The following is a 57,671-nucleotide window of genomic DNA, read 5'->3' on the forward strand; positions in this document are numbered from 1 at the left end:
GGATGATTTCCCCGAGCCGGATACGCCGGTGAACACCACCAGCGCATCACGCGGGATATCGACGTCGACGTTCTTGAGGTTGTGTTCACGGGCACCGCGCACTCTGACCATGCCGGAAGGAGAATCGGGAGTGCGCTTGGAAGTCATGGGGTGCCTTGATCAGAAAGTTCGAAGGATTGACGCATTGCCGGGAATTCACGCGATCCCATTGTAGGAGCCGGCTTGCTGGCGATAGCCATTTCACGGACGCCATCGCCAGCAAGCCGGCTCCTACAATAGTTGTGTGTTCAGCCATTGAGAACTGTGCGGATCATCCGGGTCAGTGCTTCGGGGCTATAGGGTTTGCTCAGTAAAAAGGTATCGGGGCTGAGTTGGTGATTGCGCGAAATAATGTCACGGGTGTGGCCGGACGTGAACAGTACCGCCACCGGTGGCGTCTGCACTTTGGCCCAGGCCGCCAGATCCGAACTCTTGATCAGCCCGGGCATGACCACATCGGTGAAAATCAGCTCCACTTCCACCCCGTCCAGCAGCATCTGCATGGCGGCATCGCCGTTGGCGGCGGTCAGGACCTGATAGCCCTCCTCGCTCAACAATTCCACCGCCGAAGCGCGCACCGCGTCATTGTCCTCCACCACCAGAATGGTTTCGTGACCGCCGCGTTGCGGCGTGTCATGGGGCGCTGTTTCACCGAGCGGGGGGCGCAGGCTCCGTGGAAAATACAGCTGCACCCGAGTGCCCTGCCCTTCGACGCTGGACATCTCGATGTGCCCGTCACTCTGTTTGACGAAACCGAACACCATGCTCAGCCCCAACCCCGTGCCCTGGCCGTCGGCCTTGGTGGTGAAAAACGGTTCGAACGCTTGCGCGAGCACTTGCGGCGACATGCCGACGCCCGTATCGGCCACGGCGACACGAACATAATCACCCGCCGAAATCCCCTTGCCTGCGCAGAACCGGCGATCGAGTACGACATTCTCGGCGCTCAGTTCAATGGTCCCTTCACCCTGCATGGCGTCACGGGCATTGATCGCCAGATTGAGAATCGCGTTTTCCAGTTGATTGCGATCGACGTTGATGTACCAGGACGCTTGAGGCAACCGCACATCAATCTGGATGGTTTCGCCCAACGCCCGTTGCAACAATTCGCCCAGGCCTTCGAAGATCTGCCGTGGGTCGCACACCGCTGGCGACAACGGCTGACGGCGGGCGAATGCGAGCAATTGCGAGGACAGTTTCGCGCCCCGCTCCACCGCCGCAATCGATGCGCTGACCCGGCGCTGCACGTTGGCATTGTCCGGCTCATGTCGCGCCAGCAAGTGCAGGTTGCCGGCGATCACCTGCAGCAGGTTATTGAAGTCATGAGCCACGCCCCCCGTGAGCCCGCCGATGGCTTCGAGTTTCTGTGACTGGCGCAGTTGTTCTTCCGCCGCCAGCCGCGCTTCGACTTCGTCGGCGACGCGCTGCTCCAGATTCCGGGTGAACTTGAGCAGGGATTCTTCGGCGGTCTTGCGTTCGTGGATGTCGATCAACACCCCGGGAAAGCGGAACGGTTCGCCTTGCTCATCGAACTCGCAGCAACCGCTGGCCTGCACCCACAGGTAACTGCCGTCGGGGCGCAGCACACGATATTCGGCGTTGAAGGGTTCGCCAGTGGTGACGGATTGATTGACCTGCTCGTTGACCCAACTGCGGTCGTCGGGGTGAATCCGCGCTTCAGCGAAGTCCGTCGGCAAGTCGCCGAGGTTATACCCGGCCGGATAGGAAAAGGTCCGGGCAAAGCGTTCATCGCCCGAAAGCAGATTGCCCTTGATGTCCCAGACAAATGAGCCGAGCAAGGCCCCGGCATTCAACGCCAGGCGCACCCGTTCATTGTCGGCGCGGTAGGCATCTTCGGCTTCCTGGCGACGGCGCTCGGAAATCACATGGTCAGTGGTGTCGACCACCATCGCCATGACCCCGGCCGGCTGCCCCTGGTCATTGGCCACCGGGCTGTAATAAAGGTCCAGCCATACGTCTTCGGGCACGCCGTCCCTCAACAGCACCAGCTCTTTGTTGCGATAGGACAAGGTGCCGCCGGCCAGGCAGGTATCGACCACATGCCGGTTGAACTCGGCGACTTCCGGCCAGCCCAGTTCCACCGGAGCGCCCAACAGATAAGGATGTCGGCCACCGGCGAACGACGAGTACGCGTCGTTATAGATCATGTAACCGGGGTGGCCCCACAACATCACCATCGGCAGTGGCGAGGCGAGCAACAGCTGCACCGCGCTGCACAGGCTGGCGGGCCAGGTGTCGATGCTCCCCAGCTCGGTCTGGCTCCAGTCGAACGCACGGATGCGCCCGGCCATTTCGCCGTTCCATCCGGCACACCCGTGGCTATCGTCTAGAAACTGCATTGGCTGGCTCTATATCCGGTAACTGCACCCGTTTGTTTCGAGCATCGCGGATGCCAATGGTTTCATGGAAGGTTAGCTGATTCTTGCGGCAATCCGTGGCGCCACAAATCCCTGTGGGAGCGGGCTTGCTCGCGAAGGCGGCGTGTCAGGCAACATCAATGTCTACTTTGCCGACGCCTTCGCGAGCAAGCTCGTTCCCACAGGAACCAGGTCAGGTTTGAGCTTTGTGGTTAAACCTCGATCAGGTGCTTGAGCGGGTGATACCCCGTTTTCAAGGTGGCAGCGACATCGAGGATCGCCTTCTCGATACCGTTCAAATGCATGCAGGTCAGTTCAATCGCGGCGCTCTGGTTGCCGGCCTCGATGTACTCGATCAGGCGCAGGTGCTCATCGTCGCGGCAGGCTTCGTGGCTGTCGTCATCCAGCGCAGCAGCGTACAGCGAGGCGCGGGAAATCAGTTTGCGGAACCAGTCCAGCAACACGGGGTTGTTCAGGCTTTGCGCGAGTTTGATGTGGAACTCGCCGAGCAGATGAATCAACCGTTCATGGTCACCGCTGCGGTGTGCTTCATCCTCCAGCAACAGGTGATCGCGCAAGTCCTGGGTCACCGCGGTATCACGCCGGCGACAGAGTTCGCTGACGATGCCGATCTCGATCAAGCGCCGCGTTTCAAACAGCGAACGGATCTCTTCATCGCTGGGCAGCGATACCGACGCCCCCTTGTTGGGCTCGGTCGTCACCAATCCATCCGCCTCCAATTGCTTGAGCGCAGCACGAACCGACGTGCGGCTGACATTGAAAAGCTCCGCCAGCGACGCCTCGCCGAGCTTCATGCCGGGACGCAACGAACGTTTGCTGATCGCCTCGTAAACCCCTTGGTAGACGCGGTCGACCGTGGTCTCGAGTTTCTTCTCGGTCATTTGAACACTCCTTTAGCGCTAAACAACCGGCCCCAGGCGATGAGCAGCCTTTGAAAAAGGGGGTTGCACAAGCAGATTAATCCGGTTATTTGTAGATTGCATCCAGATATTGCATACAATAATTAGATGAATGCATCATTATGGGTCATCCAGTCGCAATCGAAGTGCGTAACGTCTCCAAGCGGTATTCCGACGATCCGGGGCTGGCTCCAGCCCTCGACAACGTTTCAGTCGACATTGCCGACAATGAATTCTTCACCCTGCTCGGCCCGTCCGGCTGCGGCAAAACCACCCTGCTGCGCACCATCGCCGGCTTCGAACACGTCAGCGATGGCGAGATCCGTCTGGCGGGCGAACCGGTCAATGATTTGCCGCCGTTCAAGCGCCGGGTCAACACCGTCTTCCAGAGTTACGCGCTGTTTCCGCACATGAGTGTCGCGCAGAATATCGCCTTCGGCCTCGAGATGCAGGGCCTTGATCACAAGGTTATTCCTCGGCGCGTCGATGAGATGCTGGCGCTGGTGCAGATGCAACACCTGGCCAAACGCAAACCCGCCGAATTGTCCGGTGGCCAGCAACAACGCGTGGCCCTGGCCCGGGCGTTGGCGCCGAAACCGAAAGTGCTGTTGCTGGACGAACCGCTGTCGGCGCTGGACCTCAAGCTGCGCAAAGAGATGCAGGTCGAACTCAAGCGCGTGCAGAAGGAAGCCGGGATCACCTTCATTTTCGTCACCCACGATCAGGAAGAAGCCCTGACGCTGTCCGATCGCATCGCGGTGATGTCCGCCGGCAAGATCCTCCAGATCGGCACGCCGAACGATATCTACGAACGGCCGCAGCATCAGTTCGTCGCCCAGTTCATCGGCGACATCAATTTCCTGCCCGGCCACCTCAAACGCGGTCAGCAGAACGAAAAACTCTTCGTGCCCAACGGCATGCCGGTGGAAATCCCCTGCCCGGCCCAGGGCTTCGACGGCAGCAATGTGCAACTGGCGTTCCGCCCGGAGCGTTCACAACTGGTCGAACCGGAGCAACCGCATCACCTGCGCGGCATCATTGAAGCGGTGTTGTACGTCGGCACCGCAACCCTCTACCAATGCCGCTTGAACAACGACATCAAGGTCATGCTGCGGGAAAACAACGAAGGCCTGAACCGCGGTCGCGCAGTCGGTGATCGCGTCGCGGTCAACCTGCCGCCCCACGCCTGCCTGTTGATGGAGGCCTGAGATGAGCGTCAGCAGCACTTCTCCCGCTCTCAACCGCGCGCTGTTGCTCAGCCCGGTGGTTCTGACTTTGCTGGCGCTGATCGCCATTCCGCTGGGCATCATGGGCTACATCAGCCTGTTGCCACGCAACGTGTATGGCGGTGTCGACTGGCAGGCCAACTGGCAGTTGCAAAGCTACGTGCAGCTGTTTTTCCAGGAAGGTTTCGACGGCGAACTGGAACTGAACTGGGTCTATGCCCAGGCGCTGTTGCGCTCGGTGTTCCAGGCCGGTGGCACGACGTTGCTGTGCTTCCTGTTCGGTTTTCCGGTGGCGCTGTGGATGTCGAGCCTGACCCCGCGCCGGCGCAACCTCATGGTCCTGCTGATCACCATTCCGTTCTGGACCAACCTGCTGATCCGCAACTACGCGTGGCTGATCATCCTGCGCGAGCATGGCTGGGTTGCCCAGAGCCTCAACGCGCTGTTCCCGCAGGCGGGCGGCATCACTCTGCTTTACAACGACTTCGCCGTCAGCGTCGGTCTGGTCTACAGCTTCCTGCCATTCATGATTCTGCCGATCTACTCGACCCTGGAAAAACTCGACTGGCGCCTGGTGGAGGCCGCCTACGACCTGGGCGCCAATCGCTGGCACGCACTGAAGCGAATCATCCTGCCGCTGTCGATGCCGGGGGTGATTGCCGGCGCGTTGCTGGTGTTTGTGCCGAGCCTCGGCGCCTTCATCACCCCGGCGATTCTCGGCGGCGGCAAGACGCTGATGATCGGCAACCTGATCCAGCAACAGTTCGGCACCGCGCGCAACTGGCCGCTGGGCAGTTCGCTGTCGTTCCTGTTGCTGGGGATTCTGCTGCTGTCCCTGGTGCTTTACGCGCTCTATAGCCGCAGCGCCGCCAAAACGCTTCGTCGGGGAGCCACCGTATGATCGCCCTGCACCTGAAAAAACTGCCGCTGACCCGCGAAGTCAGCCTGCTGATCCTGGCCTATCTGTACGTGCCGATCTTTGTGCTGATCGCCTACAGCTTCAACGCCAATCGCTCGGCGACGGTGTGGACCGAGTTTTCGTTCGCCTGGTACGGGCGGATTCTGGCCAACCCGTCGATCCAGACAGCGGCGCTGAACTCGATCATCGTCGCCAGCATCGCCACGGTTTGCGCCACGGCCATTGCACTGCTCGCGGCGCTGGCGACTTACCGGCCGTTCTACGGGCAGAAGATGGTCGAAGGCGGGATCAACCTGCCGCTGATCCTGCCGGAGATCGTCACTGCCGTGGCCACGTTGCTGCTGTTCATGGCGCTGGGGATCAAGCTCGGTTTGCTGACGGTGATCGTCGCACACATCGGCTTCTGCATTCCGTTCGCTTACCTGCCGATCCGCGCGCGTTTGAACGACCTGGACAAAAGCCTGCTGGAAGCGGCGAACGATTTGTACGCCAACCCGTGGCAGGTATTCCGCCGGGTGACGTTGCCGTTGTTGTGGCCGGCGGTGTTGTCCGGCTCGGTGCTGGCATTCGTGGTCAGCCTCGACGATTTCATCATGACGTTTTTTGTGGCCGGCCCCGGTTCGACGACGTTGCCGGTGTACATCTTTTCGGCGATCAAGGCCGGCGTGACGCCGGAGATCAACGCGATCTCGACCCTGATGCTGGTGATTTCCATCGTGCTGGTGGTGCTGGCCTTCTGGCTGGGACAGCGCGGCAAACAACAATAATCCTGGAGCGTTCTTTTATGAATCTGAAAAGCATGCGGTATGGCGTCGCCGGTCTGGCCCTCAGTTGCTTCACTGTTTTTGCCGCGCAGGCGGCCGAGCCCAAGGAACTGTTCTTCTACAACTGGACCGATTACTACCCGGTGGACCTGCTGGCCAAGTTCGAAAAAGAGACCGGCATCAAGGTCACCATGGACGGCTACGACAGCAACGAAACCCTGCTGGCCAAGTTGCAGGCCGGCGGCGCGGCGTATGACGTGATCGTGCCGTCGCAGTCAATCATGCGCACCCTGATCAATCAGGACCTGCTGCTGGAAATCGACGCGTCGACCCTGCCCAACTTCCAGTACGTCAAACCGGCATTCCGCGACCCGAGTTTCGACCCTGGCCGTAAGTTCTCGGCGCCATACCTGTGGGGCACCACCGGGTTTTCCTATGACAGTGCACGTGTGCCGGGCGGCAAACTCGACGACTCGTGGAAAGAGTTCTTCGAACCGCGCAAGGAACTGCAAGGCCAACTCGCCGCCCTCGATACCTCCAGCAGCGTGATCAATGCCGCCAGCCATTATCTGAACGTCGACGAGTGCAGCGAAAACCCGCAGGACGCCAAGCGCATTCTGGAACTGCTGCAAAAGCAGAAACCGTTCCTGAAGATGTACAGCTCGGACAACACCGTCGACCGCATGGCCTCCGGCGAAGTGATCATGATGCAGAACTGGAACGGCTCCACCGCCCGCGCCACATTGCAGAAGAGCACGATCAAATACGTGTATCCGAAAGAAGGCCTGGCGATGTTTCAGGACAACTTCGCCGTGCCCAAAAGCGCCCCGCACCCCGGCAACGCGAAGATCTTCATCGACTGGATGATGAAACCGGAAAACGCCGCCGCCGTGTCCAACGCCATCGCCTACGCCAACGGCATCCAAAGCGACAAGTTGATCGACGCCAAATGGCGGGTCATGGATGCGATCAACATGCCCGACGAGTTCGCCTCGCGCCTGCGCCCCGAGAAAGAGTGCAGCAACAAGGCGCGGGCGCTGCAGGACCGGATCTGGTCGAAGCTCAAGGGCTGATTGGCTGGCTTGAGACCGAGGCGCGGCCATCGCCAGCAAGCCGGCTCCTACAGGGAAATGCATTTCAAATGTAGGAGCCGGCTTGCTGGCGATGAGGCCCTTCCACACAACACAGAATTCGAGGTATGCAATGACCCAACCCCGCTGGCTGCGCAACGTGCGCCCCTACGGCTCCACCGCCGAAGACCTGCTGATCGAAAACGGTCTGTTCAAGCAACGTCGCCCGGCATCGTTCGCGGCCCTGACCACCACCGACATCGACGGCCAGAACCAGCTCCTCACCCCGGCCCTGGTCGAAAGCCACGTCCACCTCGACAAAACCCTCTGGGGCCAACCCTGGCGCCCGAACAGCGCCGGACCGACGCTCAAGGATTACATCGCCAACGAGCGCCGCGTGCTGCGTGACGTGAAAAGCCCTATCGCCGAACGCGCCGGCGCCCTGCTGGAAAACTGCATTGCACGCGGCTCCCTGACCATGCGTTGCCACGTCGACATCGACCCGGATTTCGGCCTGCGCCATGTCGAAGCCATGCAACAGCTGCGCGAACGCTACCGCGACCTGATCGACCTGCAACTGGTGGTGTTCCCGCAAACCGGCCTGATCAGCCGCCCTGGCACCGCCGCACTGATGCACGAAGCCATGGCCCTGGGCGTGGAAAATGTTGGCGGTCTCGACCCGTGCGGCATTGACAACGACCCCGTCGCCCAGCTCGATTTCGTGTTCAAACTGGCCAGCGAATTCGACCGTGGTGTCGACATTCACCTGCACGACAAAGGTGAACTGGGCCTGTGGCAAATCGCGCTGATCGCCGACTACACCGAGCATTACGGGCGTCATGGTCGGGTAATGATCAGCCATGCGTATTGCCTCGGAATGCTGCCGTGGAGCCAGGTCAAACCGGTGGCCGAACGGCTGGCGGCGCTGGGAATTTCGCTGATGAGTTCGGCACCCGCCGACTGCGCGGTACCACCGTTCCTTGCATTGCGCGAGGCCGGGGTGAATGTGTGCCTGGGTTCCGACGGCATTCGTGACGCCTGGTCGCCCATGGGCAACGGCGACATGCTGGAACGGGCGATGCTGCTGGCGCTGCGTTTCGACTTGAACAAGGACGAGGAGCTCGCGGCGGCGTTTGCAGCGGCGACCGTGAATGGCGCGCTGGCGTTGGGCTGTGAAGATTTTGGCGTGGAGGTCGGTCAACCGGCGGACTTCCTGTTGATGCCGGTACAGACGCTGGGTGAAGCCGTGGTGTCGCGGCCCGTGCGCCAGGTTTATCGGCGCGGCGAGTTGATAGCCGCGGGTGGCCGACTGCTGGACAGCCGCTTGTGAAATGCATCGGCCTGAAAAGCAGCTGCGTGGTCGGTTTCGACGGCACGCAACATGTGCTGTGGCGCGACGGCGAAGTGGTGTTCGAAGGCTCGCGCATCGTGTTTGTCGGCAGGGATTATGCCGGCCCGGTGGATCAGTGGATCGATTACGGCAACGCGCTGATCGGTCCCGGTTTCATTGATCTGGATGCACTCGGCGACCTCGACTCCACGGTGCTGACCCTGGACAACGGCGATGAACGCGACATGGGCCGGATGTGGTCCGAAGACTATCTGGCCGGCGGTCCACGGGAGAGTTACACCGCGGATGAAGAAGTCTTCAAGTACCGCTACGCCTTCACGCAGCTGATCCGCAATGGCATCACCACCGCCATGCCGATCACCTCGATGTATTACCGCGAGTGGGCCGAGACCTACGACGAATTTGCTGCGGTGGCCAGTGTGGCAGCCGAGCTGGGACTGCGGACTTACCTTGGCCCCTGCTACATGAGTGGCATGAGTTACTGGCGCGCCGATGCAAGCCTGGGGCATCACTGGGATGAAGCCCGGGGCATGGCCGGGCTCGACGCGGCTGCGCGGTTTTTCGAGGACTTCGACGGTGCACATGACGGTCTGATTCGTGGCGCGCTGCTGCCGGATCGCATTCAGACCTGCACCCCGGCGCTGCTGCAACGCACCGCCGCGCTGAGCCGTGAGCTGAACGCACCGATGCGTTTGCATTGCTGTCAGGGCCTTGGCGAAGTGGCGATGGTCGAGCAATTACGCGGTGTTTCGCCGCTGGCGTGGCTGGAGCAATGGGGTCTGCTGACACCACGCAGCCTGCTGCCCCACGGCATTTACACCCACGGTGATGAAGACCTGCAACGGGTGGTGAATGGCGGCGCGAGCCTGGTGCATTGCCCGGTGGTGTTTGCCCGGGACGGCGAGGCGCTGAACTCGTTCGGGCGCTATCGGGCCAAGGGCATCAACTTTGCGCTGGGCACTGACACCTGGCCGGCGGACTTGCTGGACAACATGCGTCAGGGGTTGAACATCGCTCGCTTGATGGAGGGCGGTAGTTCGTTGACCAGCACGCTGGACATGTACAACGCTGCCACCCTCGGCGGCGCCAAGGCGCTGGGGCGTGATGACCTCGGCCGACTGGCGCCGGGGTGCAAGGCCGACATCACGGTGTTCAGCCTTCGCGGCCTGCATTTGGGGCCGCTGTTCGATCCATTGAAAAACCTCGTGCTGGCCGGGCGCGGTGACGACTGCATCGCCAGCTACATCGATGGCCGCTGCGTGATGCAGGACGGCCAGGTTCAAGGCGTCGACTACCCCGCCCTGCAACGCCAGGCCCAACGACAATTCGAAACACTGATGCGCAGCCACAGCGATCGGGCCTTTGGCCAACCGGACTGGAAAACCCTGTTCAAACCGGCCATCCCGTTCGCCGACGACTACAGCGCGCACGCGCCACTGAGCGCAATGAATCCCCTACTCTAGAGATTTCTGCCCATGCAAAGCTTCGACTTCAGCACCCTGAGTGCGCGGGACAAATACAAGATTCTGATCGGCAGCGTGGTGCCTCGCCCCATCGCGTTGGTTACCACGATTGATGGCGAAGGACGGATCAACGCCGCGCCGTTCAGCTTCTTCAATGCGCTGTCGGCCGACCCGCCGATCCTCGCACTGGGCGTTGAGAACTACGGCGACCAAAGCCCCAAGGACACCACCCGCAATATCCAGCTCAATCAGGAATTCACCGTCAACATCGTCAGCGATGCGTTGGTGGAAGCGATGAACGTCTGCGCCGTGCCCTTCGCTCCCGGCTTCGACGAACTGACCGCCGCCGGCCTCACGGCCATTCCCGGCACCACGGTGAAATGCCCGCGCATCGGCGAGGCGCCCGTGGCGCTGGAGTGCCGACGGATGATGGCGCTGTCCATCGGGCAGTCGCGGGAGATCATCTTCGGCGAAGTGCTGATGGCCCATGTGCGGGATGAACTGATCGACCCGAAAACCCTGTACATCGATCAGCTGGGGCTCGATGCGATTGGGCGGATGGGTGGACATGGGTATGCGCGTACCCGGGATTATTTCGATTTGCCGACCCGGTCGTTGCAGGCGTGGACGGACGCACCGGGCGGTGGCGAGCGGTTTTGGCCAGAGGCTAAATAATCAGAAAGTCACCACAACCTGTAGTAGCCGGCTTGCTGGCGATGGCGTCATCACGGCCACCACCGCTTCGCCAGCAAGCCGGCTCCTACAGGTTCAGTGTTGTGCAGAAAATTAACGGCATGATCCTTCAATGGAAATCCCGGCTGCGCACGTTGATGCCGTCAAGTAGCGGGCTCAAGTCGCTCAAACGCCCGGCAATCAAATGCCGCACCTCGCCTTCCTGCTCCCAGCGCCCATCGACCTTGAGCAACTGCGATCCCACCAACACCTGTCGTTGCCGGTCAGCCAGGTCGCGCCAGACCACCACGTTGACGTTGCCGAACTCGTCCTCAAGAGTGACGAAGGTCACGCCGCTGGCGGTGCCCGGACGCTGTCGACCGGTCACCAGCCCGGCGACGCTGACCGGTCGGCCATGCTCGACCTCCAGCAGCTCCTTCGAACTGCGGCAGCGTCGGGCTTTCAATTCGCCGCGCAACAGGGCCAGCGGATGCGGACCGAGGGTAGTGCCGAGGCTGTTGTAATCGGCCAGCAGGTCTTCGCCGACCGTGGGTTTTGGCAACGCCACCGCGTCCTCTTCCTGGCTCGGCAAACCGGCGAACAAACCCAATTGTTTCTGCACCCCCGCCACTTCCCAGCGCGCCCGATGCCGGTCACCGGCCAGCCCTCGCAATGCGCCGGCGTCGGCCAGTTGCTCCTGCGCACGGGCATCGAGCCGCGCCCGTTCGCCAAGGTCGGCGATGTCGATAAATGCTCCCTTCGACCTCGCGATTTCGATACGCCGCGCATCGTCTTCGCGAAAACCCTTGATCATCCGCAGCCCCATGCGAATCGCCGGCTGCGCGCCGATAATCGGTTCAAGGCTGCAATCCCAGTCGCTGGCGCGCACGTCCACCGGGCGAATCTGCAAATGATGCCGACGAGCGTCCTGCAGAATCTGGTCCGGGCTATAGAAACCCATGGGCCAGCTGTTGATCAGCGCACAGGCGAAGGCCGCCGGCTCGTGGCATTTCAACCAGCAACTGGCATAGGTCAGCAAGGCAAAACTGGCGGCGTGGGACTCGGGGAATCCGTAGCTGCCAAAACCTTTGATTTGCTCGAAAATCTGCGCGGCGAACTCCGGCGTATAACCGTTTTTCTTCATTCCGGCGGCCAGGCGTTCCTTGTGTGGCTCGAGGCCTCCGTGGCGTTTCCAGGCGGCCATGGAACGGCGCAACTGATCGGCTTCGCCGGGGCTATAGTCGGCGGCGACGATGGCGATTTGCATGACCTGCTCCTGAAACAACGGCACGCCGAGCGTACGTTTGAGTACGGCTTCCAGTTCCGGTGACGGGTAAGTCTCAGGCTCCTGTTTGTTTCGCCGTCGCAGGTACGGGTGCACCATGCCACCCTGGATTGGCCCCGGCCGAACGATCGCCACCTCGATCACCAGGTCATAAAAATTCCGGGGTTTAAGCCTCGGCAGCATCGACATCTGTGCCCGGGATTCGATCTGGAACACGCCGATGGTGTCGGCACGGCCAATCATGTCGTAGGTTTGCGAGTCTTCGGGGGGCACCGTCGCCAGGCTCAAGTCCAGGTCGCGATGACGGCGCAGCAGATCGAAACAACGGCGAATCGCGCTGAGCATGCCCAACGCAAGAATATCGACCTTGAGCAAACCGACCGCATCGAGATCGTCCTTGTCCCACTGAATGATGGTGCGTTCGGCCATCGCCGCGTTTTCCACCGGCACGAGGCTGTCCAGCGGCTGCTCGGAAATGACGAAACCGCCCGGGTGCTGGGACAGGTGCCGGGGGAAACCGATCAGTTGCCCGGTCAGGCTCAGCACCCGGCGCAACACCGGGCTGTCGGGATCAAAGCCCCCTTCACGCAGGCGTTCCACGGGCGGCGTTTCATCACTCCAGTGACCGCAGCAGTCGGCCAGGGCATTGATCTGATCCGGTGGCAAACCCAGCGCCTTGGCCACATCGCGCACCGCACCCGCCGAGTGATACGTGCTGACCACGGCGGTCAGCGCCGCGCGGGTCCGGCCATAACGCTGGAACACATACTGCAAGACTTCCTCACGGCGTTCGTGCTCGAAGTCCACATCAATATCCGGCGGCTCGTTGCGCTCCTTTGAAAGAAAGCGCTCGAACAACAGCGTGGTGCGATCCGGATCGATTTCCGTGATCCCCAACGCGAAACACACTGCCGAGTTGGCGGCTGAACCGCGTCCCTGACAAAGAATGTGCTGGTCACGGGCAAACCGGACAATGTCGTGAACCGTCAGGAAGTAACTCTCGTAACCCAGTTCGGCAATCAGCTCCAGTTCCTTGTCGATCTGCTTGAGTACCTTGGTTTGCGGGCCTTTTGGCCAACGCCATGCGATCCCCTCGTCGGTCAAATGACGCAGCCAGGACGTGGCCGTCTGCCCCTGCGGCACCAGCTCGCGGGGATACTGATAACGCAACTGGCCAAGATCAAAGGTGCAACGCCGGGCAATGGTCAGCGTTTCATCGAGCAACGCTTGCGGGTAGATCGATTGCAAGGCATCGAGGCTGCGCAGATGCCGCTCGCCATTGGGGTGCAGGCGCAATCCGGCCTCGGCCACCGACAGGTGATGACGGATCGCGGTCATGGTGTCCTGCAAGGCGCGTCGGCCACGGGTGTGCATGTGCACATCGCCGCTGGCCACTGCCGGGATTCGCAATTCCCGCGCCAGCGTCAGCAATGCGCTCAATCGCCCGCTGTCGTCCTGGCCGCGATGCAGCTGGACCGCCAGCCACAGGCGCTCGGCGAACGTCTGTTTCAGCCAGTGGCCGCTCTGAAAATCATCGACCGCATCCGGCACCCACAACACCAACAGCCCCGGCAACGGCTCGCTGAAATCCTCCCGCAACACCTGATACTGGCCTTTGTGCGTGCGCCGCCGTGCCCGGGTAATCAGCCGACACAGGTTTTGATAGCCCTCAAGGTTCGCCACCAGCAGCACCAGTTTCGGGCCGTTCTCGATGCGCACTTCACTGCCGATGATCAGCGGCAGCTCTACGGATCTGGCCGCTTGCCAGGCGCGGACGATGCCCGCAAGGGTGCATTCATCGGTGATCGCCAGCGCCTGATAGCCCTGTTTTTTCGCCCGCTGAAAGAGTTCAAGGGCGCTGGAAGCACCGCGCTGGAAACTGAAGTTCGACAGGCAGTGCAACTCGGCGTAGTCGATGCTCATGCGAACCAGCCCTGCAACCACAGCGGGCCGTCCTCACCGACTGCACGATAGGCCCAGCCCTGCTGGCCGGAACGGGTTTCGACCAGGTAGTAATCGCGGCGCACGTCGTCGCCGTCCCACCAACCGGACTCGATACGCTCCGGGCCCATGAGGATGCGCGTCGAACCTTCATGGACCGCCTGCGGTTCGGTCAGCAACCAGCCCGGACGCTGCACGCCCGGCATGTCTGCGCAACGCTGGCTGTCGGCACTGGCCTGCCACGCGCACTCCGGCCGGTGATCGGCCTGGAACCGCAAGCCATGCACCGCGTCATCCCCGAGCCGCGCGCGCAAGCGTTCGCGCAGTTGCTCCCAGGGCAAGGACTGCTGCGGGCGATCGTCGAACAATTCCTGATACTGGGGAACGAAGGCCGGCAAGTCTTCGGCGCGCAGGCGAAAACCGCGCACCGGCGCCTCGACCTGGACCTGTTCCAGGCGCCCTCGGGCCAGTTCGAAGAGCATTGCCGGATCGCGCTCGGCGCTGAGCAGGCCGACCTTGATCACGCTGTCCGGCAACCCGGCGTGCTCCAGGTGCAGGTCGAAACGCTGCACGCCGCTGTCGCGACCGCACAGGAACGCCGACAGATCGCCCGTCAACCGGCGTAACGGAAACAGCAGCGCCTGATGGGACTGCACGTCGAAATTGAGTTCGATGCGCACATCGAACCGGTCCGGCGGCAGGTAGAACGCCAAGGCCAGTCGCCGCGTGCCAAACAGAGCATCGAGGTGCTTGAGCACCTGAGACTCGAAGCGCCGGGCCAGACTCTGCCGCGGCAACGCCTGCACCTGGCTCAAGGTACGCAGCCCCATGCGCGACAACGCCGTGGCGACGCTGGCCTCCAGCCCGACCCGGTCGACGGGCAATTGCCCCAGATGATGCTGCAAGGCCTGATCGTCGGGCACCACCAGGCCGTCATAGGCATTGGCCAGAATCCGCGCCGCCACCGGATTCGGTGCCGCCACGATCCGATGCCGAAACCCCAGCTCGCCGAGTTCGGCGCGCAATCGCGCTTCAAGTTGCGGCCAGTCCCCGAACAGCCCCAGGCTGGACTCGATTTCAAATACCACCGCCCGCGGGTAATGCACGCTGACCTGGGAACTGAAACGGTAGGCCCACGCGGCGAGAAACTGCTGCCAGTGTTCGATCTCGGCAGCGTCGTATTCCGCCGTGAAAAAGCCTTTGCTCAATGCCTGGGCGGCGGTCATCGACTGACCGGGCCGCAAGCCCAGCGCCCGTGCCGAAGCGTTGACCGCCTGCAACACCCGACGCTGCGCCGGACCGGTCAGCAGCGCCAGTGGCTCATCGGGGTCGGCGCGCTGACGCAGTACCGCGTCCAGCGCCAATTGCGGGAAAAGAATGCACACCCAGCGCATGGCAACCTCAATGCCCCACGGGGAAGGCAATCGGCGCCGAACGGGCCAGCCCGCCCCGGCACTTGAGCACGCGTAATTGCGCAGGCCTGGCATCGATGGCGATGCGCAGGGCTGCGGGCGAAGGATTGATGGCTTCATTGATCGAGCGATAGGCGAACGCCAGGGTCGAGCCGGTTTCCGCCGCCACCTGCAAGCGCCGCAACGCCCGGTCATCAGCCTTGTGCGGCCAGCACAGCACCGCGCCGCAACTGCCCGAACGCAGGCATTGTTCCGCCGCCCACAGCGCATCGCGCTCGCTGGCCTGGATGATCGACAACTGGCGCAGATCGACCCCGGCGTTTTGCCAGGCTTGCGGGTACGGCACGTATGGCGGCGCCACCAGCACAATGCGTTCGCCCGCTGCCGACAGCCGCGCCAGCGCCGGCCACACCAGTTGCAACTCGCCAACGCCCTGCCCGGCCAGGAGAATTTCGGTCAACGCCGCTTCCGGCCAGCCACCGGTGGGCAACGCTGCATCCAGCGCGGCATGCCCGGTGGGTTGTGGGCTGACAGTCGGGGGCGCAGGCCGGCCTTTCCAGACCTGGCCGCCATTGAACAGCGTGTCCAGCGCAACGACGGCGCCCATCACCCTTGCCTCACCAGACCGCAGAACACCCCTTCGATGGCGAGGTCCTGATCGGGTTGAACGATGATCGGTTTGTAGGCCGGGTTACGGGGCAACAGGCGAACGGACTCGCCGACCCGCTCGAAACGCTTGATGGTCACTTCACCGTCGAGCCGCGCCACGACGATCTGACCGTTAAAGGCCTCGGGATTACGGTGCACGCCCACCAAGTCGCCGTCGAGAATGCCGTCCTCGATCATCGAGTCGCCCGTGACCCGCAGCATGTAGTCCGGCACTCGCGAAAAAATCGAAGGATCAAGCAGCAACCGACTGTGCACCTCGGCATCGGCACCGATCGGCGCACCCGCCGCCACCCGGCCGAGAACCGGGATGTCCAGCAACTCGGGCCGCGCCGGTTGGCCGAGCAAGCGAATGCCCCGGGCCTGATGCGGATTGACCTCGATGAAACCGGCTTCGGTCAGCGCCAGCACATGCTTGCGCGCCACGCTGCGGGAGGCGAAACCAAAGGCCTCGCTGATTTCAGCGAGGCTCGGGGACTGGCCGTGCTCCGCGATTCGATCACGGATAAAGGTCAGGATGGCGGTACGGCGGGGAGTAAGATTCGTCATGGAGTACATTTGTACTCTTTCGGCTTTTTCCTGACAAGTACTTGTCTGTAGGAGCTGACGAGTTCTACAGGGGAGCCAAGCCACGTGAGGCCAGGAAGTCTGCGATGTAATCGATAAATGCCAGCACTTTCGCGGTCGCCCGCCGATGGCTCGGGTACACCGCCAGAATGTGCGCGCCAAAGCTGTCCGGATCGATGTCGTAGTCAGCCATTACCCGCACCAGCCGCCCGTCGGCAATGTACGGCGCGGCACTCCACAACGGCGTGTGCAGCAAGCCGCGCCCGGCCAGCGCGTTGGCCAGCAGCAGGTCGTAATTGTCGCTGCGCAAACGCGGCGCCGGCGGTTGTGGCAGGCTCAGACGCTGCCCGTCACGCTCGGCCCACCAGAATTCGCGGCTGAGCAACGGATGGCGATACAGCAGCCATTCGTGGTCATCGAGGGTTTGCGGCGTGACCGGCAATGCCTTGCGCGCCAGATACGCCGGGCTGGCGCACAACGCCAGGCGATTGCTGCCAACGACGCGGGCGATCAATCCCGGCAAATCGTCATGGCCTTCGCGCAACGCGAGGTCATAGCCGCTTTCCAGCAGGTTGACGAACTCATCGCACAGGTCCACTTGCAGATTGATCTGCGGGTATTGCTCCAGAAAACCGCCGCAGACCTGATCCAGAAAAGCCTGCCCATAGGCCAGCGGCGCGGTGATTTTCAGATTGCCACGCAAGCCATGCTGCAACTGCTCGATTTCCTCGCCGGCCTCGTCCAGTCGCTGCAATACCTGGCGCGCGGTTTCCAGATAGAGCCGCCCGGATTCCGTCAGCAAAATTCGGCGCGTACTGCGCTCGAACAGCCGGGCACCCAACTCGGCTTCCAGGTGATTGACCGCCTTGGTCAGGGCCGACGGTGTCTTGCCCAACTGCTCGGCGGCGCGACTGAAACTGCCCAGTTGCGCCGTGACCACGAACATTTTCAGTGCACCCAACTTGTCCATGCTTTTTCCATTCAGGCAAAAACGTTTTTCGTGAGCGAGGCGTTCTGCTGCGCCTAGTCAGCCACTAATCTGGCCATCAGACGCAATAACAAGGAAACATTCAATGAAAAGATTCATCCCGAATCTGTTGATGGCCGCCGTGAGTTTTGCCTCGATGGAAGCCATGGCAGCGGCCGACCTGGTGCTGCTCAATGGCAAGATTTTCACCGCCGACCGTGCCAACCCGAGGGTGCAGGCGCTGGCGGTGCAGGACGGCAAAGTGTTGCAGGCCGGCAGCGATGCGCTGATCAAAAACCTGATCACAGCTGAAACCAAAGTGGTCGACCTTGGCGGCAAGGCGTTGATGCCTGGCCTGATCGACAGCCATTCCCACGCGATTTTCGGCGGTCTGGAAATGGTCTCGGCCAACATGCAAGACGAGGTGGTTGACCTCGATGAGCTGGAAAAACGCCTGCGCGGCTGGCGGGATGACGGCAAAGCGAAACATGGCGATGTGTTGAGCGTGGCTGGCATGAGTTCGGCTTATTGGGCGCAGGCCGAAGCCTTTGGCAAAACATTCAACACGGGCGAATGGGCCAAGGTGCCCGTGGTGTTCACCGGCAGCGACCACCACACCGCGTGGGCCAATAACGCGATGCTCGAACGCGCCGGCATTGATGCCGCGCTGCTGAAAAATCTGCCGGACGCCGAGAAAGACACCATCGGCAAACTCGCCGATGGCCGTCCCAATGGTTTCGTGGTGGATGCCGGCTGGGACCGCGTCGCCTCGAAAATGCCGGTGCCGAGCGCCGCTGACATGCTCAAAGCCGCGCAATCGGCCGTGCGCTACAACAACAGCCTCGGCATTACCGCGTGGATGGACCCAGCCGCCAACGCCGCGCCCGGCGAACCGGTGTTCGCGCTCAACCCCACGGAAAAAACCGTCGGCGTGCTGCCCGTTTATAAAGCGCTGTCCGAAACCGGTGGTATGAGCGCCCACGTCGCCGCGCTGTTGGTGGCCAATCCGAAAAGCGTACCCGCCGATCTCGACACGCTGGACAAGGTCCGTCAGCAATTCCAGGGCATCCCCAACCTGTCCTTGCCCGGCGTCAAGATCTTCGCCGATGGCGTGATCGAATACCCGGCGCAAAGCGCGGCGATGATCGATCCGTACAGCAACTCGCACAAACAGGGTGAGTTGCTGATCGATCCGAAACATTTCGGTGAACTGGTCAGCGCCATCGATCAGCGTGGCTGGCGGGTGCACATCCACGCCATCGGCGACCGCGCGGTGCGTGAGGCGTTGAACGGCATCGCCCAGGCGCGCAAGGATCGCCAGAGCGGCGTGACGCATTCGATCACGCATCTGCAGATGGTTAATCCGAAAGAATTTGCGCGGTTCAAACCGCTCAATGTCATCGCTTCGATGCAATTGCTGTGGGCCACCGCCGACGACTACACGCTGGACATGATCAAGCCGTATGTCAGCGCCCTCGCCTTCCGCTATCAATACCCGGCGCACTCGCTGCTCAAACAGGGCGCGAACATCGCCGGCGCCAGTGACTGGCCGGTGTCGTCGCCAAACCCGTGGAACGCCATGGCCCAGGCCATCACTCGCGACGGCCCGTTGGGCGTGCTCAACGCGTCTGAACGTCTCGACCGCGAAACCATGTTCTACGCCTACACCCTGAACGCCGCGCGCACTATCGGCCTGGAGAAGCAGATCGGGTCGCTGAGCCCCGGCAAGCAAGCCGATTTCATCGTGCTGGACCGCGACGTGTTCAGCGTCGACAACAAAGCCCTGCACGACACCCAAGTGCTGCAAACCTGGTTCGCCGGCCGCGAAGTCTACGCCCCCGCCCTCTAAGAACAATCACCTGAGCCCCCTGCCCGCCCCCGCGCTCGTCGCCGGGGTTCGGCGCAGCCTTGCGCCAAAAAAACTGCCCCTGACAACCACAATAAATAACGGGACGCTACCCATGAAAGCTTTCACCCTGTTCGCCCTCGGTTCCTTGAGCGTGCTGCCCTTGAGCAGTCAGGCGATGCCCTTGAATGACGACTTCGCCCTGCTGGCCGATGTGACCCTGGCCAGCGATTACCGCACCCGCGGCATTTCCCAAACCCAGAATGATCCTGCCTTGCAGGCCAGCGTCACCCTGGCTCACAGCAGCGGCCTTTATGTGGGTGCCTGGAGCTCCAACGTCGATTTCGGCGGCGGACTGAAAACCCGGCAGGAAGTCGACTACTACGCTGGCTGGCTCTGGCAAACGACCGATGCGGTCAGCCTGGACCTCGGCTACCTGAAATATACCTACCCGAAAGAAAGCCAGTTCAATCAGGGTGAGACCTACGCCATCCTCAGCGTCTACGGAGTGAAGCTCGCGGCTTATTACTCCGACGATGCGCCGGGCATCGATAGCAAGCAGAGCTCGCTGTACAGCTATGTTGGTTACGAAACGGAGTTGCCTTTCGACACAGGCCTGAAACTGCGATACGGCAACATGGATTTCAAGGACCCGTACCTGTACTCGACGTCGGGCGATGCGCAAGACTCGTACCGCGAATGGGAAGTCAAACTGACCCACGAACTGGCCGGTGTGCTGCTGGGCTTGAGTTACATCGACACCGACCTGTCGAAAAGCCAGTGCGCCAGCAATTGGGGGTTTGATGATGTGTGCAGTGCCACTGTGGTGGCGAGTGTCAGCAAATCCTTCTGACCCACACAGATTTCCCCTGCAGGAGCGAGGCTTGCCCGCGAAAGCGTCAGTGCAGTCCCCTTCGCCAGCAAGCCGGCTCCTACAGGGGAAGGCGGTGTGGCTGTTGCGGGTTACCAGGTCAGCACCGCCTCCACTGCACAGGTGTCGGTGTCGTGGCCATTGATTTCGAACGGGTTGTACTCGTCCACCGTGCTGCTTGGTAGCGGGCAGGTGGTTCGATGGGGTGAGATCTGGCAGACACCGCATTCTGTGTAGGAGCCGGCTTGCTGGCGATGGCGATTGTCAGCCACCCTCATTGTTGCCTGACCCACCGCTATCGCCAGCCGTGCTCCTACAGATCAGCCGACGCGCAGTGCGCGCAAATCCAGATGACCGTCCTTCAAGGGCGGGCACCAGTAGTAGCCACCGGTGATCGGTCGACTGATGCGGTACAAACCGTCGGTGATGCCGTCTTCCAGACCGCTCATGCGGCGCAGTTGCGCTTCAAAGGCATCGAGGGAAAAACCGAACGCGAGGAACATCAGGCCGGCACGATCCCCTTCGATCCAAGGCATCGAACGACGGACCACGAACGCTTCCGGGGCAAAGCTTTCCTGGGCGGTGCGTTTGACGTGGGCGGAGATCGGCGCGTCATCGAGTTCTTCGTTGTCGCTCAGGCGACGGCCCATGATGTTGTCCTTTTCATCGGACGGCATGGCGTGGAAGCCTTTCAGGTCATGCTGCCACTGCTGGATCGCAGCGAAGCTGCCACCCACAAGACCCTCAGCGCCCTCACCCACCAGCGCAGCGGCTACGGCGGCTTCGTCGTGCGGGTTTTCAGTGCCGTCTTCGTAACCGGTCAGGTCGTGGCCGGTCAGGTGGCGGAAGGTTTCGTTCATCTGCACCAGGCGCAGGGCCGGTGCCAGCGCAGCTTCTATGGCGTTGCTGCGATTGAGCAACTCACCACGGTCGACGCCATGCAACCAGCACCACAGCGCGTGCTGGGTCGATGGGTTGTCGACACCGACACCAGTCAGCGCCGGAAATGGTCGCAGGCCTTCGATCTGACCATTGAGCGCCTGGACCAGGGATTCACCGAAACCGACCACTGCCGATTTACCGTCCACCAGCTGTGCCAACTTGTCGAGCGCGGCCGGCAGTGCATCGACGGATTCCAGCGCGAAGAACATATGACGGGCTTGAGGCGGTACTGGGGTGGCGAGAATGCCCGGCTGGTAGTAACTCATATGAACTCCTTAAGAAAGAGCACGAAGTTTACCCGCAGCGTTGGCCGTTGTGTGCTCTCAGGTCAAAAGATCGCGGGATCGTGAAATCCGCACTTAAAAAGTCGGACCAATAAGGCGTATAACCTTTGAAGTGAATTCTGAACTGCAAGCCGCCAGCGCTTGGCTTACATCACATGGAGTAGCGACATGACCACAGCACATATCCTTGGCAACCTGTTTCCAGACTCCAGCGACATCCCGGAAAAGTACCGACTCGACGGTCAGACCGAGCAGCGTGAATACCTGGTCGACGGCGAGCTGAAAACCTGGTCAGGCCCGCTCGCCCAGGTTCGCAGCCCGGTGTACCTGACCGGTGAAAACGGCGACGAACAGGTCATCCTCGGCAGCACGCCGCTGCTCGATGCCGACACCGCGCTGACCGCCCTCGACGCCGCCGTTCGCGCCTATGACCGGGGCCAGGGCTTGTGGCCTACCATGCGCGTGGCCGAGCGCATCCAGCACGTCGAAACCTTCCTCGGGCGTATGCGCGAACAGCGCGACGCGGTGGTCAAGTTGCTGATGTGGGAGATCGGCAAGAACCTCAAGGACTCGGAAAAAGAGTTCGACCGCACCTGCGACTACATCGTCGACACTATCAACGCCCTCAAGGAACTCGACCGCCGCTCCAGCCGATTCGAGCTGGAACAGGACACCCTGGGCCAGATCCGTCGCGTACCACTGGGCGTGGCGCTGTGCATGGGACCTTACAACTACCCGTTGAACGAAACCTTCACCACACTGATTCCGGCGCTGATCATGGGTAACACCGTGGTGTTCAAGCCGGCCAAACTCGGCGTACTGTTGATTCGCCCACTGCTGGAAGCGTTCCGCGACAGCTTCCCGGCCGGGGTGATCAACGTCATCTACGGCAGCGGCCGCGAGACGGTCAGCGCGCTGATGGCCAGCGGCAAGATCGACATCTTTGCGTTTATCGGCACCAACAAAGCGGCCAGCGACCTGAAAAAACTCCACCCGAAACCGCATCGCCTGCGTGCCGCGCTGGGCCTGGATGCGAAGAACCCGGGCATCGTCTTGCCTGAGGTGGATCTGGACAACGCCGTGAGCGAAGCGGTCACCGGCTCCTTGTCCTTCAATGGCCAGCGCTGCACCGCGCTGAAAATCCTCTTCGTCCACGAAGAGGTGGTCGAGGCGTTCATCGACAAATTCAACGCCAAACTCGCGAGCCTCAAACCCGGCATGCCGTGGGAAAGCGGCGTAGCCCTGACGCCGCTGCCGGAGTCGGGCAAGGTCGACTATCTGCACGCACTGGTCGCGGATGCCGTCGGCAAAGGCGCCCGCGTGGTCAACCCCAATGGCGGCGAAGCCCGTGCATCGTTCTTCTATCCGGCGGTGTTGTACCCGGTGACGCCACAAATGCGCGTCTATCAGGAAGAACAGTTCGGCCCGGTAGTGCCGATCGTGCCTTACCGGCATCTGGACACCGTGATCGATTACGTCCTGGAGTCGGACTTCGGCCAGCAACTGAGCATCTTCGGCACCAACCCGGTGGCGGTAGGCCGGCTGGTGGACACCTTCGCCAACCAGGTCGGGCGGATCAACCTCAACGCCCAGTGCCAGCGCGGCCCCGACACCTACCCGTTCAACGGCCGCAAGAATTCCGCCGAAGGGACGTTGTCGGTGCATGATGCGCTGCGGGTGTTTTCGATTCGCACGCTGGTCGCGACCAAGTTCCAGGAGACCAACAAAGACCTGATCAGCGAAATCATCAGCGGCCGCAGTTCGAGTTTCCTGACCACCGATTACATCTTCTGAGGACAACGAGCCTGAGCACCTGAGCACCTTCAGAGCCCAAAGACTGCCACCGCTGTTGCGCCGGGTACTGCGTCCGTTACTGGACCCGTACCGGCGCTATCGCCACGCCAAACTGATTCACGCCGTGCGCGTATCACTGGGGCTGCTGGCGACGATCCTGCTGACCACCGGCATCCACCTGCCCCACGGTGAGTGGGCATCGGTGACGATGCTGGTGGTGATCGGCGGTTTGCAGCACCACGGCAACATCGGCAAAAAAGCCGCCGAGCGCGCCATTGGCACGTTGATCGGGGCTGGCGTCGGCCTTGTGTTGGTGGCGCAACAGGCCTGGCTCGGGATGCCGTGGCTGACCTATTTTGCAATGTCGGTGGTCTGCGGATTCTTCTCGTACCACGCCATCGGCAAGGGCGGTTACACGGCGCTGCTGTCGGCGATCACCGTGTTTATCGTCGCCGGGCATGGCGATAACCCAGTGACCGACGGATTGTGGCGCGGGGTGGACATCCTGATCGGCATTGCCCTGGCACTGGCATTTTCCTTCGCCCTGCCGCTGTACGCAGTTTATTCCTGGCGCTACAACCTGGCCGATGCCCTGCGCGATTGCGCGACGATTTACGGACGGATCATCAATGGCCAGTCCGTCACCGATGACGAGCACGTGAAGTTGATGAATCGCCTGAACGCGGTGATGGTGCAACTGCGCTCGCTGATGCCGTCGGTGTCCAAGGAAGTGAAGATATCCATGACGGAGCTCGATGCGATGCAGCGTCATTTGCGGATGTGCGTCAGCACCCTGGAAATCCTCAGTAATACCCGACCGGATACCCATGACCCGAACGCGATGGCTCATTTGCAATCGGCGTTGAAAGCGGAGCATCGGCTGATTCGGGTGCAACTGGTGGGAATGGCGCGGGCGTTGAAGTCCGGCGCATCGCAACGGCTCAGTCGACCTGTTGAACTGCCGGCGGATTCAAGCCTGGACGCACCCGTCTATAACCCGCTGGACGGTTACCGGTTGTTGATCCGGCAGCTGGCCAGCAACATCGGCGAGATGCGCCAGCGCCTGGCCAAGACCGCGCCGCGCTGGAACATTTGATTATTGCGTAACAGTCCGCCGAAACTTCAGGCTCCAGCCTTGCTGCATGCCGGCAGCGGCCAGCAGAATGGCGGCGACACCGATCCATTGCAGCGTTTCCAGGCGATGGCCGAAGGCAAACCAGTCGACGAAAATCGCCGCAATCGGGTAGATGAACGACAACGCGCCGGTCAGTGCAGTCGGCAACTTCTGGATCGCGCCGTACAGCAGCACATACATCACGCCGGTGTGAACAATGCCAAGGGTCACCAGGCTGGCCCATGCGCTCGGCGCTTGCGGCAACGCGGAGAAGTGCGCGAACGGCGCGAGCAACAACACGCCAGTGCTGACCTGAATCAGCGCAATCAGATGCGGTGGCGTGCCGGTCAGGCGCTTGATGATCAACGCGGCAATCGCGTAGAGGAACGCAGCGCCCAGCGCCAGCGCGATGCCCATCAGGTAATCATTGCCGCCCTCGCCCTGTTCACCGTGCGCGCTGACAATCGCCAGCATCCCCAGAAACGAAATGCCCAGCCAGAACAGCTTCTGCAAAGTGATTTTTTCGTTGAGGAACAGCGCCGCCAATCCGACCAGCATGAACGGCTGAACGTTATAGACCGCCGTGCCAATGGCGATCGAGGCGCGGGAGTAAGAGGCAAACAACAACACCCAGTTACCAACAATCGCCACGCCGCTGAGCACGGCCAGCAGGAAGGTGGTGCGGGTCAGAATGCCGGGGCGCAGGAAACCGAATGCCGCGCAGATCAGCAACAACGTGCCGGCGCCGAACACGCAACGCCAGAACACCACGTCCAGCACCGGCTGCCCGGACACCAGCACAAACCAGCCGATAGTCCCGGAAATCAGCATGGCGGCGGTCATTTCGAATGACCCGTGACGAATTGTTTTGTCCATCATCAGACTCCTGTGTTTGAGCCCAAAGTATGCCAATCCGCCGGGGGGCTTCTCCAGCGCAAAAAGCAGGCTAAACTCGGCATCTGCCTTTTTTATCAAGGCGCTTTCGATAAATTGCCTTACAGGGGTTGCGCCATGACTGACGATATCGACCAAGTGCTGATCACGGCGTTGATGGAAGACTCACGGCGTTCGCTGAAGGCCTTGGCGAACCTCAGCGGCCTGTCCTCGCCCAGCGTCGCCGAGCGTTTGCGCCGCCTCGAAGAGCGCGGCGTCCTCAAGGGTTACACCGTCGAGATTGATCCCAAATGCTTCGGCTATCAGCTCCAGGCCATCGTGCGTATCCGCCCGCTGCCGGGCCAGTTGCAGGAGGTGGAGCGGCAGATCCAGGCCATCCCCGAATTCACCGAGTGCGACAAGGTAACCGGCGACGACTGCTTCATCGCCCGCCTGCATGTGCGCTCGATGGAGCAGTTGGACACCCTGCTCGACCGCCTCAACACCCACGCCGAAACCAACACCGCGATCGTCAAGAAAACCCCGGTCAAGCGACGGTTGCCGCCGATGGCGTGAACCTTTACTCAAATCACAGACAAAAAAAACCCGCTTTCGCGGGTTTTTTATTTCAAGCCTGGCGATTAATCATCGCGGCTCATGATGCCGAAGATCTGCAACAAGCTGATGAACAGGTTGTAGATCGATACATACAGGCTGATGGTCGCCATGATGTAGTTACGCTCGCCGCCGTGAATGATGGCGCTGGTCTGGAACAGAATGCAGACCGACGAGAACAGCACGAAACCTGCGCTGATCGCCAGTTGCAGACCGCTGATCTGGAAGAACAGGCTCGCCAGCGTCGCACCCAGCAACACGAAGAAACCTGCGGTGATGAAGCCGCCGAGGAAACTCATGTCCTTGCGAGTGATCAGCACGTAAGCCGACAGACCGCCGAACACCAGTGCCGTCATCGCGAACGCCGAACTCACCACTTCCGCACCGCCCTGCATACCCAGGTAGCGGTTGAGGATCGGGCCGAGCAGGAAACCCATGAAACCGGTCAGGGCAAACGCCGACACCAGGCCCCACGCGGAATCACGGAGTTTGTTGGTAAGGAAGAAAAGGCCGTAGAAACCGATCAGCACCACGAAGATATTCGGGTAGCCGACACGCATCTGCTGGGCGACAAACGCCATCACGCCGCTGAATGCGAGGGTGAGTGCGAGTAAGCCGTAAGTGTTGCGCAGGACGCGGCTAACCTCTAGCTGCTCAGCCTGCACGCTGTTATTAACTGCGTAATCCTGTTCGCGCATGGCGACACTCCTGTTGGTTTGAAACGTTCAGTCGCAAAGATCATAACAGACGCTCTGTAACAAGCCATCCAGAGAGTTTGACAGTGTGTTTCATTCAGGTATTATGGCGCCCGCAACGCAAACGGAGGTGTGGCCGAGTGGTTTAAGGCAACGGTCTTGAAAACCGTCGACTGTAACAGGTCCATGAGTTCGAATCCCATCGCCTCCGCCATTTTCTTAGAAGTCCTTGATTTTCAAGGACTTTTCAGGGCTGGCTAGCAAGGTAGACGCAACAAGCGTCACAAAGCTAGCCGCAGCAACAGCCGAAAGGCCTGGAGCTGTAAATGCCCACAAAAAATCTACATCTAAGCCTAACGCGCAGCGGAAAATACGTTTTCCGGGCGCGCTGGCCTACGTCTATCGCTCGCCTTTTGCAGCGATCAGAGTTCAAAATCCCCCTTCAGACAGACAGCCGCTCGACTGCCATTAAAAAAGCAGCAGAGGTTAACGCGGCTTATCAACGGATTTTGAGCATGTACGAAAATATTGAAGAAGCGGATATCACCGATGAAATGCTAGCTGAAATGCGAGCGCGATTAAGGGCGATGGAAGCTCAAGTCAAGAAACAGAGCCTTTCATCACTGCGCGTAAGCCAATTCTTATCTGCCTGGCAGTTACTCAATGCCTTCGCAAGCGATGAAATCCTCGAAAGCTACGGCTTATCTGCCGATGATAAAAACGCGTTATACCAAAGAGTCATGGCTGAAGCTTCGTATTACGACGATGCAACTCGCCGAGAAATCAATCACCTCACCATGACCACTGCTGACAAAGAACTGCTGTTAGAGCAATTTAAAAGTATTGTTCATGACATTACACAAAAACACATTTCACAAATCGCACAATACAAGATCAGCCACCGCCCCCTCCAAAAAAAACTATCAACCCCGAGCAAGAACAATTCATTTCAGGACTTGCATAATCTCGACAAGCTTGATCCGGGAACGGTTTCAAAAGCAAGACAAAAAAAGACTGATCTTGAATATTCAAGATATGCTCGTGCGTTCGACGTCCTAGTACAAAATAAACCAGTTAATCTATTAACGCAGAAAGAACTTTCGGACGTTTTTGTAGACTTAAGCAACATCAAAGTGCGTGGAATATCTATAATTGAATTAGGCGACACCGCGAAAAAGATTGCTAAAAGCGATCTAATTGCAGGTACAGGCGAAACAAAGATCAGTTCGGCAACAGCAGAAAAATACTCCACAAGGCTTATTTCCTTGTTAAAATTAGCACATAACGATGGAATAACTGAATACACCCCTGACTCGATAAAGAAACCTTCGTTCAGTGCAATTCGTACACGGCAAAAGATGGAAAGCAGCCACATCGACGACAAAAAGTCTTCATTCACACCAGAAGAAATCCAAAAAATATTTAGTGGTTATCTATATAACACCCACGAATCCTGCCCTACCAATGGGATTTTTAAATATCAATATTGGCTTCCATTAATAGCGCTACACACTGCAGCAAGGATTAGCGAGATATCCCAGCTCAACACAGATGATATTTGCGAGTTAAATGGCATCTATTATTTTAAAATTGAAGGGGATTCTGATTCAGTGCCTCAGCGTCGAAGCCTGAAAAACATAGCGAGCAAACGACTAGTTCCCGTTCATAAAAAACTGATAGATCTTGGATTGTTAATATACGTCCAAGAACGGAAAGCCGAAAAAAAGAAAAAACTATTCGACGGTTTGGTGTATAGCGAAAATAACAAATGGGGCGCTACTGCCACTCAATTTTTTTGCCGTCTCGACGGGCCAGGCGGTTATCTCTCAAAAGTCGGCGTGCATAAATCTCAGAATGATGGAAAAAAATTCCACTCATTTAGACACACTGTCATCACAGAACTCCGCGATCACGTACTTAAAAACAATGAGCAACGTGGCTATATAATCGAAACGATAACAGGCCATGAAAAAGAAACAACATCAGAAGCAGACCGCTACGGAACAAGCAACCTCGAAACCAAAAAAGACTTTCTAAATAACCTCAACTTCAAAATTGACGTTATGACTTATGACCAATTCTGCAAGAAATTCAGAAGCATCCTTACCCGATCATTGAAGAGCTTTGAACTAAAACAAAAGACATTAGCAGCCAAGGAGGTGAAACGTGGATCTAAGCATCAGTAAACTGGAGCGACTCCCGAACGGGAAAGTTATGGGTGTAGCTAAGCTTTATGTTTTGTACGACTCTCTTGATGACGACTGCAATACAAAAGACGAAAACCTCTACATTGAATTTACTTTTGAGAGGAAAAATGGAGAGCTAAATTTTTCTGAATTTGATATCAACGATCAAAGTCTGAATTTTTACAAAGCGTTTAACTTCGCCGCTATTGAAAGGCTGAAACGGGGTATCGCAGCATTCTGCGAACTCGCTGGAACGGCAAAACTCTACGCCTAGCAACGACACTACACATCCCCCCTCCTCGCGCCGCTACGCACCGTAGCGGCAGCCTTGTGCGCTCTCCCCCTCCTAAAGCAGCAGCTAATAGTCAGCAATCTACGGTCGATGTCGGACAACTATGTAGAGCGCGCTTAAACCTCCGGGCAGTGTCGGACAAAAATCAATCAAGCACTACCGTCTGTCGGTTTTCTTGAAGCTATTTCCTCATCAGGTAGACGAGTTAATTATTTTTATCTTTGTTTTTCAACAGCTTAAAAAAGTATACTGAGTGTACTTCACAATATTGACATTTTGTCAACGATTTACCGATTGACGGGCCAGGTGATCTGCGAAAAGCTATCAGGGTGAACACAAAACACCAGGACTGAACGATGTTACTTACCACCAAACAAGTTTGCGAAGTTCTAAAAATCGGTCGAAGTACCGTCTATAAAATGACTTTAAATAAGGAAATTCCATCGCCACAAAAAATCGGAATTAAAAACGTATGGCTTGAAAGTGATATTAAAACATTTATCGCAAAAAAATTCGAAGGGGAATAAAAATGAGCTTGAGTATAGGCTTTCTAGTAAACAACAGGAGTGCAAAATAATGTTCAATCATATCTACGAACTGGGGAAACCCAAGAAAAACGTCATAATCCAAGGCATTGTTGACGACTGGGAGTCAAGGCTAAATCAGCTATCCGATCTTAGCGAAAATCTGACGGACAAGGGCGTCAGTGAAAACTTCATGAGTGCCAGCCGCGAGTTAATCAATCAGATTGAAGAGGAAGTGTGGATAGAACAAAAGCGGATCACTGGTGAAAAAGAACAGCTCAAGCTATTAAAAGAAGCTAAAGCTAATCTCTTAGAACAGATCGCTGAACTGCAGGGAGAAGCCTTGTGAACGTTGGCATATCGACGCTGGATATCGACTGAAATTCTAATAGTGTCATTCCGCCGAATAGGCGGCCCAGGATATGGGGGTGAGTGTTTGTAAAATCACTCCCATATTTGAAGACAACCCAGACCGTTGCAGCGGTAACGATACCGTTATGTATTTTGTCTCATCTCAGAAAACTTAGCCACGTCAATATTTCTTCTACCGATGAGGTTATTACTAGTCGGGAAAATCAAGTAAACCTACCGCACCTCCGGGCGGTTTGGCAAACAACTATAATAATAAGAAAAACGCATGAATTCTTCCGCCAAAAATACCAATTATGTGCTCGCTGAGACTTTCGACACAGACAAGTTGTTAGAGAGCTCCCCGTCTTTACTAATACTGAAAATAGATCAGCTTGCCCGCCTCATCTCCCTTAGCCACACAAATCACATTTTCAATATTAAAGCAGACACAACAAAGCTTGTTTTGCATGTTCGTACGCCTCATGAGTTTCTTAAAACTGTCACCCCCAATAGAAACTCAATAATCGCTAGTCTGCTAAAGCGTCTTCAAGATGCCAGTTTAGCGCTTGCTTTGCATGCTCGCACGCCTCATGAGTTTTCTTTAACAGTCACTCCCAATAGAAACTCAACAATCGCTAGTCAGCTAAAGCGTCTTCAAAATGCCAGCTGGTGGCGAAAGAAAATATATACTTTGGTTTTAAAGAGAAGAGAGCATTTGGCGTTCATTAATAAAGAGCTTGGTTTCGACAAGCCGGACAAGTGCTGCTCAGCATATACAGTCGAGCTAATGCATCTAAAGAAACTAAAAAACGATGCATATTTGGAGCAACAAAAAAAACTATACCTCCCGAGCATAAAGTCTGGGACACCTATCACCTTCAATCTAAAAGAAGCAAACAAGAGCGCATCAAAAAATAAATTTCATGAAGTATTTTTGACAATTAAATCACTCGAAAGGATCGCCGACAACAGCAATTTTGAATGGGCATTTGTAACTTTCACTTGTCCATCAAAATTTCATTCGAATCCGAAAAACAAGACACGAAATGAAATAGCAGATTACGATAACGACCTGACATTTAAAAATGGCAGCGACTACTTAAACGGCAGCATGTTTAAAACATTTCAAAAAAGGCTCGATAAAAAATTCAAGCGGGGAAAGGACTACTTCGGATTCAAAGTGATCGAAGTCCACGACGATGGCTGTCCACATATGCATTTTTTGATTTTTTTTGATAGCGCAATGAAAAACTCGATTGAGTCGGTCATTGGAAAATTGTACAACGCTGACCGACCCGAGTGGTATTTCAGAACCTTTAAAGACAAACTGATTAAGTACGGCCTGAATCGCTCCACTGTGGGGAGTGATCTTCAAGGCGCAGTAAAATGTGCAGCAGCATCGAGTTATATTTTCAATTATCTGGCCTTTGCCATGCAGCATGAAGATAGCGACAACAAAGATATAAACTACGAAATGGCAAATAGATACAAATGCGCCATCCGAGCTGCTGGCACCCGACAATATTCATTTTTCGGAGTTAAGAGTTCCCTCACAAAACGGCGAGCACTGCGAAAAGTCAAGCGACTGGAGATATCCCCTCAGAATTTACATGCGAAGCGACTAGCGGATCAGCTATATGTCTCAAAAAGCGATCCGCTGAGGCTCGAAAAGCAACTAGACGCCAGTGTCGCCTTCATCACAGCGAACTCTCAAAATATTGATTTTGTGAAAGAGGTTACAAAGAATAAATTTGGAGAGGAAGTCGTCAAAATCGTTGGCATCAAGCATCGTGATGATGCAGAACACGTTCAAACGAGTGGCCTCTGCATGGCCCTGAGCAAAAATGAGCTCAAATTGCTCAACCACGAAAATGAAGGCGTACAGCGTTTGGCCAGCCTCTATATATCGTCGAAATCCAAACACGTCAAAATGGGGGCAATTAGTGTTAATTATTCAAGTAAAAGCAAAGAGCAAGAGCAGGAGCTCCCCCAAAGCAGACTTAGACCCTCGGAGCCGGATCATAGCCCTCCGCAAGGGCTCCACAGCGCGCCACAGACACGAAGCACACTCTCCCTGCCCCTATCCCAGCGGATGAGGATGAGCGAAGCGCTGAAGTCACTTCAAGAACGACGCGGTATTTATTACAAGCGTGCGTCGACACCCACACAACTTGAAGTCGAACAGAATAACGAGGAACCTAAAAAAACTGGACTCGTGATGCTTGAAAGACCTGGGCTCAATGAAGGTAAAAAAGCGGCATAACACAGTACCGCTATAAGCCAAAGGCTAATTATTTGTTTCTGACAACCCGATTTCGTTAATTTTGAAATCATCCTTCTTTGACCACAAATCTTTTCTCATAGCCAATACCGTTGATAAAAAATTAGTTTTGTTAGGCGTTTCGATGAAAGTTTTCACGCTAAGTATTACGGGCTTTGATGCGTAGAGAATCATTTCGTGATATTCAGCTTTCAGATACTCAATCACATCCAGCGCAGAACTGATGTCTGACTGCCTACTCGAAAGATATTTAATATTTTCCGGCTTAAAATACACATCCATATACAACAGGCACGACTTATATCGTCTTTCTTTATTTTCTAAAACTTTGAATAGAAGCTCTTTCCGCTTAGTAATCAGCGCAGTGATGATACCGCCTATACCAACCAGTCCGAGGAAACCAAGCGTTACTTCAATTGTTCCCATGACGACCTCCAAAAACTCATTACCTGAATGATTGTGTTTTCGTTACTAGCTCCGTTAGCGGTTACCGCGTATTCGATGAGAGATATAGGGGCTGATTTTTTCCATCATTAATATTGTAAACTGTTCTGCCTTCTCTAATGGAATATCTGATCCCTCTGGAATACCTAGTGTCTCAGCCGCGTACACAAAGCCTGCCCTCACAGCACTATCAAGAGCACGCTGCTCGCTTCTTTTAATAATAATAGGTAAAGCGAAATCCGCAGCGGCTTTATGAATGGCATGGTCGACCCCGAAACCATCTATTACCTTGAAAAACTCCTCATCAGCTATATTGCTGTTTACTGCGACATGGGTTTCTTCACCAGTTATAGGATCGAGCGCATAGATTTCATCTATTTCCGGGCCGGTGTAATTGTCGTTAATTAAGATTATGACGCGAAATAGCCCGAAGTATTCAATATAAGACCACAACCTGCTTTTATCAGGATCACTTTATGGAATATTGTTTCCTTGTTTCGGTCAATCACAAGATCGCTCAAGTAGGCGTGCCCATATGGCGGCTCAGCGTTCATGTCAAGCAAGTATGCAATTGCTCGGCCAAATTGACTATGTGGTATACCGCAGTGTGACGCAAACGCCAGCGCTGTTTTAACGAGCGAACGACCAGCCTTCCCCCCACCGAGGCTAAGCTCTACTGTTAGAGGACTATCCAGGTAAGCCGTGTCAATTTTCAGCTCGGAGAGTGCTTTGTCTAAGTCAAAGGCAGGGTGCTTTCTGGCAACCCCATTTAATCTTTTTTTTGCCTCTGCAATTGACTTAGCGACCATGCTGATTCTTTTTTTACCATCAACAAACTCTTCGGAATAACTCGACTTTGGGGAGAAAGAGCCGTCTGGCAAAAGCATATATTGGCGCCCATCTACCGTATTAACTAGTTGGCCTGGAGGCAATCCACGCTCTCTAGTGATGCCGAGCGAAAGCGAAAACCAGTTTAGCTGCTCAGCAAGCTCTGAATCCCAGCTATCGCCCCTCGTGCTGTTGCATTCTATACAAATGAAATCAGACGTTTTTAGCCAGCCGCCTATAGAATTTGGAATTATATGTTCCTTAGACCTGCTTGCCCCTTTTAATTCTGCATTGCAGAAGGCGCAAAATTTATTTGAATCTTCCCCTTTCATATACAGCTCCAAATAACCAACAGGCGAGCAGCATAGTGATGTTAGACAACACTACACCATCAGTTTTTTATGGATTTCTCCAGGAACAAGACGTGCAGGAAAATCATCATAATTGAGTTTTGAAGTATAGCTTTCGGAAAGAGCCAACTCGCAAATATGCTCTTGGTCGCATTCCGAAATACCATTCCACCAACCAAGACTAAAATAATTATTTTCGACATGAGCAAAAATCGATTTTACCAACCAATTTTTTATAAATTTATCACCTCGTTGAAAGAGATCAGCGAGATAAATACTAGCTTTCTCGTGCTCAATCAAATGAGACAAACAGTACACGGCACGCCCCTGAATACAAACTGTGGATAATGCAATGTGCTCAAGGGACTCTTGCTGCCCACTGAAATTTTGAATTCTGACACCGTCAAGATTATAGAAAGGCGATATAGTTCCGCACACAGCGACCGTCAAGGGCGTATCGAACTCTATAATATAGTTCTTTAGCAAGTGAAAACTACTATTCAAACGTATCGATTCAAAACTAGATTTAATTCTACTAATATCATCTAATCCTTTTAATATATCTCTCTGAATGCGTCGAAGACTATATTGAAGTATTAGCTGTTCAATAAGAGTACGTCCATTATCTAGATTTTGGATTTTCCAATCTACAGCCTCGCAAGCGGCAGTTTTTTGATAAAACTCATGACAAACAGCTCTATAAGAACTAGACCAACAATTTTCTCGACTCGGCGAAAATTCGTTTATTTCTATTGCTTTGAAAATTTCAGTATCATGATAGGAGCAAAAACCGAAAAAAATAGACGCATTAGATTTGATCCCGGTTTTTATCCCTTTCTCATCAAGTCGGCCTTCTGAATTCCGATAAAACGTGCCGACGTGTCCATCTTTAGCAATGCTTGTTAGTACCCGACTTCTTTGAATAGTGTGAGCACCTTTAATTGGAAGAACGCAATTATGTGCGTCGTAACTGGCACAGCAAAACTCACTTTTATCAAATATCCGGCTTTGCTCGTGACGTTCCACGTTTCGCGAGATTTTCCGCTTCTTTTCCCGATGTAGATGGCATTCAGAAAACTTTTCACCACTACCACACCAACAAGACTCATTCGGCGTCATCGTGTTGACGTGCGCGATGTCCCCCATCAAGCGTTGCTTAGCACCAATATCCATTGTGGCTATGATTTTTTTTATCTCGTCAGATAGATAATCCATTACCTGCTCCGTCGCGTGATGGAATTTTAAAGGTAGCGTTAAGAAAAAAAATCGTCGATGGACGGCATACTACTCTCAATTGTAGCCTCCCGTCTCGCTAGGACAGCTGTAGTCTGATGCTCATTGAAATACTGCCTGATGCACCTGATTGACGCTCTGGTCTGATCTTGCAGTGCGTTTTTTCCATCGTAACTTGCATCATCTACAAGCGTTTCATCGGCAGTATAAAAATCTGCTATACAACCAAAGCTCAACTCGTACATATACACCTCCAAATATAACCCTCTACCTAAAGCTTGCCAATTGAAGATTCTTTATCTCTATGTTGATAATACGTTCAAGTACATAAGCGAACAAGGCTCCTCGAAAAATAGTCTACGACTATTTCCCGACCTTGCAAGGGTTTACCCTTGACCCAATGGGGTTCCCCCATGCCCCTTTAAGAGCTAAGAAAGATCAATAACAAGAACTCCAGGAGGGGTCATGCCCGAGATAGAAAAAGCATCGGATAAGATGGTACAAATCAATGCCCAGGTGCCATTGTCACAGCGGGAATTGCTCAATCAAAAAGCTCGTGCAGCTGAAATGAATGTAAGCCAATTTGTTAGCCGCTTGATTACCGAGTCGACTGTGGAAGTCACCCCTGGTATTTCAAAGCAGCTGCAAGAACTGAATGCCTGTCTGGGCCGAATCAACAGCAATCTGAACATGCTGGCCAAGCATGCCAATACCTATCGTGAGAACGCCGATGCCTTGCTGATCCATTACCAGTTGGGGCAGATCGGCGGTGACGTACGCAGCGTCGCTGAGTTGTCGCAGGCGATCCATCTGCTGAGCCGCAAACGCAAACCGCGATCAGCGAAAAAGCCGGCCAAGGCGCAGCAGGTGCCGGCATGATCCACGGCCTTTCTAACTACAGCACCAGTGGTGCCGGCTGCGGCCTGGATTACTTCCTGGACGATGATTACTTCGACAAAGAGGCCCAAGTCTGGAAGCCACGCGTACCGGCCCCCGAGCTGCTGGAGGGCGACCCGGAGGTGATTCGTGCGCTATGCGAAAGCCTGGATTTCAAGCACAAGTACACGTCTGGCGTACTGAGCTTTTCGACGGAAGAAACGGCACTGATTGATGCGACACCAGGCCGGAAGGAAGCGCTAATCCAAGAGTTCAAAGACTTCGCTTTTGCCGGCATTGAAAATGCCGATAGCCGCTTGTGGTGCCTGGTGGAGCATAGGCACCTGGGACGCCTTGAAATGCACTACATGGCGCCGAGGGTGCACGCGGAAAGTGGCAAATACTTCAACCCGTTTCCGCCGAATTACAACGGCAAGCGCGGGCCTGGCAGCAACCAGGTGTTCATTTGGCAGAATGACGCCTTTGTTGATCACATGTGCGAGAAGTACGGCCTGCAGAACCCTCGCGATCCGCAATATAAAAGGCCAATAGAGCTGAAACAGTTTGATCCGAAAAAGAACATCAAACAGCAAGTGATCCAGGCGATTGATACATTGATCGATAACCGGGCGATCGGTGGCCGCGAGGACATGATCAAGTTTTTGGAAAACAGTGGTGCAACTATAACAAGAAAAAGCAGCGACTATTTTTCCTTCAAATTTGAAGGAATGGATAAAGCTGTGCGCTTAAAAGGGGAATTGTATGGCGAACGATCTTTCGAGCAAGTTGCAGAAAGGCATGCAGAAGCAATTGCAAGATTCCAAAATGGCCGAGCTGGGTCTGAATCCCGCTATGGTGAAGCACTTGCTGAACGAACAGCGGAAACTCAAGGAAGACATAAAATCGTTGGAGAGTCGATCGAGCGCGCAAAGCGACTTGAATCAGTCTCTTCAAATGAACTTGCAAGCCTGTCAGAAGAATTTAAAGCAATTAAAAACGATCTGGATACTTTCAGTCCTGGGGCTCGGACTGCTGCTCGCAATTTTGTGGCCAATCACCCGTTGATTCGCGGCTTCGATCAAACACAGATCGATGGCCTGGCTAATGCGTGCCATCCGGAGTTGGAAGTGGCTGACGTCAAGACCGACGACCCGGTCGCCGATGAACTGCGGCGCAAGCTGTACAACGCGCTCAAACAGGGCGTCGACGAAGCGATGGCGCAGTCGCGCAAGTTCTTCAAGCAGCAGCAGGAAGCGGCAGAGGCCTTCCGCCAAGCTTTTACCAGAGGCTTTTCCGTGCTGTTCAAATTCAACTTGAGCACTTACAGCGGGCGCAATTTTTTGAGCCAGGATGGCTACGGCAGTGATTTTGCTTCCAACCGACGATTGATCAGCGAGCACATCAAACAACTACGTGATGACATGCGTTACCTCAAAGCCCTGGATCAGCAACAGAGGCGGGTCGAACAGCGAATCCTGACGCCGCTGGGGGCGATGCGAAAGGCGCAGGCTGGCACTGGACTGCGCTCCGATCTGTCATCGCTCATAGAAGCGCCCAAGGCGGTTGCGCCGAAGCTAGATAAGCTGGATGAGAAACTTTTTATATCGGCTGTTAAAAATTCCAATCGGAAATTTGGCTTTGCACTAAAAACAAAAATAAACGATGAGGCTAGAGATGATGGACAAAGTATCATTAACGAAACGCATAGAACTCCTGGAAAAACTGCATTTGACAGCTCACCCACTATCAAATAAAACACGTTGTTTGAAGTGCGGAAACGCTCGATTACAGGTCAATATTTCCGAAGAATTGCCGGAGGAATATGCAAGCCCCGCAATAATAACGGACTTTGTTAGAAAAGTTGAAATCAACATAATTTGTACAGCGACAGCACAAACGCAAATCAAACTTGCCCAAGTCACTCATTGTGAGCTTTTTGAAATGTGCAGCGATGATTAAACGACTGAAACACTATGTGCCCTTCTCGCCGGGCAAGGCTAGTCCGGCGGGCGAAAGCAAGATCGCGCCTCTTCGGCGCCCCAGTGTCGGGGTTCCGCCCCCGACAGGACGTCCCCCGGGCCGGGGTCGGCGTGCTCATGCGCCGCTGCGCGTCGCTATCGCTATCCCTATTTTTTTGATTTCGAGAGTCAAGGGCGACGAAGAAGGTTGGCCAGGGGGAAGATCTGCGGCAGCAAGAGCCCGACGCGCTGCGCTTGTCCGCCACATATGATCGCCTGGCTGGCCGGTGAAGCTGGCCAACCAGCCGCCCAGCTGCGGCCCGATCATATGCGACTATTGACCGCGACCAGCCCTGAGGGCCTCCAAGAGCAAATTAGTTGCTGATAGATGCCCAAGGTTTACTTTCGCAATATTCACGAAATTGTCTCACTCCACCCACCACTGCCCTGATTGGTTTTATCATGTAACGATAGACAACTAGAAAATTTAGTGCGACCCAAGCCAATTGATATGGAGACCCGGCAAAACTTGTTCTGTTATTACCTAGAGTACTACTCCACCAGCCATGAAACACGAAGATCGACACAAATCCAACTAAGAGCACTAACGGACTAATGTTAAAGATTGTACTACAAACAAACGGTATCGTTTCAACTGCGCGTACTGACTCGCCTTCACTTTGAATTGCTACAATCCTTTTTACCTTATCTTTCCCCTCATAGTAAGTAGCTCTTACTTTTTTACCCACATCAACGTGTGCGTCCAATTCATCCGGCAAACTAATATTTTCTAATTTTTCACCGTCAATTTTCCAGTAATTATACGATGCGTTATCGCCTAGTCTCCCGCGAGATTTCGAGTTCAGATGACCGTCAACTATTTTCATTTCGTACATTTCAAAATCCCTCTCTAGTTTGGTCTGTCTAAAGCGCAAGACATCAAAAAGCCATCACCGAGCAAATACTAAGGATCTCTTAGTACTCCGTCAACGAAAAACTAAGACTCTCTTAGCTTTTGCGGCAAGAGAAAATGAGCACGTTCAGCGAACGATTGAGAGCGGCGCGGAAGACAGCAGGCCTTAGCCAAGAACGCCTCGGCATGGAGGCTGGACTAGAGCCTGCCAGTGCATCAGCGAGGATGAATCAGTACGAAAACGGCGTACATGTGCCTGGCAAAGGAACTGTTCAGCAAATCGCGAATGCACTGGGTTTGCCCGCCGCTTATTTCTATTGTGATGACGATGACGAAGCTGAACTGCTCAAGCTTTTCCATTCGCTGAAAAAAGATGATCGTGAGCGCGTGCTAAGCCTGGCTCAGCAGCTCGCAATTTGAGTTTTTGCCACTACTTGAATGCTGCAACCGACCTACCGTTCGTCGGCTTCTGATTGCGAGACTTACGCCAAAGGGTGATCTTCGGCACGCCACAGAGGTGGTCACACTCTAGGTCACAACCTCTTTTGCATCTGAACTAACTTGTTGTTTTTAAATGTTTTTTCTGCGGTATGGCTTCGTAGTGCGTCTCCCATCGCCTCCGCCATCTTTATACGACAAAGCCCTGATTATTCAGGGCTTTGTCGTTTCTGGGGTTTGGTAAAACCTGCCAGCCCACACTTCAGCCCACGCCCTGGATGAAGTATTACTTTTCGACCAGCGGCCAATTTTTCGGATGCTAAATTGTCGCTGCACTCCTGCAGTACCGATAAAGACACAGAGGCTGTAGGAGATCCGGGGCGAAAGTAACGACTTGATCTCGTTCCCAACACGCGATGATGCACTGCGGATTAAAGGCTCGACATATCACTTCTTTCACCTCTAACAAAACCTGGCAATCGCTGGTCGTCTTTAGCGCGTGCAGATCGCGGCTCAGGCAACCAGGCGTATCAACGTCAGGGATCGAGCTCGCTGATCAACTGAGCACAATGTTGACTGCCGAGGCATAACATCTCAGGCTAATGAGCGCAACTCTGCCACAGAAAGTACCTGACAGCTCCGTGATCTGCACTCCAACAACAATTTAACGTGGAGCGGCAACGCTTGGAATTAAGACAGCTGCGCTATTTCGTAAAAATCATCGAACACGGAAGCTTGGGACGCGCAGCTCTTGAACTGGACGTCGGCGTTTCAGCCCTTAGCCAACAGATCGCGAAACTTGAAAGTGAGCTGTCAACCCGCCTCCTTAATCGCACCACGACTGGCGTCACACCTACCAGCTCCGGTATGGCGTTCCTGCACCATGCCCAGCTCTGCTTGCGGCAAGCCGAAAATGCGATCATGGCCGCTCACCGTGGGCGAATGAGTGGGTATGTCACCGTCGGAATGGCGCCCACGACTGCCACTGTTCTCGCCCTGCCACTGATCAATGCGATGCGAGAGCGCTACCCGGATATTCAATTGCATCTGGTCGAGATGTTGTCCGGGCATTTGGCCACGCAACTCAATGCTCGCCAGATCGACCTGGCCATTCTTTTTCAACTCGAAGGTGGTAAGCGCTGGAGCGTGACGCCGCTGCTCGACGAGAAACTATTTGTCATCAGCTCACCGCACCTGCCCCACGCACCACAAGGAACCAGCGTGCAACTGGCGAATCTAGGTCAACTTCCACTGGTGATGCCGAGTGCGCAACACGGTTTGCGCTCTACGCTGATGGTTGCGTTTGAACGTTCGGGATTGGCTCCCAACATCATCATGGAAGTGGATGGTCTTGCCGTACTGATGAACGCCGTACGCGCAGGTCATGCTGCCACCATCCAGCCCGGTGCGGCAGCGGCGCTCAAAGGTGAGTCGGGACTTTCAGTAGTGGAAATTTCCGATGCTCACGCAGGGCGACGAAACCTGTTGGCGACACTGCCTGATGATGAACTGTCCCCCGCAGCCCTGGCTGCGCGGCTGGTTATTACGGATGTCGCTCGGCAGTTGGTCATTGATCAACAATGGACGGGAGCGTCGTGGATCGAGGACGTCGTGCCATGATGCCGGCTAACCCTCTTCCCGGCGTCCAATACTGTTGTTATTCGCAGCAAAGCCTTTATAAAAACTAAACACCCCGAGTCATTTCGCGCCTTTCGACAATAAGCTGACAGCTCTACCTTCTCCCCACTCGCGAGGAGCACTTCGTTCATGCCTCCTTGCGATTGAGGAGTGATGATGATCGACGTATTAGTAATTGGCGGCGGCAATGCGGCCTTGTGTGCAGCCTTGATGGCTCGGGAGGCCGGCGCCAGCGTCATGTTGCTGGAGGGTGCACCAAAAGCCTGGCGCGGCGGCAACTCGCAACACACCCGAAACCTGCGCTGCATGCACGACGCGCCGCAAGATGTACTGGTCGATGCCTATCCCGAAGAAGAGTATTGGCAGGATCTGCTGAAGGTCACCGGTGGGCTTACCGACGAGAAGCTTGCACGTCTTGTCATCCGTGCCTCGTCGAACTGCCGTGACTGGATGCGCTCCCATGGCGTGCATTTTCAGCCATCGCTGTCCGGCGCCCTTCATGTTGCGCGCACCAATGCATTTTTCATGGGGGGCGGCAAAGCGCTGGTTAATGCGTATTTCCGTAGCGCCGAGCGGCTGGGCGTCAAGATCCGCTATAACGCTCAAGTCACTGACATTGAGATGGAAGGCGCAGAGTTCGTCGCGGCGTACATCGGTGAACGTGAGATCGATGGTCAGCGTTTACCCGCCGAGCGTATTCAGGCCAAAGCCTGCGTTCTGGCGGCTGGCGGTTTCGAGTCGAACCGCGAGTGGCTCCGTGAGGCTTGGGGTCAAAACGATCGCGGTGAATGGCCGTCAGACAACTTTCTGATTCGCGGGACGCGCTTCAATACCGGCGTACTGCTTCGCCGCATGCAGAACCTGGGCGCCGATTTTATCGGCGACCCGACTCAAGCACACATGGTGGCCATCGACGCCCGTGCCCCCCTCTATGACGGTGGTATCTGCACCCGTATCGATTGCGTATCGCTGGGCGTAGTGGTCAATCGCGACGGCGAACGCTTCTATGACGAAGGCGAGGATTTCTGGCCCAAGCGCTATGCAATCTGGGGACGCCTGGTGGCCGGGCAACCCGGTCAACAGGCCTACTCAATCATCGACCAACAAGCCCTCGGCCGTTTCATGCCTCCGGTGTTTCCTGGCACTAAAGCCAACTCCCTGCAAGACCTGGCCCGCCAATTGAAGCTTCCCGTAACGCAATTCGTCAAAACCATCGAGCAATACAACGCCGCCTGCCGCGTTGGCACGTTCGACCACACCGCGCTGGACGATTGCCACACCGAGGGTTTGACACCCGCCAAAACCCATTGGGCTCGCCCACTGGTAAAGCCCCCCTTCTGCGCCTACCCGCTCAAGCCCGGCGTGACCTTCACCTATTTGGGCCTCGCTACCGACGATACCGCCGCCGTTCACTTCAACGGCAAGCCTTGCCCCAACCTGTTCGTCGCAGGAGAAATGATGGCGGGCAATGTATTGGGCAAGGGCTATACCGCCGGCATCGGCATGGCCATCGGTACCGCATTCGGTCGGATTGCCGGTGTACAGGCAGCCGCTTCGGCAGGCTTTGTTTCTCGTTCACAAACGGAATTTAGACATGCAGCTGTTTGATCCCAAGGCACCGAGCGATTTGATTCCGGTGCTCAACCTTGATGAAAGCGAAGTTCAGCGACAAATGACCGTTTGCAATGCCTGCCGTTATTGCGAGGGCTTCTGCGCTGTATTTCCGGCCATGACACGACGTCTGGAGTTTTCTCAGGCGGATATCCACTACCTGGCGAACCTTTGCCATAACTGCGGTGCGTGCCTGCATGCCTGTCAGTACGCCGCACCTCACGAATTCGAAATCAATGTACCCAAGGCCATGGCCAAAGTCCGCCTCGACACTTACGCCGAGTACGCCTGGCCACAGGTGATGGGCACGCTATACCGGCGCAACGGACTGACTCTGGCACTGTCAGCCGGTGCCGGGCTGGCATTGTTCCTGTGTCTCACGTTGATGGTGATGGGCAACCTGTTCACGGCGATACCCGGGGGAAATTTCTACGAGATCTTCCCCCACAACACCCTCGCCGTAATGTTCGGTGCCGTTTTCGGATTCGCGGTACTCGCGTTGACCCTTGGCGTGCGGCGCTTCTGGCGTAATGTTTCACCGGCCGACGCGCCCGCGCAGGAAAAAACCGCTGCTGCACTGGAAGCCACGGCCAACGTCGCCCGGCTCAAATTTCTGGACGGAGGCCATGGCGAGGGCTGCAATAACGCTGATGATCGATTCACCTTGTGGCGGCGGCGCTTCCACCACTTCACCTTCTACGGCTTCATGCTGTGCTTCGCAGCCACTGGGGTCGCCACGCTCTACCATTTCCTTCTGGACTGGTCGGCGCCCTACCCCGTATCGAGCTTGCCAGTGATGCTGGGCATCAGCGGCGGGCTCGGGTTGCTGGTCGGCCCTGCGGGTCTGTTGTGGTTGAACCTGCGTCGCAATCCCGAACACGGCGACGAAAACCAGAAACCCATGGATCGCGGCTTTATCGCACTGCTGTTCCTGGTCAGCGCCAGCGGCCTGGCACTCCTGGCGTTCCGTGAAACCGCAGCCCTGGGCCTGTTGCTGGCGATCCATCTCGGCCTGGTCATGGCGTTTTTCCTGACCATGCCCTACAGCAAATTCGCCCATGGCATCTTCCGTAGCGCCGCGCTGCTCAAGTACTCCATCGAAAAACGCCAACCCAACCCGATTAACGCCGGAAGCGACTGATCGTAGAACCACTCATTCCAATAACAATATTGATCACCTGAGTAACCATAATGAAAACAACAACTCAAGACAGCCGATCCAAGGGGTCGAAGCTGGGCGCCATTCTACGGGTCACCAGCGGCAACTTTCTCGAACAGTTTGACTTCTTTCTGTTCGGGTTTTACGCGACCTACATCGCCCAGACGTTCTTTCCTGCCACCAGCGTGTTCGCCTCGCTGATGATGACCTTCGCCGTATTCGGCTCGGGATTCCTGATGCGCCCACTGGGCGCTATCGTGCTGGGGGCATACATCGACAAGGTGGGGCGGCGCAAGGGATTGATCGTGACACTGTCGATCATGGCAGCGGGAACGGTATTGATTGCACTCGTGCCGGGCTATGCCAGCATTGGTGTCACGGCACCTGTACTGGTATTGATGGGACGACTGTTGCAGGGCTTCTCCGCAGGGGCGGAGATGGGTGGCGTTTCAGTGTATCTGGCTGAAATCGCCACGCCGGGTCGCCGCGGTTTCTACACCAGTTGGCAGTCGGCAAGCCAGCAGGTGGCAATCATTCTTGCAGCCGCCTTGGGCTACACGATAAACGCGTCCATGGAAGCTGCCGAAGTGGCCGCCTGGGGCTGGCGGATCCCCTTCTTTATAGGGTGCGTGATTATTCCATTCATCTTCGTCATTCGCCGCTCGCTACAGGAAACCGATGCGTTCAAAGCACGCGCGCACCACCCAAGTGCCAATGAAGTGTTTCGCTCGATGCAAGACAACTGGCGAACAGTGCTGGCGGGGGGCTTGCTGGCCTCAATGACCACCACCACGTTCTATCTGATTACCGTCTACACCCCCACCTTCGGAAGGACTGTACTGAACCTAAGCACCACCGACAGTCTGGTGGTCACGCTCTTCGTCGGCCTGAGCAACTTCATTTGGCTACCCATCGGCGGCACACTCTCCGACCGTATCGGCCGTCGCCCCTTGTTGCTGGCGATTTCCTTGCTGTGCCTGTTCACCGCTTATCCCGCCATGCATTGGCTGGCCGCAGCGGCAAGCTTTGAACGCCTGCTCGCCGTGCTGTTGTACTTCTCTTTCTTCTTTGGCATTTACAACGGCGCGATGGTTGCAGCTTTGACTGAGGTGATGCCGCAGAACGTACGAGTCGTGGGATTTTCTCTGGCATTCAGTTTGGCGACCGCTTTTTTTGGCGGTTTCACACCCGCCGTATCCACAATCCTGGTGCAGGCAACCGGTGACAAGGCGTCGCCTGCCTACTGGCTGATGTTTGCCGCTTTGTGTGGTTTCACAGCGACGACGATCTTGTATCGCCGGCAAAAAGTAGTGACAGTCAACGCTTGATCAACGAGCGGTTTCGTTGGCGTTCAATCGCTCTACCCTGCCTGCATTGACTCGTCTTTCGTATCAATGCAGGCCTGCCACGCATCTGTCCTGTCCAACACCCTGCCCCATCGTCCTGATAAGCGCCGAGCAGGACGGCATCAAATTTTGAAATGCCCCAGCAAGCTTTGCAGGCGATTACCGATCATATGCATCTCGTCGACTGTCTTGACCCCGAGCTGAGTCTGGTTGGCAACGGCGTCAATTGCGCGCGCGATCTGATGCACCCCACGATTGATCTCTTCCGCCACCGAGGTCTGTTCCTCGGCAGCACTGGCGATCTGTGCGTTCATCGCATTGATAGTCGCGATCAGCTCGACAGTGTTGCCCAGGAACTCACCCGCCTGGTCGGCCTGAGCGTTAGCGCCTTGAGCGGCTTCGGTGGATTGGTGCATTGCATTGACCACCCCTCCAGTAGCGCTCTTGAGGCGCTCAACCATCGCTTGGATTTCCTGGGTACTCCGCTGGGTACGGCTGGCCAACGCTCGCACTTCATCAGCAACCACCGCAAAACCGCGCCCGGCAGCACCTGCACGGGCGGCTTCAATGGCCGCATTGAGCGCGAGAAGATTGGTCTGTTCAGCAATCGAGCGAATGACATCCAGCACGGAGACGATAGACGTTACATCGCTTTGAAGATGCTTCATGGAAATACCGCTCTCATCAAGCTCAACGGTCAGCGCCTGAATTCGCGTAATGCTGCCATCGACAATTTGCCTGGCGTGCCGGGACTGCTTGTCGGTCTCGACGGCTGCCTCTGCAGCATTTTGTGCGCTGACCGACACCTCCTGCGCCGCCGCCGACATCTGGTTTATGGCCGCAGCCACCAGGTCTGTTTCCTGACGCTGCTTGTCCATGGCACGATCAATTTGTCGGCTCTGATCGGCCACACGACTGACGGATCCATTCAACTGCTCGCTCATGGCAACAATCTGGCTGACAAGGCTGTGAATCTTTTCGATAAACGCATTGAACGAACCGGCCAGTTGCCCAAACTCATCTCGACTGACAACCGGCAGACGCCGCGTCAGATCCCCCTCGCCCGCAGCGATTTCATCAAGGTGGGCCCGGATCAGGGTCAAGGGACGCAAGCTGCGCTTGACCAGCAGTAAAGCCAACGCACCGATAATGCCAACCAGCACACAAGCAATGATGGCGATGCTGTACATCAAGCTGTGCAACCGCGCATCAACATCAGCCCGCACCTTGGCGACCTGAACTTCAATACTGTCCAGATTGATCGCCGTGACCACCACCATGTCCCACTTGGGCAAATAAAAACTATATGCGAGCTTCGCCACCACCTTATCGGTGTTGACCAACCCACCCGAATAGGTGACGAAGTGAGTCTCGTTTTTTGCCGCAGCGACCATTTCGCGGTTCAAGTATTTTCCGTTGATGTCTTTGCGATCACTCATGTTGGTGCCGATGCCTTCGCTGCTTTCACCGCGAAACAGGCGTACAACCTGGCTGTCATAACCGATGAAATAGCCGTCATCGCCGTACTTCATTTTCGACAAGCGGGTGATCGCCAACGCTCGGCTGGACGGATCCCCGGCAGCAGCCCGATCATAAAGTTCGGCGATGGAAGTGCGAGCAATGCTCGCGTAATCCTTGAGCCGAGCACGGCTCTCCTCAAGCAGTCGCTCGCGGGTCTGAGCGACTTCTTGCTCGGCCTGGGACTGTAAAGTGCCGCGGGTGCTCAAACCTGAAACCAGGGCAAACAACATCACCGGAAACAAGGTCAGCAACAGTATTTTGGTTTTAAACGACATCGTTGAAATCCTTCACCCAATCCTGTGAGGCCGAGGCTGAAAAGGCGGCCTGCGAATATCGCGAGGCCGCGATCAGGGAATCACCAGAGCGCGATGTCGTAGGTAAAGTAGATCCGATTACTATCCCGGCCACGGGAATAATCAGAGCGGTAAACGTAGTTACGCAACCGCACACCCAGCCCTTTGAAGGTGCCTTGCTGCACTACATAAGCAAGTTCGGCGTCACGCTCCCACTCTTTTACCGTGGTGTTGGACTTACCGTCGTTGCCGCTCAGATAGCGAGTAGAGAAAGTCAGGCCCGGCACACCGAGGGCGGCAAAGTTATAGCCGTAGTTAAGCATCCAGGTCTTCTCATCTTCCTCGATGAATTTACCTATCCCGGCGTTGCTGAACGAGTAGACAGTCGCGCCACTGATGAAGGGCAAACCGGCATCGCCGCTCAGGGTCTGGTATCCGCCACCAAAGGTGTGGCCGGAAATGGCATAGGACAGTTGCCCGCTCAGCATGTTGTTATCGATCTTGCCGCTGTAGGCAGAGCCGGTGTCGACACTGTTGAAGTAGCGTAAATCACTGGTCAGTACACCGCCGCCCAAGGGTAGGTCGTGCTGGATACCTGCAAAATTCTGACGGTAAAAGTTTTCCAGTTCGCCGTAGAAGTAACTCAAACGAATGTTTTTCCCGAGCTTGTATTCGGCGCCGGCATAGCTGAAATCTCCGGATTTATCACCGCTGTAGCCGTCAGGAACAATCGGCATACTGTCGCTGGAATCACGCAGTTTGAATCGATCCAGATAACCCCCGGTGAGGGTGAGGTTCTGAATGTCGACGCTACTGATTTGAGTGCCTTGGTAGGTTTGCGGCAATAAGCGCGCATCGTTGTAGATCAGCACCGGAGTCTTGGGGAGCAAGGTGCCGTATTTGACCGTGGTCTTGGCCAGTTGGGCCTTGGCGGTCATCCCCATACTTGCGAATTCGTCGGCCGCACGACCGTCATCATGGACGGGCAACAAGCCAGTCCCGCTGCGCCCACGGCCTGAGTCGAGCTTGACCCCGACCAAGCCAAGGGCATCCACACCAAACCCGATCGTGCCGGGGGTAAATCCCGACTGATAATCCAGCAGGAATCCCTGGGCCCACTCGGTTCGTTCGCTCTTGGCCGTCCTGGCCGCTTTGGCACTCAAGCCATGCTCGTCGCGGAAATTTTCATTGAAATAGACGTTGCGTAATTGCAGCTTGAGCTTGCTGTCGTCGATAAATCCTTCTGCACTGGCACTGGCCAGCGGCAACAAACCAAGAAATGAAAACAGCACCCGTTGGGTATGCAAAGTGGTCATTGGCAAACTACTCATTGTTGTTATTTGGAGTGCAGGACGTCGCGCGCCTCGCTGATGAGGCGCGTCAGGAAAGAACAGATGGTGTGGTTGAATCAGGTGAAGAGACTGATCGCACCGGTCAACAGGGCTATAGCCGTGATCACCAGGGAAGTGAGAACTGCCCATTTGACGGTGGCTTTCTGGAAGTCACCGATATCGCGATCGACCATCCCCACCAGCAACAGGGTCGAAGCCACGAGAGGGCTCATCAGATGCACCGGCTGTCCGAGTATCGAGGCCCGGGCGATTTCAAGCGGGTCGATGCCATAGGCAGCGGCCGCGTTGGCCAGGATAGGTACAACCCCGAAGTAGTAGGCATCGTTGGAAAGAACAAAAGTCAGCGGCATGCTGGTGATCGCCACCACCAGTGGGAACAGATGCCCCCAGGATGGCGGAATCCAGTCAACCAGCGTTTGCGCCAGAGAATCGACCATCTTGGTGCCCGAGAAAATCCCGGCAAAGATACCGGCGGCAAACACCAACAGTACGACAGTCATGGCGTTGCCCGAGTGGGCAAGAATGCGTTCTTTCTGAATATCCAGTTGCGGGTAGTTGATCATCAGTGCCAGGACAAAGCCGATCAGGAACAGGATCGCCGAGTGCATGATCCCCATGACCAGCGCGACCATGACCGCGATCACCAGCAACAGGTTCACGTAGGCAAGTTTAGGCCGCTTGTGCGGGGTATCGCCTAGGATCGCGTCGATGTAGCAATTACCGCCACCGCTTTGTAGCTGCACATTACCGATGCGCTTACGCTCGGCACGGCCCAGGAGGAAAGCGGTAAACACCACCCACATCGCGCCGCCGATCATGGTCGGCAGCAAGGGCACGAAGTATTCGCCGGCATCCAGGCCCAGTGCCGCGATTGCCCTTGTAGCGGGGCCACCCCATGGGGTCATGCCGCTCATGATACTCAAGGACAACATGGCGATGGTCGCCAGAATCATCGGATTCATGCCGATACGCTTGTACAACGGCAGCATTGCCGCGCAGGTGATCATGTAGGTGGTTGTGCCGTCGCCGTCGAGCGCGACCACCAGTGACAGCAGCGCGGTGCCGATAGCAATTTTCATCGGATCGCCGTTTACGCGCTTGAGAATCTTGCGAATCAACGGGTCGAACAACCCCGCATCAATCATCAGGCCGAAGAAGAGGATGGCGAACAGCAGGAGCGCAGCCGAAGGCGCAACCATCTTCAGGCCGTCGAGCATCATCTTGCCCGTAGTGCCACCAAAACCGCCAATCACCGCAAACACTATCGGCACCACAGTCAGGGCGACAATCGGCGATAGGCGTTTCGACATTATCAGGTAGGTGAAAACCACCACCATGGCCAAACCAAGAAATGCGAGCATAGGTCAGTTCTCTTGTTCTTATCAGTAGCGTGGCCGATGCGCAGGCGCACGACCCCGTGCCCGCCAGACGGCCCGATCAACGGTGCCTGGCGGGGGTGTTCTTTGAGGTATTTAAGGGGGCTCGATTCAGCTGCGACCGGTTAGACCTGTTCCGTGACCTTCAGGCCATCCCAATCCGGGTTCTGAACTAGGGTCGGGGTCGCTGCGGGCGAAGGTTTGCCGTCCAGTGTCCGCATCAGCGTTTCGCGATCGCAGGCGTTCTCCGAGATGGACATCACCACGGTGGCCACGGCGTTGCTTGCCAGACTGGTCAACGCCCGGGCTTCCGACATGAAGCGATCGATCCCGATCAGCAGAGCAAGGCCGGCCAAGGGAATGTCATGGATCACAGTCAGTGTCGACGCCAGCGCGACAAAACCGGCGCCGGTGACGCCTGCCGCGCCCTTCGAGGACAACAGCATGATTGCCAGCATGGTCACGGTCTGTGTCAGGCTCAGCTCGATGTTGCAGGCCTGAGCAATGAACACCGCTGCCAGCGAGAGGTAGATCGCCGTTCCGTCGAGGTTGAACGAGTAACCCGTTGGCAGCACCAGCCCCACCACGCCTTTTTTGCAACCCAGGGCTTGCAACTTTTCCAGCATCCGCGGCATCACCGGCTCGGTGGAGGAAGTCCCGAGCACCACCAGGAATTCTTCGCGGAAGTAGCGCAGCAACTTCCATAGACTGAAGCCATTCGCCCGGCAGATGCTCCCCAGCACCACAAAGACGAAGAAGGCGCAGGCGATGTACAACGTCATGATCAGCTTGGCCAACGAGCCCAGCGATGTAATACCGTACTGGCCCACGGTGAAGGCCAAAGCGCCAAAGGCACCGACCGGAGCGAAGCGCATCAAGTAGGAGAAGATCTTGAACACCATGTGCGAGGCGGATTCCAGTACATCCAGTACCGGCTTGCCACGCTCGCCTATGGCCGACAGAGCAAAACCGCAAAGCACCGCGATGAACAACACCGGCAGCACTTCGCCTTTATTGAAGGCACCGATGAACGTGTCGGGGATGATGTGCATGAAAAACTCGACCACTCCCAGCTTCGCAGCGGAATCGGTGTACTGCGACAGGCCCTGGGTGCTCAACTGGGTGGGGTCAATGTTCATGCCCACACCGGGCTTGAACAAGTAGACCGACACTAGGCCGATGATCAAACTGATCACGGTCAGCGCCAGGAACAGCAGCATGGTCTTGCTCAACAGACGCCCGAGGGAGCGTTTGTCGCTCATGCCGGCGATGCCGGTGACGATGGTGCAGAACACCACCGGAGCGATCATCATCTTGATCAGCTTGATGAAGGCATCACCCAGCGGTTTCAAGGCAATGGCCTGTTGCGACCAAAAATGTCCGACCAGCACGCCCAACAGCACGGCGAAGAGAATCTGGAAGTAGAGCGATTTTACAACTTTCATGGCATCACCCATTTTTAGAATTGTGCTGATGCAAGAACGGCAATGACTAGGGGAAATTATCCGGCAAGTCGTCGGGAAGCCGCGGCGTAGACAAAACCGGAGAACAGCCTGCGCGATGTACGCACCACAGAGGCACGAATGGTCTCACCCTGAGCGCCGGTGTAGGACAATACGACATCTATTCCACCACTTGGGTGTTCAATGCGTACTTGCTGCAAGCGCGGCTCGCTAACCCCGCCGAGCAATTGCGCGACCACACTGCCTTCAGTGACGCAAGCTGTAGCCAGACCGATGGAGCCGGTAATCGCCAAGGCCCGGTGGCAGTTGTGTGGCATGAAGTAGCGCACCTGGATTGTGCCGCCAGCCTTGGCCGGTGAAACCAGTACTGGCTTGGGGATCACTTTGTCGCTGACATCACCCAGGCCCATTGCCAGGCCAGCTTGCAGTCGCAAGGATTCCAGGCGACGCAGAAACTCTTTGTCGGCATCCAGCTCAGCAGGACTTTCATCACCGCGCTTACCCAACTGGCCGGCTTCGACGATCATCATCGGCATCGCCATGTCGATGCAGGTCACTGCAATACCGTCGATCAGATCCTGCGTTTGCCCCGTCGGGAAAAGCTTGCCCGTCTTGCTGCCCGCCGCATCCAGGAAGGTCAGTTGCACAGGAGCGGCGGTACCCGGCACACCATCGATGGCGGTGTCGCCTTCATAGCTGACCTTGCCACCCGGGGTCTGTACCTCGGCGTTCACAAAAGTCCCCGTGTTGAGGTTGCGAATACGCACAAGGGTCAGGTCTTTGGTGCCTTTTACCAACCCCTGTTCAATGGCGAACGGCCCAACGGCGCAAAGCATGTTGCCGCAATTGGGCGCAGTGTCGACTCGACGCTGGGAGACCATGACTTGAACGAACAGATAGTCGACATCCGCGTCAGGATGCAACGAAGGACTGACGATCGCCACTTTGCTGGTTTGTGGACTACCGCCACCGATACCGTCAATTTCCAGCTCATGGCCAGAACCCATAAGGTTGAGCAGCAGCTCATCACGCTCTTCGATTGCAACAGGTAGATCCCAGGCGAGAAATACCGGGCCCTTGGAAGTACCACCGCGCATAAGCACACAGGGAATTCGTTGCATGAATACTGACTCTTGTTGATCAATGGGGGTTATTGATGTCTTGTGAGCAAGAGTCGCAGGCTTTCAAAATTGTTTCCAATGCAAATATCAGCCTGATTATTGCGTTTGACGAATGATAAACCTAGGATGACCGGGCTGAACAACGCTCCTCTGATGGGATAAAAAAAGTGAATTATGAGCTCAATGACATCCGATCTTTCGTGAAGATCGCAGAACTTGGAAGCTTCCACGAAGCTGCCGATGCATTGCATCTCTCTCAACCTGCGTTGAGTCGAAGAATGAAAAAGCTTGAAGAGGGATTGGGAACAGCGCTTCTTGATCGAACGACAAGAAGGGTAAGCCTCACCAGCGTTGGGCGAGACTTCCTGCCCAAGGCACGACGCTTACTGGATGACTTCGACGACTCGATACTGAACATCCGCGAGCTGGCGGAGCGGCAGAGCGGTCGTGTCACCCTCGCCTGCATCCCCACCGCAGCCTTCTACTTCCTCCCGTCGGTGATCCGCCTCTACAACGAGCGCTACCCACAAATCCGCATTCGCTTGCTTGATCTCAGTGCGAACGAAGGACTGGAGGCTGTTCTGCGTGGCGAAGCCGACTTTGGCATCAACATGATGAGCGGCCAGCACCCAGACATTGAGTTTGTGCCGTTGGTCAACGAGCCTTTTGTTTTGGCTTGTCGACGCGATCATGAGCTGGCCGGGCGCAGTTCGGTCACCTGGTCTGAACTGAGCAATTACCGCCTTATCGGGGTCGGTCGCCTGAGCGGCAACCGCATGTTGCTGGACCACGCGTTGTCGGGCTTGAGCTGGCGTCCGCAGTGGTTCTATGAAGTGCAACACCTCTCTACATCGCTGGGCCTGGTAGAAGCTGGATTAGGCGTTTCGGCAATGCCGAGCCTCGCAATGCCGGCGGTGGATCATCCAACCTTGGTGAGCGTCCCCTTGATAGAGCCTATTGTGAACCGATCGCTGGGACTGGTTTACCGAAGAGGCGCCTCACTTTCTCCGGCAGCGGAAAAATTCGTGTCAATACTGCTGGAACAGTGGGAGAAATGACGCAATTCCCCCCGCACAGATCCGTACGTGCGTGACGACCACATACGGCTCCTACCTTGGGTGCGTGAATAGCCGATTGCCGTGCTGGATATCTGTGAACAGTTGCGCATCACCCATTGCAACGCAGTTTTGTCAGCGTAACACCCAGCGCGGGATGACCCGCGTCAGGGTTGAAACGGTGCACTCATGTCATCCCGCGCCGCAACGGGGCTGACAGGTACGCGAATCGAGATGCCATACGCAACCAGGCAGCCAAGCCCACAGCTTCCCACCACCAGGCACATGGGCCATGGGGTGCCATCGGCCAAGCGACTGACCCACAGACTGGCCAGCGCTCCGCTGGCGAATTGCACTGAAATACCCAGGGCGACACTCGCCCCCGCCTGCGCCGGGAACATGCTCATCAGGCTCGCCGTGCAATTGGCTCCCAGCAAGCCCGTGACGCCCATGTACAGCACCATGCAAAGCACAATGCTCGTCAGCCCGCCCCACTGCGTATACCCCGCCACCATCAGCGCCAGCCCTGCGACGCCCGCCAGCACGGCGCCCACTCCCAGCATGCGCTGTGGCCCGAAGCGAGTGACCCAGCGGGCATTGATAAAGGTCACCACGATGATACCGAGGATGTTCAGGCCGAACAGCCAACTGAAGGTGCGCGGCGAAACGCCGAAATACACGACGTACACAAAAGGTGAGGCGGTGATAAAAGCGAACATGCCGCCAAAGGCCAGTGACATACACAGGATCAGCGCCACCGCCCGAGGTTGTCGGACGATGCCCGGGTAAGCGGCGAACGCCCCCTTGAGCGAGGTGCCGCGCGCCTGTGTTGGCAGGCTCTCCTTCAGTCCCACACTCACCATCAGCAAGCACAGCCCACACAGAATGAACAACGCTGCGAATATGGTGCGCCAGCCGTCAATCAGCACCAGCCAGGTACCGATCATTGGCGCGACCAACGTCGCCATCATCGTCAGCAGATGCATCCAGGACAATACCTTGGCCGCCTGTGCCAGACCGAACAGGTCTCTGGCGATGGCCCTCGCCAAGACCAGTGCGCCGGCCCCGCCAAGGGCCTGTAGAAATCGCCATGCAGTCAGTTGTTCGATGCTGTCGGCAAACAGACAGCCCAGGGTCGCCAGGCCATAGAGCACGAGACTGCCCAGCAACAGTGGGCGACGCCCATAGCGGTCCGACAGCGGCCCATAGAACAGCATGCCCAGGCACAACCCGGCGAGGAAGGCACTGATCGTGTGTTGCACCTGGGAGGTACTGCTCGACAGGTCAGTGGCGATCTGCGGCAGGCTGGGCAGATAGGTATCGATGGAAAACGGCACAAAGGCCGTCAGCGACGCCAGCAGTGCGATCAGTCGCGCCGTGGGTTTCATTGGCCCGGGAGCTCAAGGCTTTTGAGAAAGCCTGCGACCAGCGCGTTGAACACCTCGCCTTGATCGTCATGTACATAGTGACTGGCGCCTGCGACCTCCACCGTCCGCACGTGCGGATTGCTGGCGCACATCGCCTGTAGCGTCGAGGGCGGCAGAAAGTCCGAGCGGCCGCCACGAATGAACAGGGTCGGGCAATCCAGTGCGCGCACCGCCGGCCACAGGTCTGTCGGCTCGATACTCAGGCGCGCCTCGGCAATACCCTGCTGATCATGACGCCAGGTGATCACGCCCTCGTTCTCTTTCATCGAATGAGCGAGCCTTGACGCCAGGGCCTGTTCCGACAGCCCAGGGCGCGAAGCCTGCCAAAATGTGCGTGCCGCCTCCCAGCTATCGAACTGCAAAGGCGTCTGGCTCATCTCGCGGCGAATGCGCGCGGCGCCATCGCCTTGGATTGAGGAGCCGGGGCCGATGTCCTCGATCATCAAGCCAATCAATCGCCCCGGGTTTTGCCGAGCATATTCAAGGGCGTTGGCGCCCCCTAATGAATGCCCCAGCAATACAAAACGCGACAAGCCAACATGGGCGACCAAGTCCTCAAGGTCCTCGACATACGACTGCGTGTGGTAGCTGCCGGGCGCGGCCCAGTCACTCAGTCCTCGACCGCGCTGGTCCAGGGCATAGATGCAGTAGCCCGCCCCCAGAGATTGCACCAGCGATTCCCAGGTTTGTGCATAAGCCCGCAAGCCATGCAACAGCACAAGGGGAACGCCGGTCGATTCACCCCAGCGCAAAAAGTGCAGGCGCAAGCCAGAACGGTTGGTAAAGAAACAGCTGTCAGATGGCATCGGTTGGTTCCTTTATGCGTGGCTTCGACCGACCTGGAAACGATCGAACCGATAAGGGCTTGGATCAATGATCGGCGCATGACCGCTGACGAGATCCGCCGCGAGGTGGCCTGCCGCCGGCGACGTGCCGAAACCGTGCCCTGAGAAGCCGGTGGCCACGGTCAGCCCCGGAATTTGCGCGACAGGCCCTATGACCGGGTTCGAATCCGGCGTGACGTCGATAGTGCCTGCCCAGGCCTGGGCGATCCGCGCCTGTTCAAACACCGGCCAGGCCGCAATGAGGTTGTTCATTGCATCGTTATTGAGCCGCGGGTTGGCGGCCGGGTCCTGCACCCTGACGCGTTCAAATGGGCTGACGCTGTCGGATGTCCAACGCCGGGCAAGCGCCAGGTCATTGAAAAAAGGTTTGCCTAACGACACATTCAAAACGCTGCGTTGCGCACGGAACTGCGGCATATATTGCTTGGCGAGCAACAGGTGATCGAGTGTCAGGAAGGCATCCAGTTTGCCGCGCTGGGTAATGATGAAGCCGCCGTCATTGTGCTTGCGAAACGAAAAGTCAGGCGCGCCGACAGCAATTTCCGTCGGCCCTTCCATTGGGCGAGTACGTAGCACCGAGCAGGTCAAGGGCAAGGTCGGCAACGACACACCGAGGTTGCCCAGAAAGCGCCGTGACCACATCCCCCCTGCGAGCAGCACATGATCACAGCGAATCTCACCTTTCTCCGTGACCACGCCACTGACCACACCGGCGGACATCTGCAGCGTCCGCACCGCGCACTGCTCGATAATCACCACGCCCAAGGCCATGGCAGCCTTGGCGATTGCGCTGCTTGCCAGCGTCGGTTCAGCACGCGCATCGGAGGGGGTAAAGATGCCGCCAGCCCAGTCACCCACGCCGCCTGGCACCAGCTCGCCAATTTCGCGTTTGCTGAGCAGCCGTGAATCGAGTGACAAATGCTCCACCGACTTGAGCCATCCTTCATGCATCGCCATCTGCGAGGGGTTGCGGCCCACGAACATGATGCCCTCCTGGCGATACCCGACATCCGCCCCTACTCGCTCAGGCATCTTTGCCCACAAGCGGTCCGCTGCAAGGGCCAGGGGGATATCGGCCGCGTGGCGGCTGGTCTTGCGTACCCAGCCCAGGTTGCGTGACGACTGCTCACCGGCGATATGGCCTTTTTCCAGCACCACCACCGAGATATTGCGTTCGGCCAATGTCAACGCAGCAGTCAGGCCGATAATCCCGCCGCCAATGATGACGACAGAGGTTGCGGAGGGAAACACGGTAGACGTATTCACGGGCGCTATTGTGGGTGCCATGATCAAGACTCGGTAAGCGAATGAAGGCCGCACCTGCGCACGGCCGCGTGACAGTTACTGCGACAGGCGAATGACTTCAACGTGCGCCTTCGACGCGTTGCGATACGCCGTCACTTCCAGCTCAACCTTGTAGACCGTCGACCCCAAGGGCGGACAGGTGACGGTGCTGGCCGGATCAACGCCGCGAAACTTTTCGCCGATCAGCGCCATCACGGCCGGTACATCCTTGGGGTCCTGAATGAACACCCGCGAACACACCACGTCCGCCAGGCTCGCATCGACCGCCGCCAGGGCCGTCTCGATGTTGGCAAACACCTGATGCGTCTGCTCGAGGATATCTTCCGGAATCAGCTTGGTCTGCGGGTTGCGGCCTGCGGTGTTGGACACGTAGATCCAGTTGTCCACGACCACCAGGCGCGAATAGCTGGCCTGTTCTTCAAACGGGGAACCGGTCTTGAGCTTGATGATGTTTGTCATGTGGAATGCCTCTTCAAAATAAGTGATGGATGGCTTAACGCAGAACCGGGGTTTCCCACAGGTTCAAGGTGACACCGATGCCTTTTTCGATCGCGTTGCGATACACCACCGTGCCCCAGGCCACGTCTTCCACGGGCATGCCGCCCACCGACATGATGATGATTTCTTCATCGTTCCTACGGCCTTGCGCAGCGCCGGCGATGATCTTGCCGATGTCCTCAACTTCATCGAGTTGCATCTTGCCTTCGGCAATCATGTCCATGAAGCGCACGCCAATCACCGGCACGCAGTGATGCGCAGGCTTGGGCAGTTCTTCAAACCAGGCTTGGTAGAGACCGGTGTTGTCCAGCAC

General features: G+C 56.6%; 52 protein-coding genes and 1 tRNA gene (2 of these 53 only partly in view). 26 read left to right on the forward strand and 27 right to left on the reverse strand.

The window, feature by feature from the left end:
- The 3 genes from uvrA to FBY04_RS04015 form a co-directional block, all read right to left on the reverse strand.
- Positions 1-147 carry the beginning of an excinuclease ABC subunit UvrA gene (uvrA, locus tag FBY04_RS04000; RefSeq protein ID WP_145314580.1) on the reverse strand. The gene continues 2,484 nt to the left of window position 1, outside the view, so only the first 147 of its 2,631 coding nucleotides appear in the window; it begins with the start codon at positions 145-147; the stop codon falls past the left edge of the window.
- Positions 148-287: 140 nt separating this feature from the next.
- Positions 288-2,399, reverse strand: a complete 2,112-nt coding sequence (locus FBY04_RS04005) for a PAS domain-containing sensor histidine kinase (RefSeq protein WP_145314581.1) — start codon at positions 2,397-2,399, stop codon at positions 288-290.
- 230 nt (positions 2,400-2,629) lie between these two features.
- Positions 2,630-3,319, reverse strand: a complete 690-nt coding sequence (locus tag FBY04_RS04015) for a GntR family transcriptional regulator (protein ID WP_084323454.1) — start codon at positions 3,317-3,319, stop codon at positions 2,630-2,632.
- Positions 3,320-3,459: 140 nt separating this feature from the next.
- Here FBY04_RS04015 and FBY04_RS04020 point away from each other — a divergent pair, with 140 nt between their 5' ends.
- From FBY04_RS04020 to FBY04_RS04050, 7 genes are all read left to right on the forward strand, one after another.
- A complete protein-coding gene (locus FBY04_RS04020) occupies positions 3,460-4,545 on the forward strand; it encodes an ABC transporter ATP-binding protein (RefSeq protein ID WP_084323455.1) in 1,086 nt (361 codons plus the stop codon).
- Between the two features lies 1 nt (position 4,546).
- A complete protein-coding gene (locus tag FBY04_RS04025; protein WP_084323456.1) occupies positions 4,547-5,464 on the forward strand; it encodes an ABC transporter permease in 918 nt (305 codons plus the stop codon).
- Positions 5,461-6,249, forward strand: coding sequence for an ABC transporter permease (locus tag FBY04_RS04030; RefSeq protein WP_084323457.1), 789 nt, complete (start codon positions 5,461-5,463; stop codon positions 6,247-6,249). Before FBY04_RS04025 ends, FBY04_RS04030 begins: the two co-directional genes overlap by 4 nt.
- A gap of 17 nt (positions 6,250-6,266) precedes the next feature.
- The gene (locus FBY04_RS04035) at positions 6,267-7,319 is read left to right on the forward strand and encodes an extracellular solute-binding protein (protein WP_145314582.1); all 1,053 of its coding nucleotides are present in this window, start codon (positions 6,267-6,269) and stop codon (positions 7,317-7,319) included.
- Positions 7,320-7,449: 130 nt separating this feature from the next.
- The gene (locus FBY04_RS04040; RefSeq protein ID WP_145314583.1) at positions 7,450-8,646 is read left to right on the forward strand and encodes an amidohydrolase family protein; all 1,197 of its coding nucleotides are present in this window, start codon (positions 7,450-7,452) and stop codon (positions 8,644-8,646) included.
- Complete coding sequence (locus tag FBY04_RS04045) at positions 8,643-10,130, forward strand: amidohydrolase family protein (protein ID WP_145314584.1); 1,488 nt, start codon at positions 8,643-8,645, stop codon at positions 10,128-10,130. Before FBY04_RS04040 ends, FBY04_RS04045 begins: the two co-directional genes overlap by 4 nt.
- A gap of 12 nt (positions 10,131-10,142) precedes the next feature.
- Complete coding sequence (locus FBY04_RS04050; RefSeq protein WP_008031517.1) at positions 10,143-10,805, forward strand: flavin reductase family protein; 663 nt, start codon at positions 10,143-10,145, stop codon at positions 10,803-10,805.
- A gap of 127 nt (positions 10,806-10,932) precedes the next feature.
- Here the strand turns inward: FBY04_RS04050 and FBY04_RS04055 are convergent, their stop codons facing one another.
- Genes FBY04_RS04055 through FBY04_RS04075 form a run of 5 tightly spaced genes read right to left on the reverse strand, consistent with a single transcriptional unit; the run spans position 10,933 to position 17,643 of the window.
- Positions 10,933-14,031 (reverse strand): error-prone DNA polymerase, encoded by a 3,099-nt coding sequence (locus FBY04_RS04055; protein ID WP_218571651.1) that lies wholly within the window; start codon positions 14,029-14,031, stop codon positions 10,933-10,935.
- Positions 14,007-15,422, reverse strand: coding sequence for a DNA polymerase Y family protein (locus FBY04_RS04060; RefSeq protein ID WP_084323462.1), 1,416 nt, complete (start codon positions 15,420-15,422; stop codon positions 14,007-14,009). Before FBY04_RS04060 ends, FBY04_RS04055 begins: the two co-directional genes overlap by 25 nt.
- Before the next feature lie 7 nt (positions 15,423-15,429).
- Entirely contained in the window at positions 15,430-16,047 is a 618-nt protein-coding gene (gene imuA, locus FBY04_RS04065; protein ID WP_084323463.1) for a translesion DNA synthesis-associated protein ImuA, read from the reverse strand.
- Positions 16,047-16,664, reverse strand: a complete 618-nt coding sequence (lexA, locus tag FBY04_RS04070) for a transcriptional repressor LexA (RefSeq protein ID WP_084323464.1) — start codon at positions 16,662-16,664, stop codon at positions 16,047-16,049. The genes imuA and lexA overlap by 1 nt, the downstream gene beginning before the upstream one ends.
- Before the next feature lie 55 nt (positions 16,665-16,719).
- On the reverse strand, positions 16,720-17,643 hold the full coding sequence (locus FBY04_RS04075; RefSeq protein WP_145314586.1) for a LysR family transcriptional regulator: 924 nt from the start codon (positions 17,641-17,643) through the stop codon (positions 16,720-16,722).
- Between the two features lie 103 nt (positions 17,644-17,746).
- On the opposite strand from FBY04_RS04075, the gene FBY04_RS04080 reads away from it, so the two are divergent.
- Together FBY04_RS04080 and FBY04_RS04085 are read left to right on the forward strand one after the other, a co-directional pair.
- The gene (locus FBY04_RS04080; RefSeq protein ID WP_145314587.1) at positions 17,747-19,489 is read left to right on the forward strand and encodes an amidohydrolase; all 1,743 of its coding nucleotides are present in this window, start codon (positions 17,747-17,749) and stop codon (positions 19,487-19,489) included.
- 112 nt (positions 19,490-19,601) lie between these two features.
- Entirely contained in the window at positions 19,602-20,339 is a 738-nt protein-coding gene (locus tag FBY04_RS04085) for a TorF family putative porin (protein WP_145314588.1), read from the forward strand.
- Between the two features lie 110 nt (positions 20,340-20,449).
- On the opposite strand, the gene FBY04_RS04090 is transcribed toward FBY04_RS04085, so the two are convergent.
- Together FBY04_RS04090 and FBY04_RS04095 are read right to left on the reverse strand one after the other, a co-directional pair.
- On the reverse strand, positions 20,450-20,629 hold the full coding sequence (locus tag FBY04_RS04090; protein WP_145314589.1) for a hypothetical protein: 180 nt from the start codon (positions 20,627-20,629) through the stop codon (positions 20,450-20,452).
- 48 nt (positions 20,630-20,677) lie between these two features.
- On the reverse strand, positions 20,678-21,565 hold the full coding sequence (locus tag FBY04_RS04095; protein WP_145314590.1) for a Dyp-type peroxidase: 888 nt from the start codon (positions 21,563-21,565) through the stop codon (positions 20,678-20,680).
- Positions 21,566-21,751: 186 nt separating this feature from the next.
- On the opposite strand from FBY04_RS04095, the gene FBY04_RS04100 reads away from it, so the two are divergent.
- Together FBY04_RS04100 and FBY04_RS04105 are read left to right on the forward strand one after the other, a co-directional pair.
- On the forward strand, positions 21,752-23,377 hold the full coding sequence (locus FBY04_RS04100; RefSeq protein ID WP_084321396.1) for an NADP-dependent glyceraldehyde-3-phosphate dehydrogenase: 1,626 nt from the start codon (positions 21,752-21,754) through the stop codon (positions 23,375-23,377).
- A 52-nt stretch (positions 23,378-23,429) separates the two neighbouring features.
- Entirely contained in the window at positions 23,430-24,473 is a 1,044-nt protein-coding gene (locus FBY04_RS04105) for an FUSC family protein (RefSeq protein WP_084321398.1), read from the forward strand.
- Here FBY04_RS04105 and FBY04_RS04110 read toward each other — a convergent pair whose 3' ends face one another.
- A complete protein-coding gene (locus FBY04_RS04110) occupies positions 24,474-25,367 on the reverse strand; it encodes a DMT family transporter (RefSeq protein WP_084321400.1) in 894 nt (297 codons plus the stop codon).
- Positions 25,368-25,502: 135 nt separating this feature from the next.
- Here FBY04_RS04110 and FBY04_RS04115 point away from each other — a divergent pair, with 135 nt between their 5' ends.
- On the forward strand, positions 25,503-25,940 hold the full coding sequence (locus FBY04_RS04115) for an Lrp/AsnC family transcriptional regulator (RefSeq protein ID WP_008028095.1): 438 nt from the start codon (positions 25,503-25,505) through the stop codon (positions 25,938-25,940).
- A 65-nt stretch (positions 25,941-26,005) separates the two neighbouring features.
- Here FBY04_RS04115 and FBY04_RS04120 read toward each other — a convergent pair whose 3' ends face one another.
- Positions 26,006-26,677, reverse strand: a complete 672-nt coding sequence (locus FBY04_RS04120; RefSeq protein WP_017339210.1) for a Bax inhibitor-1/YccA family protein — start codon at positions 26,675-26,677, stop codon at positions 26,006-26,008.
- Positions 26,678-26,800: 123 nt separating this feature from the next.
- Between FBY04_RS04120 and FBY04_RS04125 the strand changes: the two genes are divergently transcribed.
- From FBY04_RS04125 to FBY04_RS04150, 6 genes are all read left to right on the forward strand, one after another.
- A tRNA-Ser gene (locus tag FBY04_RS04125) sits at positions 26,801-26,888 on the forward strand.
- A gap of 112 nt (positions 26,889-27,000) precedes the next feature.
- Positions 27,001-28,860: a site-specific integrase gene (locus FBY04_RS04130; protein WP_145310405.1), complete on the forward strand. Its 1,860-nt coding sequence runs from the start codon at positions 27,001-27,003 to the stop codon at positions 28,858-28,860.
- On the forward strand, positions 28,841-29,134 hold the full coding sequence (locus tag FBY04_RS04135; protein WP_145310403.1) for a hypothetical protein: 294 nt from the start codon (positions 28,841-28,843) through the stop codon (positions 29,132-29,134). The genes FBY04_RS04130 and FBY04_RS04135 overlap by 20 nt, the downstream gene beginning before the upstream one ends.
- A gap of 374 nt (positions 29,135-29,508) precedes the next feature.
- Positions 29,509-29,679, forward strand: a complete 171-nt coding sequence (locus tag FBY04_RS04140) for an AlpA family transcriptional regulator (RefSeq protein WP_145310401.1) — start codon at positions 29,509-29,511, stop codon at positions 29,677-29,679.
- Positions 29,680-29,728: 49 nt separating this feature from the next.
- Positions 29,729-30,025 (forward strand): hypothetical protein, encoded by a 297-nt coding sequence (locus FBY04_RS04145; RefSeq protein WP_145310399.1) that lies wholly within the window; start codon positions 29,729-29,731, stop codon positions 30,023-30,025.
- A 288-nt stretch (positions 30,026-30,313) separates the two neighbouring features.
- Positions 30,314-32,290 (forward strand): replication endonuclease, encoded by a 1,977-nt coding sequence (locus tag FBY04_RS04150; RefSeq protein ID WP_145310397.1) that lies wholly within the window; start codon positions 30,314-30,316, stop codon positions 32,288-32,290.
- A gap of 24 nt (positions 32,291-32,314) precedes the next feature.
- Here FBY04_RS04150 and FBY04_RS04155 read toward each other — a convergent pair whose 3' ends face one another.
- Genes FBY04_RS04155 through FBY04_RS04170 form a run of 4 tightly spaced genes read right to left on the reverse strand, consistent with a single transcriptional unit; the run spans position 32,315 to position 35,145 of the window.
- The gene (locus FBY04_RS04155; protein ID WP_145310395.1) at positions 32,315-32,734 is read right to left on the reverse strand and encodes a hypothetical protein; all 420 of its coding nucleotides are present in this window, start codon (positions 32,732-32,734) and stop codon (positions 32,315-32,317) included.
- A gap of 54 nt (positions 32,735-32,788) precedes the next feature.
- Complete coding sequence (locus FBY04_RS04160; protein WP_145314591.1) at positions 32,789-33,205, reverse strand: hypothetical protein; 417 nt, start codon at positions 33,203-33,205, stop codon at positions 32,789-32,791.
- Positions 33,163-33,912 carry an HNH endonuclease gene (locus tag FBY04_RS04165; RefSeq protein WP_145314592.1) on the reverse strand — a complete coding sequence of 250 codons (750 nt, stop codon included), beginning with the start codon at positions 33,910-33,912 and terminating at the stop codon, positions 33,163-33,165. Before FBY04_RS04165 ends, FBY04_RS04160 begins: the two co-directional genes overlap by 43 nt.
- A gap of 51 nt (positions 33,913-33,963) precedes the next feature.
- On the reverse strand, positions 33,964-35,145 hold the full coding sequence (locus tag FBY04_RS04170) for an SEC-C metal-binding domain-containing protein (RefSeq protein WP_145310391.1): 1,182 nt from the start codon (positions 35,143-35,145) through the stop codon (positions 33,964-33,966).
- Positions 35,146-35,628: 483 nt separating this feature from the next.
- On the opposite strand from FBY04_RS04170, the gene FBY04_RS04175 reads away from it, so the two are divergent.
- Complete coding sequence (locus FBY04_RS04175) at positions 35,629-36,042, forward strand: hypothetical protein (RefSeq protein ID WP_145310389.1); 414 nt, start codon at positions 35,629-35,631, stop codon at positions 36,040-36,042.
- On the forward strand, positions 36,039-37,793 hold the full coding sequence (locus FBY04_RS04180) for a relaxase/mobilization nuclease domain-containing protein (protein WP_145310387.1): 1,755 nt from the start codon (positions 36,039-36,041) through the stop codon (positions 37,791-37,793). The genes FBY04_RS04175 and FBY04_RS04180 overlap by 4 nt, the downstream gene beginning before the upstream one ends.
- Before the next feature lie 578 nt (positions 37,794-38,371).
- Here FBY04_RS04180 and FBY04_RS04185 read toward each other — a convergent pair.
- On the reverse strand, positions 38,372-38,893 hold the full coding sequence (locus tag FBY04_RS04185) for a hypothetical protein (RefSeq protein ID WP_145310385.1): 522 nt from the start codon (positions 38,891-38,893) through the stop codon (positions 38,372-38,374).
- A 134-nt stretch (positions 38,894-39,027) separates the two neighbouring features.
- Between FBY04_RS04185 and FBY04_RS04190 the strand changes: the two genes are divergently transcribed.
- From FBY04_RS04190 to FBY04_RS04210, 5 genes are all read left to right on the forward strand, one after another.
- On the forward strand, positions 39,028-39,330 hold the full coding sequence (locus FBY04_RS04190; protein ID WP_145310382.1) for a helix-turn-helix domain-containing protein: 303 nt from the start codon (positions 39,028-39,030) through the stop codon (positions 39,328-39,330).
- Between the two features lie 702 nt (positions 39,331-40,032).
- Complete coding sequence (locus FBY04_RS04195) at positions 40,033-40,968, forward strand: LysR substrate-binding domain-containing protein (protein WP_145314593.1); 936 nt, start codon at positions 40,033-40,035, stop codon at positions 40,966-40,968.
- A 174-nt stretch (positions 40,969-41,142) separates the two neighbouring features.
- Positions 41,143-42,594: an FAD-dependent tricarballylate dehydrogenase TcuA gene (gene tcuA / locus FBY04_RS04200; protein ID WP_084321546.1), complete on the forward strand. Its 1,452-nt coding sequence runs from the start codon at positions 41,143-41,145 to the stop codon at positions 42,592-42,594.
- Entirely contained in the window at positions 42,581-43,738 is a 1,158-nt protein-coding gene (tcuB, locus tag FBY04_RS04205) for a tricarballylate utilization 4Fe-4S protein TcuB (RefSeq protein WP_084321404.1), read from the forward strand. Before tcuA ends, tcuB begins: the two co-directional genes overlap by 14 nt.
- Before the next feature lie 50 nt (positions 43,739-43,788).
- Positions 43,789-45,084 carry an MFS transporter gene (locus tag FBY04_RS04210; RefSeq protein WP_145314594.1) on the forward strand — a complete coding sequence of 432 codons (1,296 nt, stop codon included), beginning with the start codon at positions 43,789-43,791 and terminating at the stop codon, positions 45,082-45,084.
- A gap of 140 nt (positions 45,085-45,224) precedes the next feature.
- Here FBY04_RS04210 and FBY04_RS04215 read toward each other — a convergent pair whose 3' ends face one another.
- From FBY04_RS04215 to FBY04_RS04235, 5 genes are all read right to left on the reverse strand, one after another.
- A complete protein-coding gene (locus tag FBY04_RS04215) occupies positions 45,225-46,898 on the reverse strand; it encodes a methyl-accepting chemotaxis protein (protein WP_145314595.1) in 1,674 nt (557 codons plus the stop codon).
- Between the two features lie 80 nt (positions 46,899-46,978).
- Positions 46,979-48,232, reverse strand: coding sequence for an OprD family porin (locus FBY04_RS04220; RefSeq protein WP_145314596.1), 1,254 nt, complete (start codon positions 48,230-48,232; stop codon positions 46,979-46,981).
- Positions 48,233-48,324: 92 nt separating this feature from the next.
- Positions 48,325-49,629: a CitMHS family transporter gene (locus tag FBY04_RS04225; RefSeq protein WP_084321412.1), complete on the reverse strand. Its 1,305-nt coding sequence runs from the start codon at positions 49,627-49,629 to the stop codon at positions 48,325-48,327.
- Positions 49,630-49,769: 140 nt separating this feature from the next.
- Entirely contained in the window at positions 49,770-51,101 is a 1,332-nt protein-coding gene (locus FBY04_RS04230; protein WP_145314597.1) for a dicarboxylate/amino acid:cation symporter, read from the reverse strand.
- A 44-nt stretch (positions 51,102-51,145) separates the two neighbouring features.
- Positions 51,146-52,228, reverse strand: a complete 1,083-nt coding sequence (locus tag FBY04_RS04235) for a 4-oxalomesaconate tautomerase (protein WP_084321416.1) — start codon at positions 52,226-52,228, stop codon at positions 51,146-51,148.
- A 167-nt stretch (positions 52,229-52,395) separates the two neighbouring features.
- On the opposite strand from FBY04_RS04235, the gene FBY04_RS04240 reads away from it, so the two are divergent.
- Positions 52,396-53,286, forward strand: a complete 891-nt coding sequence (locus FBY04_RS04240; protein WP_084321418.1) for a LysR family transcriptional regulator — start codon at positions 52,396-52,398, stop codon at positions 53,284-53,286.
- Between the two features lie 164 nt (positions 53,287-53,450).
- Here the strand turns inward: FBY04_RS04240 and FBY04_RS04245 are convergent, their stop codons facing one another.
- The 5 genes in view from FBY04_RS04245 to FBY04_RS04265 are tightly spaced (at most 54 nt apart) and all read right to left on the reverse strand, a layout consistent with a single transcriptional unit that may run on beyond the window.
- Positions 53,451-54,671, reverse strand: a complete 1,221-nt coding sequence (locus FBY04_RS04245) for a multidrug effflux MFS transporter (protein WP_145314598.1) — start codon at positions 54,669-54,671, stop codon at positions 53,451-53,453.
- Positions 54,668-55,516 (reverse strand): alpha/beta fold hydrolase, encoded by an 849-nt coding sequence (locus FBY04_RS04250; protein WP_145314599.1) that lies wholly within the window; start codon positions 55,514-55,516, stop codon positions 54,668-54,670. Before FBY04_RS04250 ends, FBY04_RS04245 begins: the two co-directional genes overlap by 4 nt.
- Before the next feature lie 12 nt (positions 55,517-55,528).
- A complete protein-coding gene (locus tag FBY04_RS04255) occupies positions 55,529-56,842 on the reverse strand; it encodes an FAD-binding oxidoreductase (protein ID WP_145314600.1) in 1,314 nt (437 codons plus the stop codon).
- 54 nt (positions 56,843-56,896) lie between these two features.
- A complete protein-coding gene (locus FBY04_RS04260) occupies positions 56,897-57,319 on the reverse strand; it encodes a RidA family protein (RefSeq protein WP_145314601.1) in 423 nt (140 codons plus the stop codon).
- Between the two features lie 34 nt (positions 57,320-57,353).
- Positions 57,354-57,671: the final stretch of a tyramine oxidase subunit B gene (locus tag FBY04_RS04265; protein WP_111449697.1), read on the reverse strand. It continues 822 nt past the right edge of the window; only the last 318 of its 1,140 coding nucleotides appear in the window; its start codon lies off the right edge, out of view; its stop codon occupies positions 57,354-57,356.

Origin of the sequence: Pseudomonas sp. SJZ080 (assembly GCF_007828295.1) — a bacterium.
In the GTDB taxonomy this organism is placed as follows: Bacteria; Pseudomonadota; Gammaproteobacteria; order Pseudomonadales; family Pseudomonadaceae; genus Aquipseudomonas; species Aquipseudomonas migulae_A.

What these genes read in the sequence shown, in the direction of transcription:
- FBY04_RS04020 (WP_084323455.1), top strand. Translation starts at nt 3,460, where the DNA reads ATGGGTCATCCAGTCGCAATCGAAGTGCGTAACGTCTCCAAGCGGTAT.
- FBY04_RS04225 (WP_084321412.1), bottom strand. Translation starts at nt 49,629, where the DNA reads ATGCTCGCATTTCTTGGTTTGGCCATGGTGGTGGTTTTCACCTACCTG.
- FBY04_RS04005 (WP_145314581.1), bottom strand. Translation starts at nt 2,399, where the DNA reads ATGCAGTTTCTAGACGATAGCCACGGGTGTGCCGGATGGAACGGCGAA.
- FBY04_RS04170 (WP_145310391.1), bottom strand. Translation starts at nt 35,145, where the DNA reads ATGGATTATCTATCTGACGAGATAAAAAAAATCATAGCCACAATGGAT.
- lexA (WP_084323464.1), bottom strand. Translation starts at nt 16,664, where the DNA reads ATGTACTCCATGACGAATCTTACTCCCCGCCGTACCGCCATCCTGACC.
- FBY04_RS04015 (WP_084323454.1), bottom strand. Translation starts at nt 3,319, where the DNA reads ATGACCGAGAAGAAACTCGAGACCACGGTCGACCGCGTCTACCAAGGG.
- FBY04_RS04140 (WP_145310401.1), top strand. Translation starts at nt 29,509, where the DNA reads ATGTTACTTACCACCAAACAAGTTTGCGAAGTTCTAAAAATCGGTCGA.
- FBY04_RS04110 (WP_084321400.1), bottom strand. Translation starts at nt 25,367, where the DNA reads ATGGACAAAACAATTCGTCACGGGTCATTCGAAATGACCGCCGCCATG.
- FBY04_RS04025 (WP_084323456.1), top strand. Translation starts at nt 4,547, where the DNA reads ATGAGCGTCAGCAGCACTTCTCCCGCTCTCAACCGCGCGCTGTTGCTC.
- FBY04_RS04095 (WP_145314590.1), bottom strand. Translation starts at nt 21,565, where the DNA reads ATGAGTTACTACCAGCCGGGCATTCTCGCCACCCCAGTACCGCCTCAA.
- FBY04_RS04080 (WP_145314587.1), top strand. Translation starts at nt 17,747, where the DNA reads ATGAAAAGATTCATCCCGAATCTGTTGATGGCCGCCGTGAGTTTTGCC.
- FBY04_RS04245 (WP_145314598.1), bottom strand. Translation starts at nt 54,671, where the DNA reads ATGAAACCCACGGCGCGACTGATCGCACTGCTGGCGTCGCTGACGGCC.
- tcuB (WP_084321404.1), top strand. Translation starts at nt 42,581, where the DNA reads ATGCAGCTGTTTGATCCCAAGGCACCGAGCGATTTGATTCCGGTGCTC.
- imuA (WP_084323463.1), bottom strand. Translation starts at nt 16,047, where the DNA reads ATGGGCGCCGTCGTTGCGCTGGACACGCTGTTCAATGGCGGCCAGGTC.
- FBY04_RS04180 (WP_145310387.1), top strand. Translation starts at nt 36,039, where the DNA reads ATGATCCACGGCCTTTCTAACTACAGCACCAGTGGTGCCGGCTGCGGC.
- FBY04_RS04040 (WP_145314583.1), top strand. Translation starts at nt 7,450, where the DNA reads ATGACCCAACCCCGCTGGCTGCGCAACGTGCGCCCCTACGGCTCCACC.
- FBY04_RS04255 (WP_145314600.1), bottom strand. Translation starts at nt 56,842, where the DNA reads ATGGCACCCACAATAGCGCCCGTGAATACGTCTACCGTGTTTCCCTCC.
- FBY04_RS04075 (WP_145314586.1), bottom strand. Translation starts at nt 17,643, where the DNA reads ATGGACAAGTTGGGTGCACTGAAAATGTTCGTGGTCACGGCGCAACTG.
- FBY04_RS04085 (WP_145314588.1), top strand. Translation starts at nt 19,602, where the DNA reads ATGAAAGCTTTCACCCTGTTCGCCCTCGGTTCCTTGAGCGTGCTGCCC.
- FBY04_RS04145 (WP_145310399.1), top strand. Translation starts at nt 29,729, where the DNA reads ATGTTCAATCATATCTACGAACTGGGGAAACCCAAGAAAAACGTCATA.
- FBY04_RS04190 (WP_145310382.1), top strand. Translation starts at nt 39,028, where the DNA reads ATGAGCACGTTCAGCGAACGATTGAGAGCGGCGCGGAAGACAGCAGGC.
- FBY04_RS04215 (WP_145314595.1), bottom strand. Translation starts at nt 46,898, where the DNA reads ATGTCGTTTAAAACCAAAATACTGTTGCTGACCTTGTTTCCGGTGATG.
- FBY04_RS04260 (WP_145314601.1), bottom strand. Translation starts at nt 57,319, where the DNA reads ATGACAAACATCATCAAGCTCAAGACCGGTTCCCCGTTTGAAGAACAG.
- FBY04_RS04235 (WP_084321416.1), bottom strand. Translation starts at nt 52,228, where the DNA reads ATGCAACGAATTCCCTGTGTGCTTATGCGCGGTGGTACTTCCAAGGGC.
- FBY04_RS04175 (WP_145310389.1), top strand. Translation starts at nt 35,629, where the DNA reads ATGCCCGAGATAGAAAAAGCATCGGATAAGATGGTACAAATCAATGCC.
- FBY04_RS04230 (WP_145314597.1), bottom strand. Translation starts at nt 51,101, where the DNA reads ATGGGTGATGCCATGAAAGTTGTAAAATCGCTCTACTTCCAGATTCTC.
- FBY04_RS04150 (WP_145310397.1), top strand. Translation starts at nt 30,314, where the DNA reads ATGAATTCTTCCGCCAAAAATACCAATTATGTGCTCGCTGAGACTTTC.
- FBY04_RS04250 (WP_145314599.1), bottom strand. Translation starts at nt 55,516, where the DNA reads ATGCCATCTGACAGCTGTTTCTTTACCAACCGTTCTGGCTTGCGCCTG.
- FBY04_RS04165 (WP_145314592.1), bottom strand. Translation starts at nt 33,912, where the DNA reads ATGAAAGGGGAAGATTCAAATAAATTTTGCGCCTTCTGCAATGCAGAA.
- FBY04_RS04210 (WP_145314594.1), top strand. Translation starts at nt 43,789, where the DNA reads ATGAAAACAACAACTCAAGACAGCCGATCCAAGGGGTCGAAGCTGGGC.
- FBY04_RS04185 (WP_145310385.1), bottom strand. Translation starts at nt 38,893, where the DNA reads ATGTACGAAATGAAAATAGTTGACGGTCATCTGAACTCGAAATCTCGC.
- FBY04_RS04130 (WP_145310405.1), top strand. Translation starts at nt 27,001, where the DNA reads ATGCCCACAAAAAATCTACATCTAAGCCTAACGCGCAGCGGAAAATAC.
- FBY04_RS04050 (WP_008031517.1), top strand. Translation starts at nt 10,143, where the DNA reads ATGCAAAGCTTCGACTTCAGCACCCTGAGTGCGCGGGACAAATACAAG.
- FBY04_RS04220 (WP_145314596.1), bottom strand. Translation starts at nt 48,232, where the DNA reads ATGACCACTTTGCATACCCAACGGGTGCTGTTTTCATTTCTTGGTTTG.
- tcuA (WP_084321546.1), top strand. Translation starts at nt 41,143, where the DNA reads ATGATCGACGTATTAGTAATTGGCGGCGGCAATGCGGCCTTGTGTGCA.
- FBY04_RS04115 (WP_008028095.1), top strand. Translation starts at nt 25,503, where the DNA reads ATGACTGACGATATCGACCAAGTGCTGATCACGGCGTTGATGGAAGAC.
- FBY04_RS04120 (WP_017339210.1), bottom strand. Translation starts at nt 26,677, where the DNA reads ATGCGCGAACAGGATTACGCAGTTAATAACAGCGTGCAGGCTGAGCAG.
- FBY04_RS04155 (WP_145310395.1), bottom strand. Translation starts at nt 32,734, where the DNA reads ATGGGAACAATTGAAGTAACGCTTGGTTTCCTCGGACTGGTTGGTATA.
- FBY04_RS04100 (WP_084321396.1), top strand. Translation starts at nt 21,752, where the DNA reads ATGACCACAGCACATATCCTTGGCAACCTGTTTCCAGACTCCAGCGAC.
- FBY04_RS04060 (WP_084323462.1), bottom strand. Translation starts at nt 15,422, where the DNA reads ATGCGCTGGGTGTGCATTCTTTTCCCGCAATTGGCGCTGGACGCGGTA.
- FBY04_RS04035 (WP_145314582.1), top strand. Translation starts at nt 6,267, where the DNA reads ATGAATCTGAAAAGCATGCGGTATGGCGTCGCCGGTCTGGCCCTCAGT.
- FBY04_RS04030 (WP_084323457.1), top strand. Translation starts at nt 5,461, where the DNA reads ATGATCGCCCTGCACCTGAAAAAACTGCCGCTGACCCGCGAAGTCAGC.